This window comes from Hyphobacterium lacteum, assembly GCF_036330345.1.
Classification (GTDB): domain Bacteria; phylum Pseudomonadota; class Alphaproteobacteria; order Caulobacterales; family Maricaulaceae; genus Hyphobacterium; species Hyphobacterium lacteum.
The window spans coordinates 222839-278708 of record NZ_JAZDRP010000005.1; the positions used below are offsets into that span (position 1 = coordinate 222839).

A 55870-nucleotide genomic window follows, 5' to 3' on the forward strand; every position below is an offset into this window, starting at 1 on the left:
GGGCCGGGGCTCGGTGGCAACCGTTCTGGTCAAACGCGGCACGCTGAAGCGTGGTGACATTGTTGTCGCCGGCTCGCAGTGGGGCCGTGTCCGGGCGCTTATCGACGAGCGCAACCAGCAGCTCAAATCCATCGGCCCGTCGCAACCGGCCGAGATTCTCGGCCTGGACGGTGCGCCGGAACCGGGTGAATTGTTCGCCGTTGTCGATAGCGAGGCCCGTGCCCGCGAGATTGTCGATTACCGCCAGCGCCAGAAGCGTCAGTCGGCATCGGCTGCCGGTACCGGCGGGGCATCGCTTGAACAGATGCTGGCCCGCCTGAAAACGAGCGAGAGCCAGGAAGTCCCGCTGGTCGTCAAAGCCGACGTGCAGGGCTCCGCCGAGGCGATCGCCCAGTCAGTCGAGAAGATTGGCAATGACGAGGTGAAGGCGCGGGTCATTCATGGCGCAGCAGGCGGCGTGAATGAATCCGACATCCTGTTGGCCAAGGCCTCGGGCGCGCCCGTCTTCGCCTTCAATGTCCGCGCCAACAAGCAGGCCCGCGAGCTGGCCGAGAAGGAAGGCGTTGAGATCCGCTATTACTCGGTGATCTATGATCTGATCGACGATGTGAAAGCGACGCTGGAAGGTATGCTGGCGCCCGAGAAACGCGAGACGTTTATCGGCTACGCCGAGATCCTTGAGGTGTTCAACATTTCCAAGACCGGCAAGGTGGCCGGCTGTAGAGTCACCGAGGGCGTTGTGAAGCGCGGCTCGGGCGTGCGCCTCCTGCGTGACGACACGGTGATCCATGAAGGCAAGCTGAAAACGCTCAAACGCTTCAAGGACGAGGTTCCGGAAGTCCGCTCCGGCATGGAGTGCGGCATGGCCTTCGAGAATTACGAGGACATCCAGAAGGGCGACCTCATCGAATGCTTCGAGGTCGAGGAAATCGAGCGCAAGCTCTAATATGAAAAGCCCCGCTCCGGCGGGGCTTTTTTTATCCGGAGAACAAAAGGTGCGGAAATACCAGATTGTGCTCCTGATTCTCGGGTCGCTCGTGCTGGGACTGGCTGTGCTGGCCGCCGTGATCGCCGGTTTCTCCGAGTTCGTGTTCCGCGATGACGCGTCCGACGATTTCCTGGTTTCCGCTTCCGTGTCGGGATTTCTCGGCGGCGTGTTCCTCATATTCGGCCAGGGCGCCCGGCCCGAGATCAATCATCATGGCGCGGTCGGCCTGACTGCCGGTGCCTGGCTCGGAATACCGCTCCTGGCCGCCATTCCCTTCCTGGGCGACGCCGGTGGACTGGACTGGACGAATGCCGTTTTCGAATCCGTTTCCGGCATCACCACGACCGGGTCCACCGTCATTACCAATCTCGACGAGACGGCGCCGTCCATTCTTCTCTGGAGGGCTATTCTCCAGTGGATTGGCGGGATCGGCATTATCGGGCTGTCGATTGCCGTCCTGCCTTTCCTGCGGGTCGGCGGCATGCAGCTTTTCCATATGGAATCCTCCGACACATCGCGCGATCGCGTTGTCGCTCAGCCGGGTCATCTGGCGGCCTATATCGCGCTCCTCTACGCCGGGCTGACCCTGCTCTGCATGATCGGCTATGCGATGACCGGCATGAACGGGTTCGATGCGCTGACGCACGCCATGACGACGGTCTCGACTGGCGGGTATTCCACTTATGATGCCTCGATGGGCGCCTTCTCTCCCGATGCGCAGTGGGTGGCGATTGTCTTCATGCTTTCCGGCGCCATTCCGTTTCTTGCCTATGTGAGGCTCGTCAGCCGGTTCAACCGGCGAAACGGCATGTTCGAAGAAGTCTCCGGCTTCCTGCTGATTGTGGCCGGCTTCACCCTTCTGCTCATCATCGCCGAGTTCCCTGATGGGCTCGGCTTCATGCAGGAATTGCGGCAGGCCCTGTTCTCGACCGTTTCGGTGATTACCACGACCGGATATTCCGCTGGTGATTATCAGGACTGGGGGCCGTTGGCCGTGGTCTCGATTTTCATCCTGACCTTTCTGGGCGGCTGTGCTGGATCAACGGCCGGCGGGTTCAAGACCTTTCGCTTGCAGATCGCGATGAAGGCCGTCGCGCGCGCCCTCAACCGGGCCTCGCTGCCCAGCTCGGTGACAACAGAACGCCATGCCGGCAAGAATCTCTCCGATGAGGACATCGCTTCGGTCACCCTGTTCGGCGGGCTTTATGTCAGCACCTTTGCTCTCGCCGCCATTCTGCTCGCAGGCATGGGGCTGGATTTCGAGACCGCGATCACCGCCTCGGCAACGGCGCTGGCCAATGTCGGCCCCGGTCTGGGCGATATCATCGGTCCGTCGGGGAATTTCGCAGCGCTCTCGGATGCCGCGAAATGGTTGCTGTGTGCGGTGATGTTGCTTGGGCGGCTGGAGATCGTGGTGATCCTGTTGCTCTTTACGCCGCGCTTCTGGCTCCGCTAGTTGGCGCTTTCCGGCACCAATCCCTGCTCGGCCCCTTCATAGTCAGCAAAGTCATATTGTTCGACAACCAGCCCATCGCGCAGATGGATGACTGTTGTCTGGGCGGCTGACCATTGAAAGACCATGCCTTCCTGCTGGGTCGGATAGGTCGCATTCACCCGCCCCATGTAGACATAGCGGTCATTGCTCTCGAAAACAGTGTCCCATTCGAAATTCAGACCGATCGGATTGTTATTGGAATCAAACTCGCGAAGGGCAGCCATGATGTCTTCGCGGCCGTGATGCAAGAGGCCGGCCTCGCCGAGCCCTGTTGCTGTCGGGTCTGAAAAGACGACATCCTCGGCAAGGAATGGCTCCATCGCATCGAAGTCTGCCGCCGAATAGGCGGCCATATAGGCATTGATGATGGAGTTGTCGGTCAGCGGCGCAGGCTCGCCTCCCAGCGATTGCGCGCCCTCGAAATCGGTATAGTCGCGATGCTCGACAACCATCCCGTTCGCGACGGTGACAATGGTGATGATGGGGAAGTTGTAGCTGACCTGATTGTCCGGTGCGCCATAGGTCACGTCGATAGAGCCGTCGTAAATTACCCGGCCCGGCGATTCATAGGTCCGGTCAAAATGGTATTGCGCGTCCGTCACGCCCCAGGAGCGGACGCCGGCCAGAATCGCGTCTGCACCCTGCCAGTTGATCGGATTGCCGAAACTCTCGCGTCCCAAGGAAGTCGGGTCGATAAATACCGAATTCTGGTCCAGCAGGGACCGCATGGCCTCAAAATTCTGCGCCTGATAGGCCGTCAGCCAGGCTTCGGCCGTTTGCCGGGTCGGCGTTACGTCCTGGGCCAACCCACCGGCCTGCACCGCGAAGGCGAGCGCCAGGCCAGATAGGGCCAATCTGATATCTGTCATGGTCAGTTTTCCTGTTCTGATGCCGTATCGCCGGCGGGTTCAATAAACTCCTCGGCGCCGCGGTAATCCGCAAAATCAGTGTGATCGATGATATGGCCGTCCGCGACGGTGACGGTGATCACGACTGGAGACCGCCAGTGATAGACCCGGCCATCCTGAAGCCGGAACCGCGCATCCATTGCACCGGAGAAAACGGCCACATTGTTGGATTCAAAAGACACGGCGGGCACGAAGCCGAGGTCAAACGCGCCGCGTCCGGCCAGTTGCCGGAACCCCTCGATGACCTCGGCGCGCCCGACGCGCTGCGGCTGTCCCGCCGGTGCGGTTCGGTCGATAAAGGTGATGTCGTCCGCTGCAAGCAGGTCCATCGTATCGACATCGAGCCGGTTGTAGGCGTCCACATAGGCCCGCGCGACCCGCAACGCCTCCGTTTCACTTTCCTGTGCAAATGAATTGCCGGATATGATTGCAAATAGAATGAAAATTCCAACAGTACGCATGATCTTCCAAAAGCCCTTTGTTTTTTTAAAAGAAACCACGCGCTTTAACCGGGGGAAAATCACAAAAATGCGAGATCGCTGAATTTTTGCTGCCGGTCTTGTCATGCCAGACAGAAGAGGTTAGACCGCGCGCCCTTCGCAAGACGGTTGGCCCGGTTCGAGCCCGGGCAATCGGGAGAGAGGTTTCATGACCCGCCATGGTTCGCCGCAAGACGGCGCCAAAATGCCATCACAAAGACAATTACGCGCCGGGGAGCTGGTGCGGCATGCTCTGGTGGACATTCTGCGCCGAGAGGAATTACGGGATGAGGCGCTGAAAGGCGTCGACATAACGATCACCGAAGTGCGGGCCTCGCCGGATCTGAAAACGGCAAGGGTTTACGTCGCGCCGCTGGGCCATGGCGACCGCGAGGCTGTGGCAGCGGGAATGAACAGGTGCGCCGGCTTTCTGCGCGGCCGGCTGGGCAAGGCCATCGACATGAAATTCACGCCGGAATTGCGCTTTATCGCGGACGATCGTTTCGATCAGGCCAGCCGCATTGATGCACTGCTGGCCCAGCCAAATGTCCGGCGCGACCTCGACCCGGGTCTGGCAGACGGGGACGAGGAGTAATGGGGCGCCGCAAAAAGGGTCAGGACATTCATGGCTGGGTGCTGCTGGACAAGCCCTATGACATGAGTTCGACCGAGGCAGTCTCGAAAGTCCGGCGCCTGTTCGATGCAAAAAAGGCCGGGCATGCGGGAACGCTGGATCCGCTGGCCACGGGGCTTTTGCCGATTGCGCTGGGTGAGGCCACCAAGACCGTGCCGGTGGCCCAGGAAGGCGACAAGACCTATCGCTTCACGGTCCGTTGGGGCGTCACGACGGACACGCTGGATGCCGAGGGCGAAATCATTGCCCGCTCGGACGTCAGGCCCGACAGGCCAGCGATTGAGGCGCTTCTCCCTGAATTTACAGGTGAAATCGAACAGGTACCGCCGAAATTCTCGGCCATCAAGGTGGATGGCGAGCGGGCCTATGATCTGGCGCGTGACGGGGTGGATGTCGAGCTGAAAGCCCGGCCGGTCCGGATCGAACGCCTTGAGGTCATCGAGACTCCTTCGGCCGATGAAACAGTATTCGAAATGGATTGCGGCAAGGGGACTTACGTCCGCAGCCTGGCGCGTGATCTTGCTGCCGCGCTGGGCACGGAGGGCCACATATCCAATCTTCGCCGGACCCGCGTTGGCGGTTTCGGGGAAAGTGCTGCCATATCACTGGACGTATTGACTGATTTGGCCCATAAGGGCCGCGCTTTTGAGGGGCTTGCCCCGGTTGAGACCGCGCTGGACGACATCCCGGCGCTGGCCGTGACCGAGGATGAAGCCCATCAAATTCGTCAGGGACGGGCCATCGTCCTGCTTCCGCGCATTGCGCAGGAGCTCCGCGCTCTCAGACGCCCCCGAGACATTTCCGGCAAAGACGGGTCTCGCATGGCGGTTGCGATGAACGGTGAGATGGCTGTCGCTCTTGGCGAGGCCCAGGCCGGTAAATTCCAGCCGTCCCGGGTCTTCAACCATAACGCCTAGAGCCCGAATAGAGGGCAAAGAAAGGATACCCGATGTCGATTACGCAAGAGCGCAAAGGCGCGCTTATCAACGAGTTCGCGCAAGGCAAGGCCGATACCGGCTCGCCCGAGGTTCAAATCGCCATCCTGTCTGAACGGATCGCCAACCTCACCGAACACTTCAAAACCCACAAGAAGGACAATCACTCCCGTCGTGGCCTTCTTAAGATGGTGTCTCAGCGCCGCCGCCTTCTCGACTACCTGAAAGGCAAGGATGAATCCCGCTATCAGGCGGTGATCGAGAAGCTGGGCCTGCGCCGCTAGACCATCAATCCCGAGACGGGACGAAAGTACGTACGAGATGTTTGAGATACACAAAGAAACAATTGAATGGGGTGGCCGCGAGCTGACCCTCGAAACCGGCAAGGTTGCCCGTCAGGCTGACGGTGCGGTTCTGGCCACCTATGGCGAGACGACTGTCCTGGCGACGGCTGTCGGCGTCAAGAACGTCAAGCCGGGAGCCGATTTCTTCCCGCTGACGGTCAACTATCAGGAAAAATACTTCGCCGCCGGCAAGATCCCCGGCGGGTTCTTCAAGCGTGAAGGCCGGCCGACCGAAAAGGAAACGCTGACTTCCCGCCTGATCGACCGTCCGATCCGCCCGCTGTTCCCGAAAGGCTTCAAGAACGAAGTCCAGGTGATGATCACGGTGCTGTCGCACGACATGGAAAACGATCCGGACATTGTCGGCATGGTCGGCGCGTCCGCGGCGCTTTGCATTTCCGGTCTGCCCTTCATGGGCCCGATCGGCGCGGCCCGCGTCGGTTACAAGGATGGCGACTACATCCTGAACCCGCTGTGCGACGAGATGGAAGAGAGCGATCTCGACCTGGTCGTAGCCGGTACGGGCGATGCCGTCATGATGGTGGAATCGGAAGCCAAGGAGCTTTCCGAGGACATCATGCTCGGCGCGGTGATGTTCGGTCACGAACACTTCCAGCCGGTGATCGACGCGATTATCCGCCTGGCTGAAAAATCCGCCAAGGAGCCCTGGGATTTCGCACCGGAAGATCATTCCGACATCGAGGCCCAGGTCCGCAAGCTGGTCGAGAAAGACCTGCGTGCCGCCTACAAGATCATGGACAAGTCCGAGCGTTCGGCAGCCGTTTCGGCCGCCAAGGACAAGGCCAAGGAAGCGCTGGGCGAAAGCGAAGACAACCCCGAAGGCGTGCCGGGCGTTGTGCTGGGCGATGTGCTGAAGTCGGTGGAATCCTCCATCGTCCGCGGCGACATCATCAAGACCGGCAAGCGCATTGACGGCCGCAAGCTGGACGAGGTTCGCACCATTGTTGCCGAGGCCGGCATTCTGCCGCGTACTCACGGTTCGGCCCTGTTCACCCGTGGTGAAACCCAGGGCCTGGTCGTCGCGACGCTGGGCACGGGTGAAGACGAGCAATTCATCGATGCTCTGACGGGAACCTACAAGGAGCGTTTCATGCTCCACTACAACTTCCCGCCTTATTCCGTCGGTGAAACCAGCTTCCGTCTGGCTCCGGGCCGCCGCGAAATCGGTCACGGCAAGCTGGCCTGGCGCGCGGTGAAAGCCGTTCTGCCGGAAGCCGAAGACTTCCCGTACACGATCCGCCTGGTCTCCGAGATCACCGAGTCAAACGGCTCGTCGTCCATGGCGACGGTCTGCGGCTCCTCGCTGGCCCTGATGGATGCTGGTGTGCCGATCTCGCGTCCGGTGTCCGGTATCGCCATGGGCCTGATCAAGGACCCTGATGGTGTGGCGGTTCTGTCCGACATTCTCGGCGACGAGGACCATCTCGGCGACATGGACTTCAAGGTGGCCGGTACCACTGAGGGTGTCACCTCGCTGCAGATGGACATCAAGATTGCCGGCATCACCGAGGACATCATGAAGACCGCGCTTGAACAAGCGAAGGGCGGCCGGATGCATATCCTCGACAAGATGAATGAAGCGCTGGGTACAGCCCGCGAGGAAGTCGGCGAATACGCTCCGCGGATCGAGACGATCACCATTCCGACCGACAAGATCCGTGATGTGATCGGCACCGGTGGCAAGGTGATCCGCGAGATTGTCGAGACCACAGGCGCCAAGGTTGACGTCAATGATGACGGCGTGATCAAGGTGGCCTCGTCCGATGCCAAGTCGATCAAGGCGGCTCTGGACTGGATCAAGGGTCTGACGGCCGAGCCGGAAGTCGGCGAGATCTACAAGGGCAAGGTCGTCAAGGTGATGGACTTCGGTGCCTTCGTGAATTTCTTCGGTCCGAAAGACGGCCTCGTGCACGTCTCGCAGATGAAGAATGAGCGCGTCGCACATCCGAAGGACGTCGTTGGCGAAGGCGATGAGGTCTTCGTCAAGCTGATGGGCTTTGATGATCGCGGCAAGGTTCGCCTGTCGATGAAAGTTGTCGATCAGGAAACCGGCGAGGAAATCAAGAAAGAGGCGGTCGACGAGGAAGAGGAATAGTCTTCCCTGCCATCTGCAAAATCAGCCCCGCAGGCCTGTCCTGCGGGGCTTTTTTCTTGCCATTGCGCTGGACCCGGCGACGTCGCCCCCTATTGTTCAATTCAGTACAATCGGGGAGAGATTCCGTGTTCCGACAATCGCTTGCTGCTGCCGCCCTGGCGGGCGTCTTTACCATTGCCGCTTTCGCACAGGATGAGGCCTATCGCCTTCCGCCGCAGGACATTGTCGACATTGTCGATGCGCCGGCCGCGCCCTGGACCAGCCTGTCTCCGGACCGGCGTCATCTTCTGTTGATCCATCGCGAAAACCTGCCGCCGGTATCGGAGCTGGCGCGGCCGATGGAAAGGCTGGCCGGGCTGCGCCTTGATGCCTCGACCAATGGCCGCCACGGGCCACGCACGGCCATCGGTCTGTCGGTTATCGATATTTCCAGTGGCGAAGAACGGGCGATCAATTTGCCGGATGATGTCGGCCTGTCGAATTTCGACTGGTCGCCTGACGGCCGCTATGCCGCTTTTGTCGTTGCGGACGGAGATGAGCTCTCGCTCTGGGTTGCCGATGTTCATCGGGCCCGCGCCCGGGAAGTCATTTCCGGCGGCCTTAATGCGGTCTTCGACCCGGTCAGCTGGATGCCGGACAGCCAGACGCTTCTGGTTCACACCATCCCGGCGGATCGTGGTCCGATGCCGGAGCGGCCGGTTGTGCCTGCCGGTCCGGTTATCCAGGTCGCCGATGGCTATGAGGCGCCTGTGCGGACCTATCAGGACCTTCTGGAGGATGCTCATGATGCGGCCCTGTTTGCGTGGATGGCCGAGACACAGCTGGTTCTGGTCAATGCCAATCGTGGCCGCCCCCGCCCGGTGGGAGAGCCTGGTCTGATCTATTCTGCTGACCCGGCACCGGGGGGCGAGATGATCCTGATCGGCGCGATGGAGCAGCCCTTTTCCTATGACGTACCCTGGTCCAGTTTTGCCGACCGCACCTATGTGATCGGGCTTGACGGTAACGAGATCGCCGAGATCGCCCGCCAGCCGATTGCGGACAATGTGCCGATTGGCGGCGTCATCACGGGCCGGCGCAATGTCGGCTGGCAGGCCTCGCATCCGTCTCGCATCATCTGGTCTGAGGCGCTCGATGGTGGTGACCCGCGCGTGGAGGCTGTTGAGCGTGACAGTGTCTGGATGCTGGACGCCCCCTTCGATGGCGAACCGGTCGAGGTGGCGCGTTTCGAGGACCGTTATTATGGCACCCAGTTCACGTCCGAGGGCCAAACCGGTCTGGCGGTCGAATATGACCGCGATACGCGCATCATCCGCCGCTGGGTGATCGACTTTGCCAATCCGGGCGGCGAAATGCGGCTCGCCGAGGAACGCAATCTGCAAGACAGCTATGCCAATCCAGGTTCGCCGGAGACGACGCGGAACGAATTCGGTCAGTCCGTCGCCGCGGTTGAGGACGGTTATCTGTACTATACCGGCGATGGATCCACGCCGGAAGGCGATCGGCCTTTCCTGCGTCGTGTCAGCTTCGAGACGTTCGAAGCCGAGGAAATCTGGCGCAATAGCGGGGAGAATTATGAAGAGGTCATCGGGCTGGTTTCGCCTGATGCAGCCACCTTCCTGACGTCTTACCAGGACCCGGTAACCCCGCCGAATGTGCGTCTGCACGGCGAGGGCGAAGCGCGGTTCATCACCGATTTTGCCAATCCACATCCCCAGCTCAACGAGATTTCGCGCGAGCTGATCACTTATGAGCGTGAAGATGGCGTCTCCCTTTCCGCGACGCTCTATCTGCCGGCGGACTATGAGGAAGGCGAAACGCTGCCCCTGCTGATCTGGGCCTATCCGTTGGAATATAATGATGCCGCTACGGCGGGCCAGGTGCGGGGCTCGCCGTATCAGTTCACGCGTGTGGCGGGCACCAGCCCGCGCTTCCTGGTGACACAGGGTTATGCCCTGCTGGAAAACGCGACCATGCCGGTGATCGGCGATGATCCGGAGACGGTCAACGACACCTTTATCGAACAGCTGGTCATGTCGGCCCAGGCCGCGGTCGATGAATCCGTCCGCCGCGGGTTCGGCGATGGAGAGCGGGTCGCAATCGCCGGTCATTCCTATGGTGCTTTCATGACGGCGCACCTGCTGGCGGCCAGCGATATTTTCCGGACCGGAATTGCACGATCCGGCGCCTATAATCGCACGCTGACACCTTTCGGCTTTCAGTCAGAGCGCCGGACATTCTGGCAGGCTCCGGACGTCTATTTCGAGCTGTCACCCTTCATGCACGCAGACGAGATCAACGAGCCGATCCTCCTGATCCACGGCCAGCTGGACAATAATTCGGGTACCTATCCGATGCAGTCAGAGCGGATGTTCGCCGCCGTGAAAGGCAATGCCGGAACAGCGCGCCTGGTCATGCTGCCCTATGAGAGCCATGGCTATCGCGGGCGCGAAAATGTCCTGCATGTGCTGGCGGAATCGATCGACTGGCTGAACAGATGGGTATTACCGGAAGAGGATCCGACCGGGCGGACGCCGGTTGAGCCGGAGGCAGACGGGGCCGGAGAGTAAGACCTAGGCGGCTTCCAGTTGGCTTCGATAGCGGCGGCTGCCGGGAATCGTCTCACCATTGGTGAGCCTCAGCGTTACGTCGCCCTCTCCGGTCGGGATAATTTCCTCGATCAGCCGGCGGTTCACCAGCCAGGACCGGTGAACCCGGACGACATCCTGTCCGGCTTCGGACAATAGCGTCTGCAATTCGGCCAAGGTTATGCGGGCCAGCTGTTCGCCCGTGGCGAGCCGGATCTCGGCGTAATTGCCCGCAGCTCTTGCCGTCTCGAAGCCTTCGGCCTCGACATAAAGGGTGCGGCCGCCGCATTTCAGCGTCAGGCGATGTCCGGTTCGCGCCTCGCTGCGGGCGCTCTCGGTTTCCAGCCTTTGCCATTCAATAGTTCGGAAGGCCGTGAAAATCAGTATCATGGCGATGTAAGCGATGATGTCCTTCCGGCCCTCATAGAGGAAGACCAGGCCCTGGTCCCGGAAGAAATCGTGGGTCGCATTGAACAGAAGCGGGTAGAGTGCGTCGCGCACCAGGCCGAGCGCCACGATATGAACGACTGAAAATACCAGAACGCCCATCAGGTGGCGCGAGAGTGTGGACGTCCAGCGACCGGTCGTCAGCGGGTAGCGCCGCTCCCAGCGCATCACGGCGAAAGCCAGTAGGAAGACAATGATGGAGCTGGAGCCTTCCCTAAAGAAAGCCTCCAGTGCGTGCGGGTCAGCCCCGCCGCGGGTCCGGTCCAGGATCAGAGATGTCGAATTGACCAGCCAGACGCCGACTATCAGAACGCCAATGGTGAGAATGCCATTGCGGGCCGTGCGGGCCTCAGCCGCCGCTTCGCGAAGCTGATCTTTCGATTCCATATGGATGATCATGCATCCGGGCTTTAGCACCGCAAGCCTTTCCGCCGCCACTTGTCCCACGCCGCCGCCGCTTGTCACGGACTGAACGCCGCTTGTCCTGCCGGCCCGGCCAATATCCCGCGCCCGGTGACGTGACGGGCGGGGCCGGACAGTCTGGGATCGAAACAAGGAGACCGGTCATGTCCGAACCTGCCAATCCTAACGCTGTCTTTGCCCGCCGCTATGATCTCGACTGGTTGCGGATCATCGCTTTCGGGCTGCTGATTTTCTATCATGTAGGCCGCTTCTTCGACACCGAGCCCTGGCACGCCAAGAGTCTGAATGCAGGCGCCGCCATCGAGCCGGTCATGTGGCTATCGACCCCCTGGCGCTTGCCGCTGCTGTTCTTCATTTCCGGTGTGGCGATCCGCTTTCTGTCCGACAAGCTGGGCTCGGCCCGTTTTGTCCTCGACCGGACCTGGCGCCTGTTCCCGGTGCTGGTCTTCGCGGTGTTCGTGATCGTCCCGCCCCAGACCTATTCGGAAGTCGTCAGTTCGGGTGCTTTCTCCGGTAACTTTTTCGACTTCTACGCGCTCTATGCCGGCGTGCTCGGTGGGCCCTGGGAGGTCATCACACCGACCTATAATCATCTCTGGTATGTCGCCTATTTGTTGATCTACTGCCTCATACTGGCGCCCGTATTGCCGGTCCTGCGCTGGTTGGCGGACAGCTCAGCCCTGACCGGAATTGGAAACTGGTTCAGCCGTGGGTGGGGGCTTCTGGCCCTGTTGGCTCTGCCGGTTATTCCTTTCCTCATCTATCGCTTTGCCCTGGCACCCGACTTTCCTGTCACCCATGCGCTGGTCGATGACTGGTATAATCATGCTGTCAGCCTGACCTGCCTTCTGATGGGCTATCTTGCGGCGAAGAATGGCGGATTCTGGCAAGGCGTATCGCGCCTTTTTCCGGCTAGCGCCACGCTGGCCATTATCCTTCTGGGCGGTCTGTTCTGGGCGTATTCGCATCTCGATTCCCTGGCCGGAAATGCGGTCCTGCTCTGGGCTGCGCGACTGGCTCGGGTTGCCCTCCTTTGGGTGATGATCATGGCCCTGTCGGGCATGGCCATGCGCTTTCTCAATCATGACGGGCCGCTGCGGCGCTATTTCACCGCGGCTATTTTCCCCTATTACATTTTGCACCAGACGATCATCGTCGTCGTCGGGTTCTGGATCCGTGATGCCGGGCTGGGTCCATGGCAGGAATTCGGCGTTCTCGCCGGTGCGACCATCATTGGCTGCGGGATGGGCTATGAGCTGGTACGGCGTATCCCGCTGCTGAGGCCTTTCATGGGGCTGAAGCTGAAATCGGGCCGAAAGCCCGAGCCACAGGGAATGCCCGCCCGCGCATGAAAAAAGCCCCGGCCAGTGGCCGGGGCTTTGCCTTTCCGGAAACGAGATCCGGATTATTCGTCGTCATCATCCGTCGACGGCACGGCCACAGCGTGGAAGCCGGCATCGACGTGCAGGGTTTCACCCGTGCAGGAATGACCCAGATCGGACAGCAGGTAGAGCGCGGCCCCGGCCACACCTTCCATGCGCGTGTCTTCCTTCATCATCGACCATTCGCGGCCGGTTCTCATCAGCGCCTTGCCGCCGGAAATGCCGGCCATGGCGAGGGTGCGCATCGGGCCGGCAGATAGTGCATTCACCCGGATGCCTGACGGGCCGAGATCGCGGGCCATATAGCGGGTCGAGGCTTCCAGCGCGGCCTTGGCCACGCCCATCACATTGTAGGACGGCACAACGCGCTCGGAGCCCAGATAGGTCAGGGTCACCATGGATCCGCCATCGGGCATCAGGTGGGAGGCGCGCTTGCCGGCATCCACAAAGGAGAAGGCCGAGATTTCCATCGCCCGGCGCCAGCCCTCTCGGGTGGTGTTCTCGGTGAAGGAGCCGACCAGCTCGTCCTTACCGGCAAAGGCAATGGCGTGAACCAGAAAGTCCATCTTGCCCCATTTTTTCTCGATGGCCGCAAAACAGGCATCCATGGAGGCATCGTCAGTGACGTCAGCCGACAGCATGAAGGGCTCACCGCCCAGGCTTTCCACCAGCGGGCGGACGCGCTTTTCGAGCGCTTCACCCTGATAGGAAAAGGCCAGCTCGGCGCCCTGGGCGGCCAACTGCTGGGCGATGCCCCAAGCAATCGAATTCTTGTTGGCGACGCCCATGATGAGGCCGCGCTTGCCTTTCATCAGATCGCCGGTCGGGAAAACGGTATCAGACATTAGAGAGCCTCTTTTTAAGGGTCAGACTTTGGAGACGACGACCGTGCCGTTCGTGCCGCCAAAGCCGAAGGAATTGGACATGGCGGTGCGGATATCGGCATCCCGGGTCTCGGTGACGATGGGCAGGTTCAGGGCGGCGATATCCGGGTCCATGTCGAAAACATTGATGGATGGCGCCACGAAGCCGCCCTGCATCATCAGCAGGGTGTAGACGAGCTCATGCGCTCCGGCAGCGCCCAGCGAGTGACCGGTCATCGACTTGGTTGCGGAGATCATCGGCGCGCTTTCGCCGAAGACCTCTTTCACAGCCTTCATCTCGGCGATATCGCCCACCGGCGTCGCCGTGGCGTGCGGGTTGAGATAGTCGATTTGGCCGGAGACGGTTTCCATGGCCAGTCTCATCGAGCGGACAGCCCCTTCACCGGACGGCGCGACCATGTCATAACCGTCGGACGTGGCGCCATAGCCGGTGATTTCGGCGATGATCGGTGCGCCGCGCTTCTTTGCGCGCTCATACTCCTCGAGCACGACCACACCGGCGCCGGCGCCGCCGACGAATCCATCGCGATCCTTGTCGAAGGCGCGAGAGGCCTGCTCGGGTGTGTCATTGTACTTCGTCGACATGGCGCCCATGGCGTCGAACAGATTCGACAGCGCCCAGTGAATTTCCTCACAGCCACCGGCAAACATCACATCCTGCTTGCCCCACTGGATCTGCTCGGCGGCGGCGCCGACGCAGTGCAGTGACGTCGTGCAGGCTGAAGTAATGGAATAGTTCACGCCGAGAATTTTGAACGGCGTGGCCAGCGTTGCGGAAGCTGTCGAGCTCATGGCCTTGGGAACGGCAAACGGGCCGATACGGCGCGGCCCCTTGTCACGCGTGATATCGGCGGCATCGACAATGGTGCCGGCCGATGGACCTCCAGACCCCATGATGATGCCCGTGCGCGGATTGGAAATGTCTTCCTGTGCGATGCCGGAAGCCGCAATCGCCTGTTCCATTGCCATATAGCACCAGCCCGCGCCTTCGCTCATGAAGCGGTAGACGCGCTTGTCGACGTGCTCGGCGGGATTGATGGACGGTTTGGCGCCGACCTGGCACTTGAAGTTATGGTCGGCAAAATCCTGCATGAAGCGGATGCCGGACTTGCCGGCTTTCAGCGATGCACTGACCTCTTCGGCATTGTTTCCGATCGGGGAAATCACACCCAGTCCGGTAATAACAACACGGCGCATTGACGAACTCCTTGAAATGTACGGGGCTCAGCCCTGCTGACGCGCGAGATCTTCCGGCTTGAACAGGCCGACCTTCAGATCCTTGGCTTTGTAGATTTCCCGACCATCGGCAAACATGCGGGCATCGGCGACGCCGAGCACGAGGCCGCGGCGGACGATCTTTTTCATGCTGATCTCATAGCGGACGAGCTTCACGTCCGGGGTCACCTGTCCGGTGAATTTCACTTCACCACAGCCCAGCGCGCGTCCCTTGCCGGGATTGCCTTCCCAGACCAGCCAGAAACCGACCAGCTGCCACATGGCATCCAGGCCCAGGCAGCCCGGCATCACCGGGTCGCCCGGGAAGTGGCACTCGAAGAACCATTTGTCGGATTTGATATCCAGTTCCGCGACGACCTGGCCCTTTCCGTATTCACCCCCCTCCTCGGAGATGTGGGTGATACGATCCAGCATCAGCATCGGCGGGGCAGGCAATTGGCCGTTCTCCGGCCCGAAGAGCTCTCCTCGAGAGGAGCGCAGCAAATCTTCGTACGAAAGCGCGTTCGGACGTTCTGTCATTTTCGATCCCGGGCGGTGACGGTCCGCTGTGTTTCTTGGAGCGGAGGAACAGGCCGTCAGGCTTCCCCCGCTTTCGACCGTCAGCGGTATCATGCGGGGATGGCAGGCTCAAGGCATGGCGGCTGTTATCGCGCGCCTCAATCTTGACCCAGATCGGTGGGCATCAGGCCCCATACGGCCTCTGCCCGGGCCCAGCCATGCATCCCCTGCGCCTCGAACCGGCACCAGCCATCGGCGCATCGCTCAAGATCAAGGATCGATCCGGCTTCTGCTACCGCCTCGACATTGGCCTCGTCGTCCGGCCGGATACGCAGCTCGGTCTCGGCTGGCACATAGACGGTACGGCGGCCCGACAGCAGGGAATGGTGCATCCAGGTCACCTCGCCATCCGGGTCCTCGACCCGCCGCCAGTCGGGCGCCTCGGCGGTCACCCTGAGCGGCAGCCCTTCGCGGACATAGCGCCAGACAATGGGGTGCTCGCGGCTGGGTCCCGCCCGTCCATTGGCCACCCCGACCTTCAGCGAGACAAAGCGCGGCACAGGATAACCGGATGGTGTCTCGGCGTCCTGTGCCAGAGCCGGGGCCATGCCGGACAGCAACAGGATCGAGAGAAGAAAAGGCCAGGCGCGCATGCTGCGATCCATGCCCTGTTTGCAGTGAACAGGCCGTAAATTGGTTGTGATCGGGAGGACCTTTCGGAAATCCCGCCCTATATTGCCGGACAAGACAGGGAGACCGACAATGAAAACCATGCTTGCGATCACACTTTCCGCCGGCTTTGCCGCTGCGGCCTTTGGCCAGGACGCGCCCGAGCTGAGCTTCGAAAACACCGAATTGCGCGGCGGCGTTATCATGATGTCGACCGGAAGGGCCGGAAATGTCGGCCTGCTGGTTGGCGAGGACGGACTGTTACTGATCGACGACCAGTTGCCGGGAACGGGCCCGCAGGTGGAGGCTGCCATCGCCGAGCTGGCAGGTGAAGGCGTGCCGCGTTTCATCCTGAATACGCACTATCATGGCGATCATGTCGGATCGAATGATCACTTCCATGCCGAAGGTTCCATCGTGGCCGCGCATCACAATATCCGGACGCGCTTGGCCGGTTCTGATGAATTCAACGCTGAAGGGTTTCTGCCGATCCTCACATTTGGCGATGACCTGCACTTTCACATGAATGGTGAGACGGTTCGGGCCGTCCATGTTCCGAACGCGCATACCGATGGCGACGCGATTGTCTATTTCGAGAACGCCGATGTTTTGCATATGGGCGATACGCTGTTTTCCGGCCTTTTCCCCTTTATCGACCTTGCCGGTGGAGGCTCGGTTGAAGGCTATGTCGCCGCCATGGAGCGGGCCTATGAGATGGCCGGCGAGAATTCGCAGGTGATCCCGGGACATGGCCCGCTATCCACGCGCGAGGATATCCGCGCCTCGATCGAGATGGTGGAAGCAACGCGCGCCATCGTTACGCCCATGGTCGAAGCGGGGATGTCTCTCGAAGAGGTTCTGGCCGCCAATCCGCTGGCCGATTACCACGAGGACTGGAACTGGGGCTTCATCTGCACGCCGCGCATGATCGCAACGCTCTATCACGATGCGGCCGGCGATGGGACCAGCCCGCTCGGACAGTCGTGCAATTAGTGATCGGCAAACGCAACTGTCTGCATCAAGCATCTGAAGTTGCATGAATCGGGCATTCCCCTTTTAATCCGTGAAGAGGGGAGTGCCATGCGTTCTTGGATAATTGCGTTGCTTGTGGGGTTGGCATCGGGTGCCGCCAGTGCCCAGCCGATAATGCCCGAAATCGGTCAGGCCGATATCGAGGATTTCATCGATACACCGGAGACGACCCGGCCGCGGCTTTCGCCCGATGGCCGGTTTCTCGCCTATATGGTCCACACGGACCATGAAATCGATGGCGATGTCCTGATCATCCAGGATCTCGATGCGGAAGAAGGGACCGAAGCCCTGCGGGGCGGCTTCGGGCGTTTTCCGATCATCAACATTGCGTGGGCCAGCAATAATCGTGTTCTCGTCACCCTGCTGATTGACGGCCAGGTCCAGTTTGGCCGGTATTTTTCCATGTCTGCGCCGATTGTACGGACATTGAGTATTGACCGCAGGGATATTACCCAGCCAGTGGTCCTGTTCGAGAGCGAAGGCCGCCGGGTTTTCCAGAATATATACAATGCCGCGGGCAATACGCTGGTCCATTCGCTACCGGATGACCCGGAACATGTTCTGATGTCAGCCTATCGGGGCGATGCCCTGCACCTGTGGCGGGTGAATGTTTTCACCGGCGAAGCGGATGTCGTGGAGCGTGGTAATTCCCGGACACTGCACTGGCATACCGATGCTACCGGCTTTGCAGTGATGCGCATCGATTCCATTTCGAACGGCCGTCAGATACGCGTTTTCACGCGTGAACCCGGTGCGAGGCGCTGGCGGAGAACCCGCACCTATCGGGTCAATGAACTGACAGACCGCAACGCCGATTTCGACTGGGTGGGCATATCGGACCAGCCCGGCATGATCTATGTCTTCAGCCGCCAGGAGGGCGCCGACCGCCGCGGTCTTTATTTGTATGATATCGCTAATGAAACCTACGCTGAAGTCATGGCGGAGCATGACCGGTACGATATTCAGCGGGGCATTGTCAGCCCGCATGGCGGAGCCTTCCTCGGCTATGCCTATCAGGCAGACCGGATGGAGGTTGAAATCGTTGATCCGGACCTGCGCCGGCACTACCGGGGAATTGTCGGCTTCTTCGGTGAGAATGTATCCGTCATGCCGGAGGAGTTTTCCGGCGACCGGATGGTCCTCGTTGTTTCCGGTCCGAGAGAGCCCGGAGTCTACTATCTGTATGACCGGGCAGAACGGTCGATTTCCCCGATTTTCTCGTCACGGCCGAGATTGCCGCCGGATGTCCTGCACGACGTCGAGATCCTCAGATACCAGGCCTCGGACGGGCTGCAGCTGACCGCCTATCTGACACGCCCCCGGCGCGGGATGGGGCCGGCGACACCGCTGGTTCTGCTGCCTCATGGCGGCCCGGAAATGCGTGATATCTACGATTTTGACCTGTTCGCGCAATATTATGCTTCGCAGGGTTATGCGGTGTTGCAGCCGAATTTCCGGGGCTCGTCGGGCTATGGCCGCGCCTTTGCGGAATCTGGTTACGGTGCCTGGGGCGACCGCATGCAGAGAGATCTTGATGATGCTGTCCAGTCATTGATCGATCAGGGAAGAGTGGCGCCCGACAGGATATGCATTGCCGGCTTCAGCTATGGCGGATATGCCGCGCTGGTTGGCGGAGCCCAGCGCCCGGACCTCTATCAATGCGTGTTTGCCGGAGCCGCCGTCACCGATCTCATCGGGTTTGTCGATCATTGGGAGGATGTCGACGAGGACGCACACGAGTACTGGCAGGAGGCCATCGGCAACACACAGACCGATCGTGACCGGCTGTTCTGGGTCTCGCCCGTCAATCTGGCGGACCGGATGACGATGCCGGTCCTGCTGGTTCATAGCACGGACGACCCCATCGTGCCTTTCGAGCATTCTCGCATGATGGCCGATGCGCTTGAGGAAGCCGGAGCCGAATATCATTTCCAGATTTTCAGTGATGGTGGCCACTCCTTCAACCGGACCGGCTTGCTGCGATCGATTCTGACCCAGTCCACCGAATTATTTGACCGGACTATTGGCCCCGACCGGTTCAGCAATGAGCCGATTTTCCCGGAGGAGCTCTTCCCGGACGTCGAGATTGTCGAATCCGTCAAAGGCGCGGTCAGTGTGCTGGAAGAGGCATCGACCGACTAACCACAAACCGGGCAGGCTGGGTCTTTGGTAATTTTCAGGGTCCGGCTGGTGCCGGCCAGCCCGTCATAAAGCCAGAGCCGCCCGGTCAGCGGGGTGCCGGCGCCGGTGATCCATTTGATCGCCTCCAGCGCCATCATCGAGCCGGCAATGCCGGTCAGCGCCCCGACGACTCCAACACGCTCGCATGTCTCGGCGTCTGGCGGCATGGCGGGCACAAAGCACTGATAACAGGGCTGGTTCCTGTCGGTGCCTGACGCAAACAGGCCAACTTGACCGCTCCAGCGGCCGACGGCACCGGAAACCAGAGGCTTGCCCAGGACATGGCAGGCCGCATTTACCGCAAAACGGGTTTCGAAATTATCGCAACCATCGAGGACGATGTCGGCATCGGCCAGCCAATGACCAGCATTTTCCGCATCGATGGCCTCGCGCACTGAGATGATCTTTCCATGCGGATTCAGATTGGACAGATGATCGCCCGCCGCTGCTGCCTTGGGCTGGCCGATATCGGCGGTGGTGAACTGGATCTGGCGCTGGAGATTGTCGAGGCTGACGACATCGGGATCAATCAGGGTGATCCGGCCAATGCCGGCTGCGGCCAGATAGAGCGCTGCCGGACCGCCCAGTCCGCCGGCCCCGATAATGACAATGTGAGAGGCTTTCAGACGCTGCTGACCCGGTCCTCCGATTTCCTTCAGGACCAGATGGCGTGCATAGCGCTCGATCTCTTCATCTTCCATGGCTTCCGGTTAGCATTGCGGCCGCATCCTGCCTATGGCGGTTTTTCAGCAAACAGGTCAGTGTGCGCTCATGTCCCTTCCCGCCGCCCAGTCCGATACCACGCAAGCTGCCCTTGATCTGCTGACCACCGGGCGCGCCCACATTTTTCTCACCGGGCGGGCGGGCACCGGCAAAACCACCCTCCTGCGCCGCTTTCTCGAACAGGGGGGCGGGCGTGCCGCCGTCGTGGCGCCGACCGGCGTGGCAGCGATGAACGCCGGCGGTCAGACCATCCACTCGTTTTTCCGCTTTCCGCCGCGTCTGATCGAACCCCATGACGTCAAGCGCCTGCGCCATGCCCGCGTGCTCAATGAAATCGAGACGCTGGTAATTGACGAGATCTCCATGGTGCGCGCCGACATGATGGCCGCGATTGACCATTCGCTGCGCCTTCACCGCGATTCCTCGGAGCCCTTTGGCGGGGTGAGGATGATCGTCGTCGGAGACCTCGCCCAATTGCCGCCCGTGGTGGACGGGCAGATTGCCCAGTATCTGGACGAGATGTTCGGCGGGCCGTTCTTTTTCAATGCGCCGGGCTTTCGCGAGGCCGGATTTCTGCGGCTGGAGCTGGATACGGTCTTCCGCCAGTCGGACCCGGATTTCATCGACATCCTGGCGGCGGTCCGTGAGGGCCGGGTCGGCGAGCGTGAGGCGGGTTTGCTGAATGCCTGTGTGACCCAGGCGACCGGGTTCGACGCCAGCGGCAGCCATGTCGTGCTGACCCCGACCAATCAGGCCGCGCACGACATCAATGCCGCGCGGCTGGCCGCACTGCCGGGCGATATCTCGGCCTACTCATCCAGGACGGAAGGCCAGTTCGATCCCCGTCTTTTCCCGACGGAGGACCCGCTCATCCTCAAGCCCGGTGCGAGGGTGATGATGATCCGCAATGATCCGAACGGGCGCTGGGTAAACGGGACAATGGGTGTCGTGGCGGAGCTGGAGAAGGATGCGGTCCGGGTGCGCGTCGCCGAGGACACACACCGCGTCGAACCGGCGGCCTGGGAGCGCTATTCCTACAATTACGATGCGGCGAAGAAATCGATCGACAAATCCGTGGTCGGCGCGTTCAAGCAGCTGCCCCTGCGGCTGGCCTGGGCGATGACGGTCCACAAGGCGCAGGGACTGACGCTGGACCGGGTCTATATAGATTTCTCACGCGGCATGTTTGCGCACGGGCAGGCCTATGTGGCGTTGTCACGGGCAAGGTCGATGGAAGGGCTGAAGCTGTCCCGGCCGCTGCGTCCGCGCGATCTGGTCATTGACCCGCGGATCAATGATGTCTCGGCCTATTGCCATGACGCGTTGATCTAGACGCCGGTTGAGCCGAAACCGCCCGTGCCCCGTTCCGTCTCGCTGAGTCTGGCGACAGGGGCCCATTCGATCTGGGTGACCGGAGCGACGACCATCTGGGCGATGCGTTCGCCGCGGCGGATCTCGAAAGGCTCGCTGCCGTGATTGATCAGATTGACCTTCACCTCGCCGCGATAATCCGCATCCACCGTGCCCGGTGAATTGACGATGGAGATGCCCTTCTTGGCGGCCAGGCCGGAGCGCGGCCGGATCTGTGCCTCATAACCGTCGGGCAGGGCGATAGCGAGCCCTGTCGGGATCAGTTGCCATTCGCCCGGCTGAAGAATGACGGGCGCGTTGTCTTCAACTGCCGCGGGCAGGTCCAGACCGGCGCTGGCAGCGGTCTGGTATTTCGGCATTTCAAGCCCGGAAAAATGCGGCAGCGGCGAGACCTGGACGATCACACTCATGGATTTTCTCCCCGTTTGACCCTGCCTAGCGGCTGGAGAAATGCGCGTCCATGGCTGCGGCAAGGTTTTCCGCAATTGTCTTCTTCGGGGCGCGTTTCCATTCGGTTTCGTGCGTTTGGCCGATGAGCCATGCGGCATTCTCGTCACCGCCCATCACATCGCCGGAGACATCATTGGCGATGATCCAGTCACAGCCTTTCCGAAGCCGCTTCGCACGCGCGCGGTCCAGCATATCATGGGTTTCGGCGGCAAAGCCGATCACGAGCGCGGGCCGGTCATTTTCCCGCTGTGCGATGGTGGCGAGGATGTCCGGATTTTCGACGAGGTCGAGCGAGGCGCCCTGTGCGGCTTTCTCGGCCTTTCGGGCCTGCTTGCTGGCAGGACGCCAGTCAGCCACCGCGGCGACGGCGATAAAGGCATCGGCAGGCAGAGCGGTTTCAACAGCGGCCAGCATGTCCAGAGCGGTTTCGACATCAATCCGTTCAACGCCGTTCGGGCAGGGAAGGCAGGTCGGACCGGAGATCAGTCTGACGTTGGCGCCCCCCGCAGCGAGCGCTTCGGCGATCAGATAGCCCTGCTTTCCGCTGGAGCGATTGGAGAGAAAGCGTACCGGATCGATCGGCTCGATCGTGGGACCGGCGGTCACGACGATGCTCTTGCCCTGCAAGGCGCTCATGCCGATGTCCGCGAAAGCCGCCCTTCAATGGCGTCGGCAATCGCCGCGGGTTCGGCCATGCGGCCGGGGCCGAACTCCCCGCAGGCCATCTCGCCTTCATCCGGGCCGATCAGCTCCACGCCGTCAGCTTTCAGCGTTGCCGCGTTTCGCCGGACGGCTGCGTGTTCCCACATGCGCACATTCATGGCCGGGGCCATCAGGACCGGCTTGTCGGTCGCCAGAAGCGCCGTCGAGGCCAGATCATCGGCCAGGCCGTTGGCGCATTTGCCCATGAGATTGGCCGTAGCCGGAGCAACAACCACCAGATCGGCCGAGCGGGACAATTCGATATGCCCCATCTCGACCTCATCGGTCAGCGAGAACAGATCCGTATAGGCTTTCTCGCCGGACAGGGCGGCGACGCTTAGCGGCGTGACGAACTGCTCGCCAGCACGCGTCAGGATGCAGCGCACCCCGATCCCGCGGCGTTTCAGCTCGCGGATCAGCTCCAGCGATTTGTAGGCCGCAATGCCGCCACCAATGATCAAAAGGACGCTTGTGTCCGCCATCTTGTTCTCCATTGCCCGCGTCCTAGCGCGAATTTGCTCGCGAGGGGAGGGCAAAGCGCGCTAGCCTTTGACGATCATTGTTCCGGGAGGGGAAAATGCCATCCATACTTCTTGCCGCTGCAGCGCTCGCAGGGCTGACCCTGTTTGTCTATTTTCTGCTGACCGTGGTTGGCATCATTGCCAACGCCAAGGGCGATCTCTCCGCCGAATATTCTCTGACCAAGACCGGTACGCCTCCGCCTGCCTATATTGGCAATATCGGCCGGAATTTCGTCAATCTGACCGAGATGCCGGTCCTTTTCTACGCGCTTGTCGCCTTGCATCTCGCCGGAAATGTCGAGGTGTCAGGCCTGCAGCTGATGCTGGCCTGGGCCTATGTGGCGCTGCGCTATCTGCACACGCTGATCCATATCACCGTCAACACGATGGGGTTGCGCTTCCTGGTCCACAGGATTTCCGCCATCATTCTGGTCGTGATGTGGGTGAACTTCGCGCTGGCGCTCTAGAACAGGCCGTATAGCGCGGCGCCGGCACCACCGGCGGCCACCGCCAGAACGCCATAGCCCAGCCAGCGCCAGATGCGGCCCTCGCGCTGGCGGCCGGCCAGCCGGTCAAGGCTTTCAGTGTCCAGCCGGACCTCGCCCGAGCGCAGCCGGGCACCGGCTTCGGCCCAGTCATCAATCGCGCCGGGCAGTTTGCGGGCGCTGTCGCGCAGGCGCTTCACATCCGCCACAAAGTCGGCCGCGACGCCTTCCGGGCCGAGCTCGCGCCGCATCCATTTTTCGACCACAGGCGCGGACGCCGTCCACATGTCGTGTTGCGGGTTGAGCTGGCGGGCGACACCTTCGGACTGGACCATTGTTTTCTGCAGGAGGACCAGTTCAGGCCGCAAATGCATGTCGAAAAGATCGGTGATCTCGAACAGCTGCAGCAGCACACGGCTCATCGGAACCTCGTCTGCCCGCTTGCCGAATATCGGTTCGCCGACAGCGCGAAGGGCCGAGGCGAAATCCTCTATCGAATGGCGCTGCGGCACATAACCGGCATCGAAATGAGCTTGGGCCGCCCCGGCATAATCGCGGGTCAGAAAGCCGTGCAGGATCATCGCCAGGAAGCGGCGTTCCGACTTGCCGATCCGGCCCATAATGCCGAAATCGACGGCCCAGAGATTACCGTCCCGGTCCGCAAACAGGTTCCCGGCATGCATGTCGGCATGGAAGACGCCGGTTTCCAGTGCACAGGTCAGGAAAGCGCGGGTCAGCGTCACCGCCAGCGCGTCCCGGTCAATGCCGGCCTTGTCGATGCCGTCGATATCGGTGAGCGGAATGCCGTCGATCCATTCCGTTGTCAGAACCCGCTTGGCCGAGCGTTCCCAGTTGACGGCCGGAACCCGGAAATTCTCGGCATAGGCCGCCGCTTCGGCCAACTCGCTGGCCGCCGCCGCTTCGAGCCGGAGATCGGTCTCCAGCTCGGTCGCGCGGGCCACGGTTTCAACAAATTTGACAGGCTCGAGCCGTTTGGCGGCCGGGACCAGCTTCTGGACGAGGGCGGCACCCAGTCGCATCGCGCGGATGTCTTTGGCCAGCCGCCTTTCGATCCCGGGCCGCAATATCTTTACGGCGACGGTCTGGCCATCCGTGGTGACCGCCTTGTGGACCTGCGCAACCGAGGCCGCGTTGACCGGTTCTCCAAAGCTTTTGAAGCTGGCCGACAGCGCGCCGCCCAGCTCGCGCTCCAGCGTGGTGACGGCCACGGCCTGATCGAACGGCGGCATCTGGTCCTGCAGGCGTGACAGACCCCGGGCAAACCGCTCGCCAACCACATCGGCGCGGGTAGCCAGCACCTGGCCGAATTTCACATAGGTCGGTCCCAGCTTTTCCAACGCCCGGGCCAGACGTTCACCCGGATTGTCGGCCTCACCGCGCTTCGAGAACAGGCGCGTGAGCGCCGCAAAGGCTTTCAGCGAAGGCGGGAATTTGTCCTGATACTCGCGCGGGAAAATGGCGTCATAGCGCGCCAGCATGAAGCCGGCGCGGCCCAGACGACCTAGAGAGGCGAGTGTTCTCAACATGATTGGGAGGGTTTAGTGCGCGGTTGCGGCCTTGGCGAGCGTGGTATGCGGTCGCACGGGATCAGATTTTCCAGCCGGTGTGCAGGGCTGCGATGCCGCCGGAATAATTGGTCACCGAAACCTGCCCGAAGCCGGCCTCTCTCAGCTCATCAGCAAAAGCGTCCTGGTTGGGGAAGCGGCGGATGGATTCGACCAGATACTGATAGCTGTCGCGATCCTTCGCGATGGCCTCGCCAAGAACCGGAATCGCGTTGAACGACCAGGCATCATAGATGCGTTCCAGTGCGCGCGTCGTGGGCCGGGAAAATTCCAGGCACAGGAAACGGCCGGCGGGCTTGAGCACGCGGCGCATCTCTTTCAACGCGGTGACGCGGTTGGTCACGTTCCGGATGCCGAAGGCGATGGTGACACAATCGGCCGTATTGTCCTCGAACGGCAGAAATTCGGCATTGCCGACCGCCCAATCGAGATGGGCCGCATCGCCGCGTTTCAGCCCCGCCAGCAGCATTTGCTCATTGATGTCACAGACGATGGCGCGGGCGGGACCGCCACTGCGTGTCTTACGGCGTTTTTCCGCCTTGGCCACGAAAGCGCGAGCCAGATCGCCGGTGCCGCCGGCCACATCGATCAGAACCTCACCCGGTTGCGGGTTGGCGCGCTCGATTGTCATGTCCTTCCAGGCCCGGTGGATACCCAGAGACATCAGATCGTTCATCAGGTCGTAGCGGCGGGCCGAACGGTCGAAAACGCCGCGCACCAGCGAGGCCTTCTCGGTTTTCGGCACGTCGCGAAAGCCGAAGGATGTGGTTTCTGATTGCGTGTCGGTCATCGTGGCGGACAATAGGGCAATGATCATGGCTTCACCAGCGCGACATCATGCCCGAGCTTCCTGAAGTTGAAACTGTCCGGCGCGGGCTTGAGCCCGTCATGACGGGGCGGCGCATCCTGCATGCCGAAAACCGGCGTCCGGATCTGCGCTTTCCGTTTCCCGAGCGATTTTCCGAGCGGTTGACCGGGCAGATTGTCGAGCGCCTTGAACGGCGCGCCAAATATCTGCTGTTCCGCCTGTCCGGTGGCGAGACGCTGCTCTCGCACCTTGGCATGTCCGGCCGGTATACGATCCATGCAGGTCAGAAGGCCCTGAAGCCGGGCGAGTTTGTTCATGCGCCACCGACGCATGAAAAGCATGACCACGCTGTCTTCGACATGGACGGGGGTGCCCGTATCGTCTTCAACGATCCGCGGCGCTTCGGTTTCATGGTGATGTTTCCGACCGGGAAGGAGGACGCCGTGCCTTTCCTTCGGGATCTCGGCCCGGAACCCAATTCCAATGCGTTCTCGGCCCCCTTTCTTCGGGAAAGGCTGGCAGGAAAGGCGGCGCCCCTGAAGGCCGCATTGCTCGACCAGCATGTGGTTGCCGGGCTGGGCAATATCTATGTGTGTGAAGCCTTGCACCGGTCCGGCCTGTCGCCGCGCCGCAAGGCACGGAGCGTGGGCCCCGAGCGTGCCGAGCGGCTGGCGCTGGCGGTCCGCAATGTCATTGATGAGGCGATTATGGCCGGCGGCTCCAGCCTCAAGGATTTTGCCTCGGCCAATAGTGAGCTGGGCTATTTCCAGCACAGCTTCCTTGTTTATGGCCGCGAGGGTGAGGATTGCCGCAAGGCAGGCTGTGGCGGGCAGATCCGGCGGATCGTGCAGTCCGGCCGCTCGACCTTTTTCTGCCCTGTTTGTCAGCGATAGGAGAGACCGGCGCCTGCGCAGTCCCGGTTTTCAAGTCAGCCCGGGTTCAGAATAAAAAGTGCCATCTGGTCGAGGCACCGAAGGACAGGAAACGGAATGAGCATGAATTTCATCAGGACACTTGGCAGCGGGCTGATCGCGACCGCGCTTCTGGCGGGCACGGCCTTTGCCGACCCCTCGCTCTGGCACATCGAGGACGAGGACAGCGACATCTATATCTTCGGCACGGTTCATATCCTGCGGCCTGGCCTGGACTGGCAGAGCGAGGAGATCATGGAGGCGTTCGAAAGCGCGGATACGGTCTATTTCGAAGCGCCTGTGAACGATCCGGAGCAGGCCGCGTCGATGCGCAGCGCGCTTCTTATGAATGCCGCCAACCCGGCAGGAGTGACACTGTCCTCGCTGGTCAGTGAAGACACGTGGGCCCGGATTGAACGCTTTGCGCCGCGTGCTGGTCTGTCTGCAGCGCAGCTCGAAACCGTCAGGCCGTGGCTTGCATCGGTGACGCTCGGGGTCGGATTCATCCAAGCAGCCGGTTATGATCCCAATTCTGGCGTTGAATCCACTTTGTGGCCGCTGGCCAGTGAAGCGGGGAAAACGCTGGCCTATTTCGAAACGGTTGAGGAGCAGGTCGGTTTTTTTGCCAACCTTCCGCCTGAGATCGAACTTGAGCTGCTGGAGCAAACAGTATCGGATCTCGAAGCTGGTCCGGATCAACTGGACTCGCTGGTGACGGCATGGGCCAACGGCGACCAGTCGACGATCGATAATGTCATGAATGCCCAGATGCGCGCAGACGCGCCTCACGTGCATGATGTCATCATCGTCCAGCGCAATGAGCGATGGGCAGAGGAGATCGAGGACATGCTTGCCGGATCGGGCACGATTTTCATCGCAGTGGGTTCGGGGCACTTGCCGGGTGAGCAGGGCGTGATCTCGCTCCTGCGGGACCGCGGCATTACTGTCGCCGGTCCGTAACTCTTTTCGCGTCAAACTTTCAGCAACCGGGCAAGGGGTGGTGACCCCGCTGTCCGTTTGCGTTATAGCGGCGCGCTTATGACCCGGCAGCCCTTGGCTGCGTTCTGAAGGAGGCCTTTCGTGGGCTACAAGACCATCCAGGTGAAAACCGAAGGCCGCGTTGGTGTGATCACGCTTGACCGGCCGGAGGCGCTCAACGCTTTGTGTGATGCTCTGACAACCGAACTGGCTGACGCGCTGGCAAAATTCGAATCCGACGGCGAAATCGGCTGTGTCGTCCTGACGGGTTCCAAAAAAGCTTTTGCGGCTGGTGCCGACATCAAGGAATTGCAGAGCCAGGACTTTGTCAGCCTCTACATGGACGACCCGTTCGAAAAGACATGGGAATCCGTGGCGCGCTTCCGCAAGCCGATCATTGCCGCGGTTTCCGGCTATGCTCTGGGCGGTGGCTGCGAAATTGCCATGATGTGTGATTTCATCATTGCTTCGGAAACCGCCAAATTCGGTCAGCCTGAAATCAATCTCGGTGTAATGCCGGGGGCGGGTGGCACCCAGCGCCTGCCGCGTGCGATCAGCAAGGCCAAGGCGATGGATCTGTGCCTGACCGGCCGGATGATGGATGCCAAGGAAGCCGAGCGGGCGGGGCTGGTCAGCCGTATTGTTCCGGCTGATGACCTGTTGAGTGCGGCCATGGATGCGGCGGAAACCATCGCCTCGAAGTCCCTGCCGATCGCGATGATGACCAAGGAGGCCATCAACCGCTCCTTTGAGCTGGGTCTGAGTGAGGGCGTGCGTTGGGAACGCCGTGTTTTCCAATCGCAATTCGCAACGGAAGACCAGAGCGAGGGCATGGCGGCGTTTGCCGAAAAGCGGGCGGCGCACTTCAAGCACAAATAAGCGCGCAGCAAGTGTTGACGCGCGCGGCGGGGGCGAGTATACGCCCCGCCTCACGCGCGATCCCGGCAACGGGCGCAGCGATTAAGAATTTGAACGAAATAACGGAACTGGCTTCATGGCGAACACAGCCTCGGCAAAGAAAATGGTGCGCAAGATTGCCCGCCGCACCGCGATCAACAAATCGCGCCGCTCGCGCGTGCGCACCTTCATCAAGAAGGTCGATGCAGCGATCGCTGCCGGCGACAATGGCAAGGCGCGGGACGCCCTGGTCAAAGCAGAGTCGGAAATGATGCGCGCGGTCAACAAGGGTGTGTTCCACAAGAACACGGCATCGCGGAAAATCTCCCGCATGTCGGCTCGCGTGAAAGCGATGTCTGCCTAAGTTCCGGCATCAAAAAGTGAAATTCCGAAACGCCCGTTGTCATCGACAGCGGGCGTTTTTCGTGACCGCTCCGGGAATGGATTTTTGAGCCAATTTGGTCTGCTGCAGCGCATCAAAAAAACATGCAGATGCCAAATTCCTATCCTTTCACGGATTTTCTCGTGTCAAGGGAAGAATCACCTGATTCGGGTCTAAAGTTATGTTGACCGGACGGGGCCGCTGAGTAGTCTACGGGCTTCAGGCGTTCATCCCCATGCGGATAAATGACCAGCGCTGGTGGCGACCGTGTATGCGGCCGGCGGATGGTATCTATTTGCCTGAAATAACAATGGCTTGGCTGAATAAGGCTGGCCCAATAAGAGGGTGTCGGGGGACATGTCGGTAACGTCCGGTAATGCAATTAACTCACGGGAAAATGCAATTGAAATGACGGCTCCGGGGGGTGTCTGGCGTGAGGTGAGAGCTCACCTGCGCCGAGAGTATGGAGAGACGGTTTTTTCGTCGAATATGGCGCGTTTGCGGGTCCGCGAGGAAGCCGATGGCGGCCTTACGGTCATCGCTCCCAACCGGTTCTACCGGGACTGGGTCGATGACCATGCAGGCGCCCGGCTGAGAGCGCTCTGGGCCCAGCATGATCCGACGGGCAGAGCGATCCGTCTGGTGGCCGAGGAAGACCTGGCGCCGGCCGGGCCGGTTGCTGCAAAGCCGGCTCTGGTGGGCCCGGCTGCTGACCCCTCCGCCAATGATGCCGAGGTGCGCGCGGTCAATGAGCGCTTCACCTTCGATACCTTCATGGTGGGTCCGTCGAATGAAATGGCGTCGGCGGCTGCGCGGTCTATCCTCAACGCCTCGCCGTCGCCCTTCAATCCGGTTTTCTTCTATGGCGATTACGGTGTCGGCAAGACGCATCTTCTCAATGCCATTGCCCATTCGGTCGAGCTCGGCCAGTCGCGCCGCAAATCGCTCTATCTTACTGCTGAGGAATTCCTGTCCGGTTTTGTCAGCGCCATGCGCAAGAAGGACACGATCAGCTTCAAGGAATCCGTGCGGCGCGTGGATGTGCTGTTGATCGACGATGTCCATTTCATTGCCGGCAAGCCGAAGACAGAGGATGAATTCCTGCATACGGTGGCCTCGCTGATCGCTGACGAAAAGCAGGTGATCCTGGCCTCGCACAAGGCGCCGGCTGATCTGAACGTCTCCGACCCGCGTCTGGCATCACTGCTGAAAGGCGGCTTTGCCTGCGAGCTGCGCAAGCCGGACCTGGATTTGCGCCGCAAGATTCTCGACTGCAAGATCGCCCAGGCCAGCACGCACTATCCCGAACTCCATGTTCCGGAAACTGTGCGTGATTTCCTTGCTGCCCGGATGACGGCGAGTGCTCGCGAACTGGAGGGAGTGCTCAATAATGTCATTGGCCGCACGGCGCTGCTGGGCCGTCCGGTGACCATGGAGGCTGTCGAGGCCGCGCTGCGCGAATTGTCCATCGTCTCGGAGCGCCGGGTGACGGTCGATCTGATCCAGAAGACGGTGGCGGATCGTTTCGGTGTGAAAGTCTCGGACATTCTCTCCAAGCGCCGCACCAAGACTGTGGTCAAGCCACGCCATGTGGCGATGTATCTGGCCAAGACCATGACGACGCGCTCGCTCCCGGATATCGGACGCCGCTTCGGGGACCGTGATCACTCGACGGTGATCCATGCCGTCAACAAGATCACGGACATGATCGCTGCCGGCGACCCGGTGAAAGACGAGATCGAAAGCCTTTCGCGGGAAATCCGCGGCTGATTTCAGAGACGTTCCGGCCCGCTGCAATCGGGCGGGCCGGGGCGTATTGCGTTTGAGAAAATTTCGCTATGCTCCTAGCCCCGGGGAGAGGCGATTCCTACCTTTATCGCAAATGACCCTGACCCCGGCGCAAGCGACGGGACACGGATAAGACATGAAACTCACGATCGAACGCGCAGCTCTGCTCAAGGCTCTTGGCCACGTCCAGGCGGTTGTTGAACGGCGGAACACGATCCCGATCCTGTCGAATGTTCTGATCACGGCCGGTTCCAATGGTGCCAGCTTTGCCGCGACCGATCTCGACATCGAGATCCAGGAGAGCGCAGCCGCGCATGTCGATCGCGAGGGCATGGCCACGGCGCCAGCTCACACACTCTATGAAATCGCCCGCAAGCTTCCCGAGGGCGCAGACGTGACCCTGGAACTGGATGGCGATGATCCGCGGCTCAGCCTGAAGGCCGGCCGGTCCAGCTTCTCATTGCCATCCCTGCCGCCGGGTGATTTCCCGATGATGCCGGCCGAGGATCTGCAGCATTCCTTCGCCCTCGAAACCGACGCGCTGGCGCGCCTGATCGACAAGACGCGTTTTGCGATTTCGACCGAAGAGACGCGCTATTACCTCAACGGTATTCATCTGCACGCCGCCGATGAAAAAGGCCGCAAGACATTGCGCGCTGTGGCCACGGACGGTCACCGGCTGGCGCTGTCGGAATGCGACCTTCCGGACGGTGCCGCTGGCATGCCGGCGGTCATCGTGCCGCGCAAGACGGTACAGGAAGCGCGGCGCCTGCTCGAAGACGCCGATGATGATGTCCAGATTTCGGTCTCGGACGGCAAGATCCGCTTTGGCTTTGGCCGGGCGGTCCTGACCTCCAAGCTGATCGATGGCTCCTTCCCGGATTATGAGCGCGTGATCCCGCGCGGTAATGAGAAGCTGATGTCGGTGGACAATAAGCGTTTTGCCGAAGCGGTTGATCGTGTGGCGACGATCTCGATCGAGAAGTCACGCTCTGTGAAGCTGTCGCTGGACGATGGCACGCTGACTCTTGCGGTCAACAATCCGGAATCCGGTCAGGCCACCGAGGAAGTGCCGGTCGACAGCAAGGAAACCGGCTTCGCCATTGGCTTCAATGCCCGCTACATCCTTGATGTCGCCGGTCAGATTGAAGGCGATGAGGCGCGCCTGCACTTTGCGGATCCGGCCTCGCCGACTCTTGTCACAGATTCCGGCGATGCGGATTCGCTTTACGTGCTGATGCCGCTGCGCGTATAGGCGCCGGCCCGGGCTGGCGATGACACCTGCCGCGCTCTCCCGATTGCGGCTGACCGATTTCCGCAATTTCGATACGCTCGATCTCGACGTCGATGCCCGGCCGGTCTGCCTGGCCGGGCCGAACGGATCGGGCAAAACCAATATTCTTGAAGCCATCTCGCTGTTGGCGCCCGGAAGAGGACTTCGCGGGGCCGAGAGTGATGAACCCTTGCGCCGGGCCGGTGACGAGATCGCTCCAGCATGGGCCGTCTACGCCGAAGTGCCGGATGAAACAGAGGATGTTTCCAGTCTCGCCTCCGGCCTTCTCGAAGGGGACCGACGCCAGACACGGATGAATGGCAAACCGGCCTCGCGCGCAGAGCTCGCCGCCCTGCTACCGATGATCGTGCTGTTGCCGGAGCATGACCGGCTGTTTGCCGGGCCGCGCGCTGACCGGCTGAAATTCTTCGACCGGCTGGTCGCCGCCGCCGAGCCGTCGCATGGTGACGCTCTGAACGCCTATGAAAAGCTGCGGTCACGCCGCCAGCGCCTGCTCGACAAGGGCCGGGCGGATCCAGCCTGGCTGGACGCACTGGAAACCGATCTGGCGGGGCATGGCGTGGCGCTGGCCGCGGGGCGGCTGACCGCGCTGTCCCGCCTGCAGGCAGCGATTGATGCGGCTGATGACGGTATTTTCCCGAAGGCCGACCTGGCGCTGAACGGCACGATCGAAGCGGCACTGGCCGGCGGGGCCGAATTGCGCGCAGCGGAAGATCAACTTGCTCTGGCGTTTGCGTCAGGCCGGGACCACGATGCGGCCGCGGGGCGGACACTGACCGCAGGGCCGCACAGGAGTGATCTGACGGCGCGCCACCGCGAGAAGGACCAGGACGCCGGCCGATGCTCGACCGGTGAGCAGAAAGCGCTGATCATCCGTCTCGTTCTCGCGCAGGCGCGATCGCTGGCGGACCGGGGGCAGCGCATGCCCTTGCTGTTGCTGGACGAGGCCTGTGCCCATCTGGATGAACGCCGCCGCGAAGGTCTGGCGGAAGCGATTCTGGCGCTCGGCGCCCAAGCCTGGCTGACCGGGGTAGAGGCGGGCCTGTTTACGGCCTTTGGTGATCGCGCACAGCAATTTGCGGTCGATCAGGGCCGGGTTTCGGACTAGATCGCCCGGCATGCCGATTGAAAGCTATTTCCTGTTTGCAGGGGCGTTGCTGATCCTGTTCTTTTCGCCGGGCCCTGGCAATATAACCATGGTTGCCCGCACTCTGGATGACGGGCCGGTCCACGGCTTTGTCTATGGTGGCGGGATCATCACCGGGGATATTTTCTGGTTCACCATCGCAGTGACCGGTCTGACAGCTGTGGCTGACCGCGTCGGGCCGGCAGGCTGGGTCTTCAAGGTGATCGGCGTCGGCATTCTGCTCTGGTTTGCCTGGAAGTCCTTTGATTCCTTCCGGAATCCGGCGGCACTGAAAATGAAAAAGCCGACGCATCTGGGTTTGGCTGCGACCTATGCGGCGGGGGTGGCCATGCCGCTGACCAATCCCAAGCCGATCGTCTTCTATCTGACCCTGCTGCCGAGTTTCTTTGACCTCTCACAGATCAATCTGGCGTCCTATCTGGTCATGGTGGGTATCATGCTGGCCATGTATGTCGTCGGCGCCAGCGTTCATGTCGGGCTGGCTCACAGAGCCCGGAACTGGCTACAGGCGAAGGGGATCAAGCGCTGGGCGGACGGCCTGATTGCGCTGGTCATGCTGGGCATTGCCGTGATGTTGATTCTCCGCTGAACCGGCGTTTTTTCCGGCCCGATTTGCCGGCGATCTGCACGGCGCGGGCATGTACCTGCAAGTACCTGAATTCAATTGTAAATCTGGAGCGCAAAAACACCGCGCAGCCATGGCGCTCGTGAGCCGATTCGGCTAAACTAAATGCATGGAAGAAAATACGAATCAGGAATATGGCGCCGACTCCATCAAGGTCCTGAAAGGGCTGGATGCGGTCCGCAAACGTCCCGGCATGTATATCGGTGATACCGATGACGGATCGGGCCTCCATCACATGGTCTACGAGGTGGTCGATAACGCCATTGACGAGGCGCTGGCGGGTCATGCCGACAAGGTGACCGTGACACTGCATGCGGACGGTTCGGCGAGCGTTTCCGACAATGGCCGCGGCATCCCCGTCGACATGCACGAGGAAGAAGGCGTTTCCGCTGCCCAGGTGATCATGACCCAGCTGCATGCCGGGGGTAAGTTCGACCAGAATTCCTACAAGGTGTCCGGCGGTCTGCATGGCGTCGGCGTTTCCGTGGTGAACGCGCTGTCGGAATGGCTGGATCTGCGGATCTGGCGGAAGGCTAAAGTCCACGAGATGCGTTTCCGGATGGGTGATCCGGAAAACGGACAGGATCTGAAAGTGGTCGGCGATGCGCCGTTGCGGGAAAATGGCAAGCCGCTTTCCGGCACCGAGGTCCGCTTCATGCCCTCGGACCAGATTTTCTCAGATATCGAGTTCAAGCGTGACACGCTGATCCACCGCCTGCGTGAGCTGGCCTTCCTGAACTCCGGTGTTCTGATTGTTTTCCGGGACGATCGAGACAGCGAGCCCTTCGAGGAGCGGATGATCTATGAGGGCGGCGTGGCCGCATTCGTCGAGCATCTCGACCGCGCCAAGCAGCCCATATTCAAGCCGCCGGTGCTGATTTCCGGCGACAGGGACGGCGTCAATGTCGAGGCCGCGCTGGAATGGAATGATGGTTATCACGAGAATGTTCTCTGCTTCACCAACAACATTCCCCAGCGCGATGGTGGTACGCACCTTGCCGGGTTCCGCGGGGCGCTGACGCGCGTGATCAACACCTATGCCACAGCAACCGGGCTGGCGGCGAAGTCGAAGGTCGCCATTACCGGCGATGATGCCCGCGAAGGCCTGACCTGCGTTCTCTCGGTGAAGGTGCCGGACCCGAAATTCTCCTCCCAGACCAAGGACAAGCTGGTGTCGTCCGAAGTGCGGCCGGCGGTCGAGGGTATCTGTTACGAGATGCTCTCGGACTGGTTCGAGGAGCACCCGAACGAAGCCAAGCTGATCGTGTCCAAGATCATCGAAGCGGCTGCTGCCCGCGAGGCGGCCCGCAAGGCGCGCGAGCTGACGCGCCGGAAATCGGCGCTGGATATCGCGTCCCTGCCCGGAAAGCTGGCGGATTGTCAGGAAAAGGACCCGGCAAAATCCGAGCTTTTCATCGTCGAGGGTGATTCCGCCGGAGGGTCGGCCAAGCAGGGCCGGGCGCGCGAATTCCAGGCCGTCTTGCCCCTGCGCGGCAAGATTTTGAATGTGGAACGTGCGCGTTTCGACAAGATGCTGTCCTCGGAACAGGTCGGCACGCTGATTACGGCGCTGGGCGCCGGTATCGGACGCGATCAGCTGGATATGGACAAGCTGCGCTATCACAAGGTCATCATCATGACCGACGCCGATGTCGACGGCGCCCATATCCGTACCCTGCTCTTGACCTTCTTCTACCGGCAGATGCCGGAATTGATCACGCGCGGCCACCTCTATATTGCGCAGCCGCCGCTCTACAAGGTCTCGCGCGGACGGTCCGAGCGTTACATCAAGGATCAGGCCGAGATGGACAGCTATCTGATCGAGGAAGGCTGTTCGGATGCACTTTTGCGGCTGGCCGATGGTTCGACGATTGCCGGAGCCGACCTGGCCGAGCGTGTGGAGCAGGCCCGGCTGGTGAAGCTGGCGCTGGACCGGATGGCGGCGCGCGCCCCGGTCTTTGCTGCTGAAGCGGCCGCGCTTGCAGGCGCGCTGGTGCCGGATGTCACTGCGGAAGCCGCCGCGGCAGCCGCGAGCGTCCTCAACCGGTTTGCCGAGGAAGGCGAGGACAATTGGTCCGGCGCTGTATCCGAAGACGGCCACCTGGTGTTGAAGCGTGAAGTGCGCGGCGTCACCGAAACCGCCATTCTGGAGGATTCACTCCGGCAGTCGCCGGAAGCCCGCCGCCTTTCGGAGCGCGCCAAGGCGATCGCCAAGGATTTTGCCGGCCCGGCTGCTTTTGTCACCAAGTCCGGCGAGACGATTATTCACACCCCCCGGCAGTTGATGGATGCGGTGACGGCGTCTGGTGCCAAGGGTATGAAAATCCAGCGCTATAAGGGTCTGGGTGAAATGAACCAGGATCAGTTGTGGGAAACCACAATGGACCCGGAAGCCCGCTCTCTGCTGCAGGTGAGGATCGAGGAGCTGGCCGAGGCCGACGACCTCTTCACCAAGCTGATGGGGGATCTGGTTGAGCCGAGGCGCGAATTTATCACGACGCATGCGCTGGAAGCTGAAGTCGACGTGTAATTCGACATAGCGTTTTAAATTCCTGCTTACCGTTTACGGCTAGCCTGATCCGTCTCTAGCGGATTTTGGACGTTATTCGATGGCCGGCTTTGGAAAACGGGGACTTTCGACAACGAAACCGTCGCAAGGACAGCGGGCGGCAGGTTTTGCTGCCAGCGCTCCCGAACCGTCGCTCGACAAGCGTCCGCCGCCCCGCGTGCAGTCAAACGGCGGGCTGCAATGGTCGGAACCGTTTGCCATTACGCGCGAGAACAAGGCGCTGGTGAAGGATCAGCCGGGCGTCTATGCGCTGATGGCCGGGCACCGGGAAACCGACATCATCTATATCGGCGGGACCAAGGATCTGCTCAGCGAGTATATCGCGGAATTGTCGGCGCGGACGAATATCGAGCGGCCACGGGCGAAGTATTTCTGCTATGCCGAGGCGCTAACGCCCTATGAAGAAGCGCAGAAAGAGATCACCCTCTTCAAACGGCGCCATGGCCACAAGCCCATGCTGAATAGCGGCTTCTGACGCGCCGCCCCATTCTGACCCCATTATCATGAGATCGACTCTCGCCATCAGGAAGCAGGCGGGCTAAAAGCCCCTGCTCATCCCCCGGGAGTTGAATTTGGAACCGGTCAAGAAAACCAGCGGCCGCCTCGATGGCCTGGCTTCGCTTCCTGTGGATCTGTTGCGGACAGCGGCGTTCGCGGTTGTGACGATCCTTGCCGGGGTCATCATGTCGGTCTCCGCACGCGCGGTGGAGGGCTTTGACCGCATGAGCCTTCTGGAGCTGGCTGGCGCTGATGAGCAGGCGGCGATCCGGGCGGCGGACCGCCACATCCTTCTCGTACGCCACGCCCGGAAGGTCTACGAAGAGTGCAACGCGCTCGACTGCCCGCTCGGCGAGGCCGGGATTGCGATGGTCGAGCGGCTGGACGCCCTGTTGGGCGAGCCGGATTTTGACGCGGTCTATTCGTCCGGGGCCTGCCGGTCTGTCGATACGGTCATTATTGCGGGCGATGTTGTTCAGCATGCCGCCGCTGCGCGCGCTCCCGGCATGTGCGGTGGTGGTGAAGCCGAGCGTACACGCGAGGATGCGATTGCCGAGGCCGCTGCTTCGGATGCGCGCTGGACGATTGTGGCCGAGCACTCCAATACGACCTGCACCTGGCTGGCGGCGATAGCCGGTGAAGCCACCCTGGCGGGAACGCCCTGCGAAAGTGGGCGCCTGGCATCCAGTGATTACGGCGATATCTTCTGGCTTTACCACACCGGCGAGAGCTGGGATCTGGCCGTCCTTCGCGGTGTCTTTGACGTTGCAGAATAGGGGTTCTCGATGCGGCCCATCATTCCGCCCCCTGTCATCCTGACCTTCTATATCGGTATCGTCTTCGGCATTGACGTCTTCTCACCGCTGGATTTCCTGCTCGGTGAGGCGCGGCTTCCGATCGCCACCCTTCTGTTCCTGTCAGGCGTGTTGATCGCCTTGCTGGGCGTCCGCGAATTTCACCGGCACAAGACGACGGTCCATCCGCTGAAGCTGGACAAGGTCAGCGCCATCGTGACCAGCGGGATTTACCAATGGACCCGCAATCCGATGTATCTGGGCATGCTGGTTGGACTGTTCGGTATCGTTGCCTGGTCACAGGACTTGCTGGCGCTGGTTGCTCCTGCCGCTTTCATCGTAACGCTCAACCGCTTGCAGATCCGCCCGGAAGAGCACGCCATGCGCGAGATGTTCGGCGAGGCCTATGAGAGCTATTGCCGGCGCACACGGCGCTGGATCTAGGCCAGCGGGTATTCGGCCTCGATCTGATACGGATTATCGCCTCTTCCGCCTTTCCATGACGAGTAGAGATAAAAGCGGTCGGCAATCCAGTCCGGACTGCGGAACAGGGCATTGCGCCGTTCAAATGCCTTCACGCGCTCCAGATCGGTATGGCCCAGATAGGCCATGGTCACATGCGGGATGAAATTGCGCCGCTCCGGCGGCAGGCCGGCCCGGCGGGCGGCTCGCTCACAGGCGCTCGCCAGCAATTTCAGCGAAGGATGAGGCTCTATCCCCAGCCAGATGGCGTGCGGATCGTCGCGGCCAAAACTGCCCGAACCCCTTACCGCGATCTCGAACGGCTTGCAGCGAATCTGCCCCAGCTCGTGATCGAGCTCTTCGGCGCGGGTTTCGTCCAGCTCGCCAAAGAAGCGCAGCGTAATATGCATGGCCGATGCCGGGCGCCATTTCGCGTCGGGAACGCCTTTTTGCAGTGCTGTCAGACGCCGGGCAGTGTCCGGGGGCACGGGAAGGGCGGCAAACAGGCGAAGCGACATGGTGTGCACAATGCCGCATTTCATCGCTGTGGCTACCCTTTCCGCCAGAGAGGGGGATTCGGCGTGCGCCCGTCTCCCCTTGCCAGCCGGGCCGGGCAAGACGATATTGTTGCGCAAAGGGTTTCGCGCATCTGCGCGCAAGCCCCCTTCGCGTTGAAAGGAAGAAATTGAAATGAACGACACCTATCGTGGATATGGAAATGCTGCCGGTACGATGGACATGTCCGTCGATGCGGGCCTGCGCAGCTTCATGCTGGGCGTCTACAACAAGATGGGGCTGGGCCTCATCCTGTCGGCCGCCCTGGCCTATGCCGTGGGTACGGTGGCCCCGCTGACACAGCTCGTCCTCGGAACGCCGCTGCTCTATGTGGTGCAGTTCGGCCCGATCGTCCTGTTGCTGGGCTCGATGTTCTTCATGCGCCGCCCGTCGCCGATGGGCTCGGCCGTGCTCTACTGGTCGATCGTCACGTTGATCGGCATGGGGCTGAGCGTCTGGGTGTTCATCGCCCAGAACAGCATGGAAGTGACATCTGCCAGCGGTACGGCCATCAATGTCAGCTTCACGACCATTGGCCAGGCTTTCTTCATCACCGCCTCGGCTTTCCTCGGTCTGTCGCTGTGGGGCTATACGACGAAGCGGAACCTTTCCGGCATTGGCTCCTTCCTCTTCATGGCCGCATGGGGCGCCATTGCGATCAGCCTGCTGAATGTCTTCTTCTTCCAGTCGCAGGGCATCGAACTGCTGATCCAGATCGTCTTCCTGGGCCTGATGGCCGGCATCGTTGCCTGGCAAACCCAGACCCTGAAAGCATCCTATTACGCCTATCAGGGCGATACGCGTTCGCTGGCCGTGATGACCAATATGGGGGCGCTGAACCTCTATCTGGCCTTCGTCAACATCTTCCAGATCATTCTGTCGCTGCTCGGCCGCGAATAGATCGATCAGAAGCGTTCAGTATAAAACCCCGGTCCATTGGGCCGGGGTTTTTTCTTGCCTAGTCGATGACCTGAAAGCGGCGCTTGTCGAAGAATTTCAACAGATTGGCAAGGTCGTGGCCGCGCTTCAGTATGGCGCCGCCCGGCGCGATAATCTTCCAGGCCCCCTGCTTGCGGGCATTCGCAGGCACTTTCTCGATCCGGTAGAGCGGAAACTCGCTGGCACGGCGGAAGATCGAAAAGACCGCGCGGTCCGACAGACCATCAATCGCATAGTCCTTGCAATCGCCGCTCATCACGAGGCGGCCATAGACTCTGAGGATGGCGTCCAGCTCCGGGCGGTCGAACATGACGGGTATGGCGCGGGCCGAACCGGTATTTCCCCTCATACGCGAAACATGGCTCCTCTGATCGCGCCGGGGCGGCGAATCCCCGGTGTTTCTTACGAAGTATTCACGCATCGCCACAAAGCCGTCAAATTTCGGTCTTGGGAAGGCCCCAACCTCACACGAGCCTTCAATCGTCGGCCGGGCGGCAGAACGAGGCTGCATGGTCCAGGTTTCAGACAGCCCCCCCAGCCCCCCGGATCAGCAGCAATGCAGCCTCCGGCCGACACCCCTCCTTCACTCTGACCGGCACACGCTTCTGGCCAAGCGCCGCGACGCAAGTTATCGCTATTCCCGTATTTTACGTGAGAATGGAGGTCGCCGCCGCGTGCCATGCTGAGTGTCGATGCCGTGGTGAAGACATTTGGACGCCGCCGGGCGGTGGATCGGGTTTCTTTCGATCTCGCAACCGGTGAGGTGCTCGGCTTTCTGGGCCCCAACGGGGCTGGCAAAACCACGGTCATGCGCATGATTGCCGGCCGTCTGGAACCGGATGCGGGCCGGGTCCGGGTCGGCGAGTTCGACATGCTGACCCAGCGCCGCAATGGACAAAGACTGATCGGCTATCTTCCCGAGGGAGCCCCGGCCTACCGGACCATGACACCGCGGGAGTTTGTCAGCTTCTGCCTGCAGGCCCGGGGCTGGTCGGGCAGCAAGCTGCGCAAGGCCCGCGAGCTGGCGCTGGAGCGTGCACGTCTGGGCGATGCCGGCAATCAGCAGATCGGAACCCTGTCGAAAGGCTATAAACGGCGGGCGGCACTGGCCGCTGCGATTGCCCATGATCCGCCCTTGCTGGTGCTGGATGAGCCGACCGACGGTCTCGACCCCAATCAGAAGCATGAGGTGCGGGCCCTGATCCGCGAGATGGCCGCCGACAAGGCCATCATAGTCTCTACCCATATTCTCGAGGAAGTGCCGGCGGTTTGCAGCCGGGTCATTGTCATCGCCAAGGGGGAAATCCTGGTCGATGAGGATCCCGACGAGTTTTCCAGCCACGCCCGGACCGGGCGGCTGGACGATGCCTTCCGCATGCTGACGCGGCCACAGGCCGAGGAGGCGGTATCATGAGTGTCGGCGCGCCGGGATTCATGGCGGTCTACAGGCGCGAGATGCGCGCCTGGTTCACGACGCCGCTGGCCTATATATTCGTGGCGGCCTTCGCGTTTGCTGCACCAGCCTTCGCCTTCAATATCGGCCGCTTCTTCGACACCAACCGGGCCGACCTTGCGCCGCTCTTTGCCTATCTGCCCTGGCTGCTGATGATATTGATGCCGGCGCTGGCCATGCGCGCCTGGGCCGAGGAACGCGATCGCGGCACGCTTGAAGTCCTGCTCAGCCTGCCGGTCTCCCTGTCGTCTGTCGCGCTGGCCAAGTTTGCGGCGGCGTGGACGGTGGCGGGCGGAGCGCTGATTGCGACCTTCCCGATGTGGGTGGCAGTGAACTTTCTCGGTCAACCGGACAATCTGGCCATCGCCATTGCCTATTTCGGCGCCTTTCTTCTGGCGGGCAGCTATCTGGCCGTCGGTCAGGCGCTGTCAGCCGCTTCGGGCAGCCAGGTGACGGCCTTTGTCCTGTCAGCGCTGGCTGCGTTGCTCCTGACCATGGCCGGTTTGCCCCTGGTCACCGATACGCTTTCGGGGTCCGCCCCGGCTTTCCTCGTCGAGGCGATCGCCTATGCCAGCGCGCTGGAGCGGTTCTCTGCTTTTGAGCGCGGCGTGGTCGGATTGCCGGACGTCGTCTATTTCCTGTCTGTCATCGCGCTCGGCGTGTCTGCTGGCGGGCTGTTGATCGGGACCAGCCGGGAGGCCGGGCGATGAGCCGCCGCTGGCATATGCTCAGCCTGTTGCTGGCGGTGCTGGCGGGGATTTGCGGTCTCAACCTTTTGGCCGCCCAGCTGCTGTCGGATGTCCGGCTGGACAGTACGCAAGGGGGGCTTTACCGCCTGTCGGAGGGCAGCCGTTCCATCGTCAATGAGATCGAGGAACCAGTACGCTGGACCTTCTATTATTCGCGGCGCACGGCGGCCGATTATCCGGCAGTCCGGAGCTATGGTGCACGCGTACGCGGCCTGCTGGAAAGTTATGCTGTGGCTTCCGAGGGCCGGATCATTCTCACCGAGATTGATCCCGAACCCTATTCGGACGCTGAGGATGCCGCGCTGGCGGCCGGGCTGGCTCCGGCTCCGGCCGGTGAGGGCGACCGAATTTTTTTCGGCCTGGTGGCGGAGAATGCGGTCGATGACCGCCAGGTGCTGGCCTATTTCGCGCCCGAGCGGGAAGCGCTTCTTGAATATGATCTGAGCCGCTCTCTGGCCGAGCTGTCCCGTCAAGAGAGAAGCCATGTCGGTGTCCTGACCAGCCTGCCCATACAGCCCGGCATGATAGGAGCCCGCGCCAGTCACATTGTTGACGAGATCGGCGCGGCCTATGAGATCGAATGGATATCGAGCGGGTTTTCGGAGCTGCCCGATGTCGATGCCCTGTTGATCATCCATCCGCCCCGTCTGGCAGATGATCAATTGCGGGCGCTTGACCGCTATGTTGCCGGTGGTGGCCGGATGATCCTGGCCCTCGACCCGCTCGCGCTGGCTGCATTCCGGCCAGGCCCTGATGGCCTGCCGCCGCCCGGTGCGCGCCGCGCGTCCACACTGGAACCGCTGCTTTCGGCCTGGGGGGTGGAGATGCCCTCTGGCGAGGTGGCGATGGACCGCGCGCTCGGCCTCCCGGTTCAGATTACCGAGAATGGCCGCAATGATATCCGAAACTATCCGCTCTGGTTCTCTGCGGGCCCGGCCGAGCTGGCCGACGATGATCTGGCCACGGCGGACCTGCAGCGCGGTATCAATTTCGGCTCACCGGGTCATCTGGTGGTCAGCCCGGTGAATGGAGTTGGTGTCCGTTATCTGATCCGGACGAGTGAGGATGGCGCGATCATCGATACGGATACAGCAGCCGGAAATCCGTCTCCGGCCAGCCTCCTGTCCGACTATGAGGCTGCCGGGCGCGCGCCCGTCCTGGCCGTGCGGCTGAGCGGCCTTTTTCCTGCAGCCTTCCCAGGTGATGAAGTGTCGGCAGGGATGGCGCGGCAGTCCGCTGATGTCGTGATTCTGGCGGATGTGGACTGGCTGGACGATCCCTATTTCCTGCGCAATGACCCCTCCTTCGGCCTGTCGATCGTGGCCGACAATCCCGCCTTTCTTCTGAACCTTGTGGATCTGGCAGTTGGCGATCCGGCCCTGCTGGAGCTTCGGTCTCTGCCCTCGTCCGCCCGCCCGATGACTCGGGTGGACTCGCTGCGGGAGGCGGCGGAGGCTGAATATGCCGAGGAGCAAGCGGCTCTGGAGGTGCGCGCAGCGGAAATCGATTCGGAATTACAATCCCTGCTGTCCGGCCGCCCTCCTGCTACGGATGATGGCCGCGAAATCGGTCTGGAAGAGCGGATTACAGAGCTCCGGGCGGAGATGGCCGAAGCCCGCAGCCGGCTTCGCGACATCGAGCGGGAATTCCGGGAGGATATTGATGCGCTGGAAGCCGCGCTCCGGTTCTGGACAATGTGGGCTCCCGCCATCTTCGTTCTGCTCGCCGGCCTCGGCATAGGTTACTGGCGGCGGCGGAGGACTTTGACATGAGTGCCGCCCTTGCCCGCCGAAAGCAGGCCCTGGGCGCACTGGGTATCGGGTTCGCCGTGCTGTTGGCAGCGATTGCCGTATCGCTATGGCAAACACGGTCGGCTGGCCTGGCATCCGTTCCTGACAGCCTGACACCCCGACTGACAGGCTCGCCGGAGCTGACAGCGGAAATTGAGGTCACTACCGGAGATGAGCATTTCCGTCTGCGCCGCACCCTCGAAGGCTGGGCGCTGGTGTCCCACGATGGATATCGGGCGGATGCCGAGCTGGCGGAACGGGTGATCGACTCACTCGCACGCTTGAGGCCGGTGGGCGAACGTACCCGGCTGGTTTCGCGTTATGCCGAGCTGGGTATCGGCGCGCCGGAAGAGGGCGGAGAGGCCACGCATGTGGTTCTTCGGGACAATAATGACCGCGTGCTTGCCGATCTTCTGATTGGCCGCCAGCGCCCTGATGGCCATGTCTATGTCCGGCGGGCAGATGAGGCACAGGGCTGGCTGGTACAGGGCTTCCTGCCGGACTTTGCCGAAGCTTCGCGCTGGATGCAGCTGGATTTCCTGGCGCTGGGCCGCGAAGGCATTCGTGAAACCTGCGTGCTGCCGGCAGATGAATTGGGTTATTGCCTGCAAAGACCAAGCCTCGCCTCGGAACAGTTCCGGATTGCCTCGCCGCGAGGCTACCGGCTTGTCTCACCGGGGGCGGGAGACGGTGTTGCCACGACCCTGGCGCGGGTGAGATTTCGCGGTGTCCGCCCGGCATCGGAGATTACCGGACCGCGGGATGCCGAACACAGGGTCACAACAGTCAACGGGCTGGAGGTGACCGTGTCGGTCTTCGAGCGGGATAATGAATTCTGGGCCGAACTGGTCGCTGTCGCGCATAGCGATGCGGCGCGGCCAGCTGCCATTGCCCTGAATGAGCGCGCGGACGGTTGGGCCTTCCTGCTGAGTGATCTGACCGTCGACCGGCTGATCCGGCCTCTTTCCGGGCTCGCCGTACAGGTCAGCGATGAAGCGGGCCAGCCATGAGATTGAACCAGATCACGCTTGATGTCCGGAGTATCGGCGTATCGCGCGACTTCTACCTGTCGCTCGGCTTCCGGCTGCTGGTTGATAGTGCGCACTATTGCCGCTTCCTTGCGCCACAGGGCGATACGACGTTTTCGATCCACGTCGCCGAAACCGTCCGGCCGGGTAGCACAACGCTTTATCTGGAATCCGATGATGTTGATGCGGATTTCCAGCGCCTGTCAGCGCTCGGAATCAGCTTCGATTCCGAACCGGAAGACCAGGGCTGGCTGTGGCGGGAGGCTGTCTTCCGTGACCCGGACGGCCATGTCTGGAAGCTCTATCACGCCGGCAAGAACCGGATTGATCCGCCCTGGCGTGTCAAAAACACAGGCGATTAATCGTCCTGCATGGAGTGACGGAAATCCGCCACTGCATAGACCGGACCGCCCGGACCACCCTGAATAATGAAAACACCGGCCAGCCCATCGGGCAGAGCGGCGCCATAACTATCCGGGCCATCCTGCCATTGACCCAGTTCGAACAGGGCCGTCACCGGATTGTAGACCCGCACTTCCCGGCCTTCATTGCGGCCCCCTTCAACATTGACCGTGCGCCAGCCGGGCACGTAGGCGGCGAGATAGACTGTCGCCGGTTCCTGCGCCGGGACACTACCATCAATGTCGATGGTGAAATTCCCTTCGCCACGGTGTTCGACCTCAATGTCGATGGAGTCGGTCAGGGTCAGGCGGCGGTTGGCGATCTGTGAGAGAATGCCGTCGGGTTCCGAGCCCGCCGCCTCGAATGTGCCGTCGATCACGAATTGCGGTGTATAGATGCGTGGCAGAGCCATTCGCGACTTGTAAGAACGCTGGCGATCGACGAATTCCGGCCGGGCATAGGTGTCCTGCCAACCATAGATGTCCCAGTAATCGACGCTGAAGCTGAGAGCGATGACATCATCGCGCATGTCCAGCCGGCCAAGATATTCATTGGCCGCCGGGCAGAGCGGGCAGCCCTGGCTGGTATAGAGCTCGATGAGCACCGGGCGCGCAGGCGCAGACGCCGGCTCTTGAGCCGGTCCGGTGAGCGCCACCGCGAAAATCAGGCTAATCAGGCCGCTGATCATTGCCCCTAGATAGTCTTGCCCCAGTCGGCCTGCGAATCACAACGCTGTGACGCAACTGCACAAAAATTCCAGCGCGCGTGAAGTGATCGCCAACCAACACTCTCTTTATAGGGCAGAAAAGGCTCAGGAAAAGCCAATTGGCGCACGCCGCTGTGATGGCGCGGCCGGGAGTTGCCGCGAGATCAGGCGATTATCGCCCGGTCTCACGGTAATCCATCCAGCCGGAATATTCGGTTACAGGCCGGTATCAGCCTGCCGCGAGGCGCCGGAGCACATAGTGCAGAATGCCGCCATTGCGGTAGTATTCCAGTTCGTTCTCGGTATCGATCCGGGCCCGCGCCTTGACGGTTTCGGTGCGGCCATCCGGGAAGGTAATGGTGACGTCGAGCAGCTCGCGCGGCTTCAGCGTCTCGATACCGGAGACAGATACTGTCTCGTCGCCGGTCATGTTCAGCTCTTCCCAGCCTGTGCCCTCGAATTGCAGGGGCAGCACACCCATGCCGATCAGGTTGGACCGGTGGATCCGCTCGAAGCTTTGCGCGATGACCGCCTGAACGCCCAGAAGGCGGGTTCCCTTGGCGGCCCAGTCACGCGAGGATCCGGTGCCGTATTCCTTACCGCCGATAATCACCAGTGGCGTGTCCTCGGCCTTGTAGTCCATGGCCGCATGATAGATGTCGGCTTTCTCGCCTGCCGGCCATTTCTTTGTGAAACCGCCTTCAAGACCGTCGAACATGCGGTTCTTGATCCGGATATTCGCGAAGGTGCCACGCATCATCACTTCGTGATTGCCGCGGCGCGAACCGTAGGAGTTGAAGTCACGCGGTGCGACCTGGTGTCCCTGCAGATAGCTGCCAGCCGGGCTGTCGGCCTTGATCGAGCCTGCCGGTGAGATGTGATCGGTGGTGATGGAATCTCCGAACAGGCCGAGAATGCGTGCATTGCTGACGCTTTCCGGCGCAGCCGCCTGCATCGACATACCCTCGAAATAGGGCGGATTCTGGATGTAGGTAGAGGTCATGTCCCAGTCATAGGTCTGACCGCCCTTAACCTCGATGCCGGCCCAGATATCATCGCCCTTGAACACGTCGGCATAGCGCGAGGCAAACATTTCCGGCGTGACGGCGGTGCGGACCGCGTCCTGGATTTCCTGATTGGACGGCCAGATTTCTTTCAGGAAGACAGGCTCGTTTTCCTCATCATAGCCGATCGGGTCATTATAGAGGTCGACATTCATCGAGCCGGCAATGGCATAGGCGACGACCAGCGGCGGCGAGGCCAGATAATTGGCACGTACATCCGGGCTGATCCGGCCTTCGAAATTGCGGTTGCCGGAAAGCACAGAGGTGGCGACGAGATCGCCTTCCTTGATGGCCTTGGAAATCTTCTCCGGCAGCGGACCGGAATTGCCGATACAGGTGGTGCAGCCATAACCGACCAGCTGGAAGCCCAGCGCGTCGAGATCATCCTGCAAGCCGGCCTTGGCCAGATAATCGGTCACGACCTGAGAACCCGGCGCCAGCGAGGTTTTCACCCACGGCTTCACTTTCAGGCCGCGCTTGAGCGCGTTGCGGGCCAGAAGGCCGGCCCCCAGCATGACGGACGGGTTGGATGTATTGGTGCAGGATGTGATGGCAGCAATGACGACATCGCCATGGCCGATCGAATATTCCTCGCCTTCGACCTTGGCCCGCTTGTGGGCGCTGGCCATTTTGTCGAACTCCTCGTGCAAGGTCATGGCGAAGGCATCAGCGGCGTTGTCCAGCGCCACCCGGTCCTGCGGGCGCTTCGGTCCGGCCAGAGACGGAACAACCTGGGACAGGTCCAGTTCCAGCGTATCGGTGAAGACCGGATCGACCTCGTACTCCGGACGATAGAGGCCCTGCGCCTTCGCATAGGCCTCAACCAGTTTTACGCGGGCCGGGTCGCGGCCGGTATCAGCGAGATAGTTCAGCGTCTCATTATCGATCGGGAAGAAGCCGCAAGTGGCGCCGTATTCCGGAGCCATGTTGGCTATGGTGGCCTCATCGGCCAGCGAGAGATGATCCAGGCCTTCGCCAAAGAATTCGACAAATTTACCGACAACCCCTTTCTCGCGCAGCATCTGGACAACCATCAGAACGAGGTCGGTGGCGGTTGCACCTTCCGGCAGCTTGCCGGTCAGCCTGAAGCCGATGACTTCCGGAATCAGCATGGATACGGGCTGGCCCAGCATGGCGGCCTCGGCCTCGATGCCGCCAACGCCCCAGCCGAGAACGGACAGGCCGTTGACCATGGTGGTGTGGCTATCCGTGCCAACCAGCGTGTCCGGGTAGGCGATGGTCTGACCGTTTTCTTCCTTCGTCCAGACCGTCTGGGCGAGATATTCCAGATTGACCTGGTGGCAGATGCCGGTGCCCGGCGGTACGACGCGGAAATTATCAAAGGCGCTGGCGCCCCATTTCAGGAATTTGTAGCGCTCGCCATTGCGCTCGTATTCGCGTTCGACATTGCGCTTGAACGCGTCGTCGGAACCAAAGACGTCCACCATCAGCGAGTGGTCGATGACCAGATCGACCGGAACCTGCGGGTTGATGCTTTCCGGATCACCGCCCAGCTGCTTGACGGCATCCCGCATGGCGGCAAGGTCCACGACCGCCGGTACGCCGGTGAAGTCCTGCATCAGGACGCGTGCCGGACGATAGGCGATCTCTGTGGTGGATTTGCGTTCCTGTACCCATTTGGCCATGGCTTCGATGTCCGAGCGGGTCACTGTCGTGCCATCCTCGTTTCGCAACAGGTTCTCGAGCAGCACTTTCAGCGATGCTGGCAGGCGGGAAACGCCTTCCAGTCCGTTCTTTTCGGCCTCTTTCAGGTCGAAATAGACATAGGAATTGCCATCAACATCGAGTTCGCGGCGGCATTTGAAGCTGTCGAGTGAAGCCATGGGGAGCGTCCTTGATCGGGTTGGAGCGCAGTCTGGTCAGCTGCGCCATCTTGTCTGTTCGCGCGCGTTTTAGACCTAGCGGGCAAAGCCTGCAATGCATGCATGACGGCTTCTTGCCTTGACCCGGTGGGTAGGGCGGGTGAAATCGCAGTCAATGACGAGCCAAGCCTTTCCAACCTGCCCGCTTTCGGTCGAGGCGATCACGCTGGAGCGAGGCGGTATACCGCTGATCCGGGATCTGTCGATCTCTGCGGCGCCCGGCGAAGCCATTGTGCTGCTGGGCCGGAACGGTGTCGGTAAAACCACCTTCCTGCGTGCGCTCGCCGGCGTGCTGCTGCCATCGTCAGGCGAGATCCGCTATGCGGAAGAGCGGGCTGACCGGGCCGCTGCACAGGCTTGTGCGTTCCTGGCGCACGACAATGCCCTGAAACCGGACGAGACACCGCGCCAGTCGCTGCAATTCTGGTCGGCCCTGGCGGGCGGCACGCAGTCTGTGGGGGACGCGCTTGATGCGCTGGGGCTAAGGCCGCTGGCTGACCGCCCGTCCCGCAATCTGTCACAGGGCCAGAAACGCCGCGCCGCGATCGCCCGACTTCTGGTTCAGGACAAGCCGGTCTGGCTACTCGACGAGCCGGCGGCGCCGCTGGATGCTGACGGGCGGCAACGCTTGAGCCGGCTGGTTGAGGCGCATCGCGGGCGTGGCGGGATCGTGATCGCCGCCACGCACCAGGATCTGGAGTGGCCCGGCGCCCGGGTCGAGGAGTTGGTGCGATGAGGGCCGGCCGCATTTTCCTGCGCGAGGCACGGCTGGGGTTTGCGGGTGGTGGCGGGCCGGCCGCTCCCGCGGCATTCTTTCTGGCATGTCTGACGCTGGCGCCCCTCGCGATCGGTCAATCGCCCGAGACTCTCCAGGCAGCCGGTCCGGGCATTATCTGCTTTGTGACTCTGCTGGCTGTGTTGCAGGGAGCCGAGCGCCTGTTCGGGGAAGATGTGACCGACGGTACGCTGGAAGCCTATGCGCTTTCGGGCATGCCGCTTTCGATTGTCGCTCTGGCCAAGGTTCTGGGTGTGGCGGCTGCCACGATGTGGCCCCTTCCACTGGTCGCCTGGGGAGCCGGAATTGCCTACGGTCTGCCCGCCGAAGCGGCCGGGATACTGGCGCTTTCCCTGACAGCGGCCATACCGGGACTTTGCTTGATTACGGCGATGGCGGCCGCACTGGCCGCCGGAGCGCGACGCGGGGGGCTGGTGATCGCCCTGATCGCAGCGCCGCTGGCGATCCCGCTAATGGTGTTCACGGCCAGTGCCGGCCGCGCATCACTGGCAGGCGACCCGGCTGCCAGCGCCAATCTGATGCTGAGCTGTGCTTCGAGCCTGTTCCTGGTGGCGCTGGCACCCTTCGCTATTGCGGCAGCTCTCAGGGCACGCCTGGAATAGACTGCGGCAATGAGGGACTTGTCCGCCGGACAGGACCGGGCTAACGCGTTGAGCCAAGATGATCAGCTATCTTGCCAATCCCAAGCGTTTCGAGGCGTTCGCCAGAATTGCCATTCCGGTTTGCGGTGGTCTGGCGTTGCTTCTGATTGCCGCCGGGCTCTGGTTCGGGCTCCTCGATTCGCCGCCCGACCGGTACCAGGGCGACACGATCCGCATCATGTATGTGCATGTCCCGGCCGCCTGGCTGGGCCTGGGTCTTTATCTGGCGATGGCGGTTGCGAGCTTCGTCTATTTTATCTGGCGTCATAACCTGGCGGATGTTGCGGCCACGGCGTTGGCGCCAGTGGGGGCTGTCTTTGCCGCTATCTGCCTTGTTACCGGTGCGATCTGGGGCAAGCCGACATGGACGGTATGGTGGGTCTGGGACGCCCGGCTGACATCCATGCTGATCCAGTTCCTGCTCTTCCTCGGCTATATTGCGCTACGCGCGGCCATTGAAGATGAGAGACTGGCCGCGCGGTCTGCGGCCATTCTGGCGATGGTTGGCCTCGTCAATCTGCCGATTGTCCGGTTTTCGGTGGAATGGTGGGACGGGCTTTTACACCAGGGCGCCACTGTCTTCCGCGCAGACGGCCCGGCGATCCATGGCAGCCAGTTACTGCCGCTGATGATCATGGTGTTCGGTTTCACCTTCCTGGCCGGCTGGATGGTGCTTTACCGGATGCGCAGTGCGATCATGTCGCGCAAGGCCGGAAATCTCCAGCGGATCCGGGAGGCAAAGGCATGACGGGCGTGATTGAGCCGGGCGAGTATCTGGAATTTGTCTGGGCGGCCTACGGGCTGACCGTGTTGGGTGTGGGCGGTCTTATCGCTTTTATCCTTGCCGAGCGCGCGCTGGCCTCGCGTCATCTGAAGCGCGAGGAAGACGAGGCGGATAAATGAGCTGGCTGAGGCTGGTTCCGGTCCTGGTGCTGGGATTGCTGGCAGGTCTTCTGGCCTTTGCCTTGCTGACCCGTACCAACAGCAACCAGACCGACCATCTGATCGGCGAGCCGGTGCCGCAATTTTCTCTGGCGGTCCCGGACGGGCGGCCGGGCTTTTCGCCATCGAGCCTCGAAGGCGGGGCCTACCTTCTGAATGTCTGGGGGTCCTGGTGCCCGCCGTGTGAAGCCGAACACCCTTTCCTGATGGAGCTTCGCGCAGAAGGGGTCCCGATATACGGGCTGGCCTGGCGCGACAGCAGCGAAACCGCGAATGCATTCCTCAACAGGCTGGGCAATCCCTTTGCCGGTGTGGCGCTCGACCCGATGGGTGAAATCGTGATTGCGCTGGGCGTCACCGGGGCGCCGGAAACCTTTGTCGTCGATTCACGGGGAATTATCAGGGCGCGGTGGGCCGGGCCTTTGACGCGGCAGATATTCGATCGGGAATTGCGCCCTGCCCTTGAAGCCGGCTAGGCGTTTTTCGCCTTTTCGCGCGCTTTCTTTGCGGCCGCTTTAAGCGCTTTTTTCCTGGCCTCCTTCTTGGCCTTCTTCTTGGCCTTCTTCTTGGCCTTCTTCTCAGCCTCTTTCCGTTTCTTCTTTTCAGCCTTGGCGCGGGTCTCGGCTTCCTCGATCGTCATGGCGATACGGCTGAGCGTTACCAGGAAGCTGGCGCGCTTGTTCTTGGGCAGGGACGACAGGATGGCTTCGTCCGCCGAGATGGCGCCGGGGAGCGCGCGATCATACAGCGCCTGACCCTCGTCTGTCAGATGGATGGCATTAGCGCGGGCATCGCCGGCAACAGCCTCGCGGCGGAGCAGTCCGCGTGTGGCCATGCGCGATACCAGCTCGGCCAGCGTCGAGCGGTCAATTCCGGTTTCCTTGACCAGCTCGGTCTGCGTCAGCCCCGGTTTCGCAGCGGCTGCCGCCAGAACGGCGAATTGCCGCTGGGTGAGCTTGTCACCGGTAGACAAATTCTTTGAAAAGCGCTCTGCGGCAAATTGCTGGGCGCGGTGCAGGAGATGCCCCGGTGAATCGGAAAGCGTAAACTCGGGATCGCTGCCCATATCTAGTCCCACCCTGGCTAGAGACGTACAAACCCTAGCCGAGAAGTGTCACGGATCAATGACAATGATCTGGCTACGGAGAACCCGGCCGATCGGCGCTCTTTTCTTCATCCTCGATCTGATGGCGCAGTAATATCGGTATGTTGGCCATGGCAAAGGCAAAGGTGATGGCCATAACGCCCAGCTTCATGTTCGCCCACAGGCTTTCATTCCATGACAGTGCCGCAAACCAGCGGGCACTTTCCGGGACAATGGAATCATTGATGTGGCGCCAGAGCAGCTCATTCAGCAGGGCGAGGAACTGGAAGAAGAGTGACCAGCGGATGGCCAGGATCCACCAGATACGCTCAGGCAGGTGGAAAACCGATCCGAATATCGCCTTCCAGACATTGAAGCCGAAGGCAAAGCTGATGAGAATCGCAAAGGAAAAGATCAGATTGATGATGGTCGGCTTGATGTACACGAAGATCGGATCCTGCAGCCAGATGGTCAGTCCACCAAAGGACAGAACGATCACTGCAGTCACGACCAGCATGGGCGGGAAACGCTTCTGGACAATGGCCGCAAAAGCCAGTGCGGCTGTGGTCGCCAGCATGAAGGCGCCAGTCGCCCAGTAGATGGCGGCATCACCCACGAAATTGCGGCCAACATTGTAGAACAGGATGAAGACGATGACGGGACCGACATCGGTGAGGAGCTGGGCGCCCTGGCCCGCAGTCTTCCTTGCCTGACTCATGTGTTTCCTCCGTTTGCCTATCCGACTTGGAGTAATACGAGCCCCGCGGCAAGAAGGATTGCCAGAATGATGCGGCGCAGGCCGAAAGGCTCCTTCAGGACGAAGGCGGCGAGTATAGCGCCAAAGATCACCGAGGTTTCCCGCATCGCCGCCATCGGGGCCACGGCCGCAATCGACAAGGCGTAAAGGGCGAAAGCATAGGAGGCGGCGCCCACCAAGCCGGCCTTGATCCCGCGCGACAATTCTGACCGGGCGATGGCCGGCCATGCCCGGCCCCGGCGGACCAGCGATGCCAGCGTGATTGGCCAGGCGGTCAAGAGAAAGAACCAGGCCAGATAGCTGATGGCATTGCCCGTGGCCCGCACGCCCGAAGCATCATTGACCGAGTAGAGCGCCGTCATGCCAGCCGCCAGAAAGGCGAAAGCCAGCGCCTTGGCCTTTGGTATGCGATGCGAGTCCGGCCAGGAAACCCCCAGAATGGCGAGCGTGGCGATGGTGAGGCCCGCAATCTCGACCCAGCCAAGCGATTCCCGCAGAAAAACAAGAGCGGCGATGCCGGCCATGGCCGGAGCAGCCCCGCGCATCACAGGGTAGACGAGATTCATGTCGCCCCGCTGGAAGGCGGAGATCATCGCCATCTGGAAAACAAAGTGGATGCCCATGCCAGCAATGAGGAAGCGCCAGGCCTCGGGCGGCGGAGGTGGAAACAGGAAGAGTGCCGGCGCTGAAATGATGGCCGCCGTCAGCATCAGGACCGAGCGGAAGACGAGCTTGTCTTCTGCTTGTTTGGTGAGGAGGCCGACAAAGCTGTGAAAGAAGGCCGAGGCCAGCATGGCCGCAGCGCCGATCAGCTCAGCGCTCACGCTTCCTCCAGCCCGGCAATGGCGCGGGCAAAGGCGTTGGCGTTGAAAGGCTGGAGATCGTCGATGCCCTCGCCAATACCGATGGCATGAATGGGCAGGGCGAATTTCTCGGCGACCTGAACCAGCGCGCCGCCCTTTGCTGTGCCATCCAGCTTGGTCATGATCAGCCCTGTCACCCTGGCCGCTTCGAGGAAAGCTTCGGCCTGGGAGAGCGCGTTCGAGCCGACCGTGCCGTCGAGAACCAGGATCACCCTGTGTGGCGCTGTCTCGTCCAGCTTGGCCAGGACCCGGACGATCTTGCGCAGCTCGTCCATCAGCTCGGTCCGGTTCTGAAGCCGTCCTGCCGTATCGATCAGGACGGCATCCAGGCTTTCGCGCCGGGCGCGCTGAACCGCGTCATAGGCCAGGCCGGCCGAATCCGCTCCCAGATCGCGTTTCTCGACCGGCAGTCCGGAACGTTCGCCCCAGACAGCGATCTGTTCAACGGCGGCGGCCCGGAAGGTGTCTCCGGCGACCAGAAGGCAGGAGCGGCCTTCTGCTTTCAGGCGGGCTGCAATCTTGCCCAGCGTCGTGGTCTTTCCCGATCCGTTGACGCCGACAAAGAGCACGACTTCCGGCTTGACCGATGCACCGATATCAAGCGGGGCTTCGAGCGGTGTCAGCGTTTCGGCGATGGTCTCGGCGAGCGCTTCCTTGACTTCCTCGTCCGTGACTTCCTTGTCGAAACGGTCTTTCGCCAGGCGCTCGGTGACGCGCATTGCCGTATTGGCGCCGAGATCGGCAGCAATCAGGGCGTCTTCCAGCTCCTCGAGCGTTGCCGCATCCAGCTTTTTCTTGGTGAAGACGGCTGTTACGCTCTCGGCAATGCCCGAGGATGACCGCCGCAATCCGGCAGCCAACCGGGAGAAAAAGCCTACTTTCTTGGGCGCATTGTCGCTCATGCCGGTTCTCCAAGGAGTTCCCGGCCATCATGGCCGGTGATCCGGACCGGCAGCAAGGCGCCAGCGCGGGCCGGCGTCTGGGTCAGACGGATACCGGCAAAATTCGGAGCGCGCGCAAAACCGGGCTTCTCGACCAGACCGGTCTGAATGCTGCCAACCAGGCCCGACAGATGACGATCAAGTGCGGCTGCCGCGACGTCTCGCAGGCGGGCGGCCCTTTGCTTGACGATGGCGCGGTCCAGCTGGGGCATGCGGGCAGCCGGCGTGCCCGGTCTGGGCGAAAACGGGAAGGCATGGATGTAGGCCAGATCGCATGCCTCCACTAGGTCAAGCGTCTGGGCAAACATGTCCTCGGTTTCGGTTGGAAAACCGGCGATCAGATCGGCGCCGAAAGCAATGTCGGGCCGGGCCTGTTTCAGCCGGGTGCAGAGACGGATCGCATCATCGCGCAAATGGCGGCGCTTCATCCGCTTCAGGATCATGTCGGATCCGGCCTGCAAGGAGAGATGCAGGTGCGGGGCAATGCGCTGTTCACTGGTAATCGTCTCGAACAGGGCGTCATCGATCTCGATGGCATCGATCGAGGACAAGCGCAGCTGCGGAAGATCGGGGCTCTGCTTCAGAATGGACTGCACCAGCCGCCCGAGCTTGGGCTGACCCGGCAGGTCCGCCCCCCAGCTGGTCAGATCGACACCCGTCAGCACGATTTCCTGGAAGCCGTTACCGACCAGTGTGCGGACCTGCTCGACGACTTCTCCGGCCGGAACAGACCGGCTGTCGCCGCGGCCATAGGGAATGATGCAGAAGGTGCAGCGGTGATCACAGCCGGTCTGGACCTGGACATAGGCACGGGCGCGGCCGTCGAGCCCGTCGACCAGATGGCCGGCGACTTCCCTGACCTTCATGATATCCGAGACGCGCTGCTTGCCGGAGCCACCCAGCAGTATCTGTGGCTTGAACGTTTCGGCCTTCATCTTCTCGGCATTGCCGATGACGCGGGTGACTTCCGGCATGTCTGCAAACTCGCCGGGATTTACCTGTGCCGCACAGCCGGTGACGATGATGGGCGCATCGGGGTTGGCGCGT

At 61.6% G+C, this 55870-nt stretch carries 55 protein-coding genes and 1 pseudogene (2 of these 56 cut by a window edge); 35 read left to right on the forward strand and 21 right to left on the reverse strand.

Going from position 1 to position 55870, the window contains the following annotated elements; genetic code table 11:
• On the forward strand, positions 1-946 hold the final stretch of the coding sequence (gene infB / locus V0U79_RS10000; protein WP_330199362.1) for a translation initiation factor IF-2. Its footprint begins 1625 nt before the window's first position; 946 of the gene's 2571 nt are visible here — the last part of the coding sequence; its start codon lies off the left edge, out of view; its stop codon occupies positions 944-946.
• Between the two features lie 49 nt (positions 947-995).
• Positions 996-2444: a TrkH family potassium uptake protein gene (locus V0U79_RS10005; RefSeq protein ID WP_330199363.1), complete on the forward strand. Its 1449-nt coding sequence runs from the start codon at positions 996-998 to the stop codon at positions 2442-2444.
• Here the strand turns inward: V0U79_RS10005 and V0U79_RS10010 are convergent.
• Together V0U79_RS10010 and V0U79_RS10015 are read right to left on the reverse strand one after the other, a co-directional pair.
• Positions 2441-3352: a nuclear transport factor 2 family protein gene (locus V0U79_RS10010; RefSeq protein ID WP_330199364.1), complete on the reverse strand. Its 912-nt coding sequence runs from the start codon at positions 3350-3352 to the stop codon at positions 2441-2443. The two genes, V0U79_RS10005 and V0U79_RS10010, sit on opposite strands and share 4 nt — an antisense overlap.
• 2 nt (positions 3353-3354) lie before the next feature.
• On the reverse strand, positions 3355-3957 hold the full coding sequence (locus V0U79_RS10015) for a nuclear transport factor 2 family protein (RefSeq protein WP_330199365.1): 603 nt from the start codon (positions 3955-3957) through the stop codon (positions 3355-3357).
• Between the two features lie 82 nt (positions 3958-4039).
• On the opposite strand from V0U79_RS10015, the gene rbfA reads away from it, so the two are divergent.
• The 5 genes from rbfA to V0U79_RS10040 all read left to right on the forward strand — a co-directional run bounded on the left by rbfA (position 4040) and on the right by V0U79_RS10040 (position 10469).
• A complete protein-coding gene (gene rbfA, locus V0U79_RS10020) occupies positions 4040-4465 on the forward strand; it encodes a 30S ribosome-binding factor RbfA (protein WP_330199366.1) in 426 nt (141 codons plus the stop codon).
• A complete protein-coding gene (gene truB / locus V0U79_RS10025; RefSeq protein WP_330199367.1) occupies positions 4465-5421 on the forward strand; it encodes a tRNA pseudouridine(55) synthase TruB in 957 nt (318 codons plus the stop codon). Before rbfA ends, truB begins: the two co-directional genes overlap by 1 nt.
• A gap of 32 nt (positions 5422-5453) precedes the next feature.
• Positions 5454-5723, forward strand: coding sequence for a 30S ribosomal protein S15 (rpsO, locus tag V0U79_RS10030; RefSeq protein ID WP_330199368.1), 270 nt, complete (start codon positions 5454-5456; stop codon positions 5721-5723).
• A 37-nt stretch (positions 5724-5760) separates the two neighbouring features.
• Positions 5761-7899 carry a polyribonucleotide nucleotidyltransferase gene (gene pnp / locus V0U79_RS10035; protein ID WP_330199369.1) on the forward strand — a complete coding sequence of 713 codons (2139 nt, stop codon included), beginning with the start codon at positions 5761-5763 and terminating at the stop codon, positions 7897-7899.
• Between the two features lie 125 nt (positions 7900-8024).
• A complete protein-coding gene (locus V0U79_RS10040; protein WP_330199370.1) occupies positions 8025-10469 on the forward strand; it encodes a S9 family peptidase in 2445 nt (814 codons plus the stop codon).
• A 3-nt stretch (positions 10470-10472) separates the two neighbouring features.
• Here the strand turns inward: V0U79_RS10040 and V0U79_RS10045 are convergent, their stop codons facing one another.
• The gene (locus V0U79_RS10045; RefSeq protein WP_330199371.1) at positions 10473-11333 is read right to left on the reverse strand and encodes a LytTR family DNA-binding domain-containing protein; all 861 of its coding nucleotides are present in this window, start codon (positions 11331-11333) and stop codon (positions 10473-10475) included.
• Between the two features lie 167 nt (positions 11334-11500).
• On the opposite strand from V0U79_RS10045, the gene V0U79_RS10050 reads away from it, so the two are divergent.
• On the forward strand, positions 11501-12709 hold the full coding sequence (locus V0U79_RS10050; RefSeq protein ID WP_330199372.1) for an acyltransferase family protein: 1209 nt from the start codon (positions 11501-11503) through the stop codon (positions 12707-12709).
• Between the two features lie 53 nt (positions 12710-12762).
• Here V0U79_RS10050 and V0U79_RS10055 read toward each other — a convergent pair whose 3' ends face one another.
• From V0U79_RS10055 to V0U79_RS10070, 4 genes are all read right to left on the reverse strand, one after another.
• Complete coding sequence (locus tag V0U79_RS10055; RefSeq protein WP_330199373.1) at positions 12763-13584, reverse strand: enoyl-ACP reductase FabI; 822 nt, start codon at positions 13582-13584, stop codon at positions 12763-12765.
• Between the two features lie 21 nt (positions 13585-13605).
• The gene (gene fabB / locus V0U79_RS10060) at positions 13606-14820 is read right to left on the reverse strand and encodes a beta-ketoacyl-ACP synthase I (protein ID WP_330199374.1); all 1215 of its coding nucleotides are present in this window, start codon (positions 14818-14820) and stop codon (positions 13606-13608) included.
• A 27-nt stretch (positions 14821-14847) separates the two neighbouring features.
• A complete protein-coding gene (gene fabA / locus V0U79_RS10065; RefSeq protein ID WP_330199375.1) occupies positions 14848-15378 on the reverse strand; it encodes a 3-hydroxyacyl-[acyl-carrier-protein] dehydratase FabA in 531 nt (176 codons plus the stop codon).
• A gap of 137 nt (positions 15379-15515) precedes the next feature.
• Positions 15516-16010 (reverse strand): SH3 domain-containing protein, encoded by a 495-nt coding sequence (locus V0U79_RS10070; protein ID WP_330199376.1) that lies wholly within the window; start codon positions 16008-16010, stop codon positions 15516-15518.
• 109 nt (positions 16011-16119) lie between these two features.
• Between V0U79_RS10070 and V0U79_RS10075 the strand changes: the two genes are divergently transcribed.
• Entirely contained in the window at positions 16120-17019 is a 900-nt protein-coding gene (locus tag V0U79_RS10075; protein WP_330199377.1) for an MBL fold metallo-hydrolase, read from the forward strand.
• An 87-nt stretch (positions 17020-17106) separates the two neighbouring features.
• Positions 17107-19200 (forward strand): alpha/beta hydrolase family protein, encoded by a 2094-nt coding sequence (locus V0U79_RS10080; protein ID WP_330199378.1) that lies wholly within the window; start codon positions 17107-17109, stop codon positions 19198-19200.
• On the opposite strand, the gene V0U79_RS10085 is transcribed toward V0U79_RS10080, so the two are convergent.
• Positions 19197-19940 carry a HesA/MoeB/ThiF family protein gene (locus V0U79_RS10085; RefSeq protein WP_330199379.1) on the reverse strand — a complete coding sequence of 248 codons (744 nt, stop codon included), beginning with the start codon at positions 19938-19940 and terminating at the stop codon, positions 19197-19199. The genes V0U79_RS10080 and V0U79_RS10085 overlap by 4 nt on opposite strands.
• Positions 19941-20010: 70 nt before the next feature.
• On the opposite strand from V0U79_RS10085, the gene V0U79_RS10090 reads away from it, so the two are divergent.
• Entirely contained in the window at positions 20011-21294 is a 1284-nt protein-coding gene (locus V0U79_RS10090; protein WP_330199380.1) for an ATP-dependent DNA helicase, read from the forward strand.
• Here V0U79_RS10090 and dut read toward each other — a convergent pair.
• Positions 21291-21743, reverse strand: coding sequence for a dUTP diphosphatase (dut, locus tag V0U79_RS10095; protein WP_330199381.1), 453 nt, complete (start codon positions 21741-21743; stop codon positions 21291-21293). The two genes, V0U79_RS10090 and dut, sit on opposite strands and share 4 nt — an antisense overlap.
• Positions 21744-21768: 25 nt before the next feature.
• A pseudogene (gene coaBC / locus V0U79_RS13695) lies at positions 21769-22967 on the reverse strand (bifunctional phosphopantothenoylcysteine decarboxylase/phosphopantothenate--cysteine ligase CoaBC).
• Positions 22968-23062: 95 nt separating this feature from the next.
• On the opposite strand from coaBC, the gene V0U79_RS10110 reads away from it, so the two are divergent.
• Positions 23063-23473: an MAPEG family protein gene (locus V0U79_RS10110; RefSeq protein ID WP_330199384.1), complete on the forward strand. Its 411-nt coding sequence runs from the start codon at positions 23063-23065 to the stop codon at positions 23471-23473.
• On the opposite strand, the gene ubiB is transcribed toward V0U79_RS10110, so the two are convergent.
• Both ubiB and V0U79_RS10120 read right to left on the reverse strand, forming a co-directional pair.
• On the reverse strand, positions 23470-25038 hold the full coding sequence (gene ubiB / locus V0U79_RS10115) for a 2-polyprenylphenol 6-hydroxylase (protein ID WP_330199385.1): 1569 nt from the start codon (positions 25036-25038) through the stop codon (positions 23470-23472). The genes V0U79_RS10110 and ubiB overlap by 4 nt on opposite strands.
• A gap of 61 nt (positions 25039-25099) precedes the next feature.
• Positions 25100-25894 carry a class I SAM-dependent methyltransferase gene (locus tag V0U79_RS10120; protein ID WP_330199386.1) on the reverse strand — a complete coding sequence of 265 codons (795 nt, stop codon included), beginning with the start codon at positions 25892-25894 and terminating at the stop codon, positions 25100-25102.
• A gap of 20 nt (positions 25895-25914) precedes the next feature.
• Between V0U79_RS10120 and mutM the strand changes: the two genes are divergently transcribed.
• The 12 genes from mutM to V0U79_RS10180 all read left to right on the forward strand — a co-directional run bounded on the left by mutM (position 25915) and on the right by V0U79_RS10180 (position 38212).
• The gene (gene mutM, locus V0U79_RS10125; protein WP_330199387.1) at positions 25915-26778 is read left to right on the forward strand and encodes a bifunctional DNA-formamidopyrimidine glycosylase/DNA-(apurinic or apyrimidinic site) lyase; all 864 of its coding nucleotides are present in this window, start codon (positions 25915-25917) and stop codon (positions 26776-26778) included.
• Positions 26779-26874: 96 nt separating this feature from the next.
• Complete coding sequence (locus tag V0U79_RS10130) at positions 26875-27756, forward strand: TraB/GumN family protein (protein ID WP_330199388.1); 882 nt, start codon at positions 26875-26877, stop codon at positions 27754-27756.
• A gap of 120 nt (positions 27757-27876) precedes the next feature.
• A complete protein-coding gene (locus V0U79_RS10135) occupies positions 27877-28653 on the forward strand; it encodes an enoyl-CoA hydratase (RefSeq protein ID WP_330199389.1) in 777 nt (258 codons plus the stop codon).
• Between the two features lie 115 nt (positions 28654-28768).
• Complete coding sequence (gene rpsT, locus V0U79_RS10140; RefSeq protein WP_330199390.1) at positions 28769-29035, forward strand: 30S ribosomal protein S20; 267 nt, start codon at positions 28769-28771, stop codon at positions 29033-29035.
• A 426-nt stretch (positions 29036-29461) separates the two neighbouring features.
• Positions 29462-30823: a chromosomal replication initiator protein DnaA gene (gene dnaA / locus V0U79_RS10145; protein ID WP_330199391.1), complete on the forward strand. Its 1362-nt coding sequence runs from the start codon at positions 29462-29464 to the stop codon at positions 30821-30823.
• Positions 30824-30977: 154 nt separating this feature from the next.
• The gene (gene dnaN / locus V0U79_RS10150; RefSeq protein ID WP_330199392.1) at positions 30978-32096 is read left to right on the forward strand and encodes a DNA polymerase III subunit beta; all 1119 of its coding nucleotides are present in this window, start codon (positions 30978-30980) and stop codon (positions 32094-32096) included.
• Between the two features lie 19 nt (positions 32097-32115).
• Complete coding sequence (gene recF, locus V0U79_RS10155; RefSeq protein ID WP_330199393.1) at positions 32116-33243, forward strand: DNA replication/repair protein RecF; 1128 nt, start codon at positions 32116-32118, stop codon at positions 33241-33243.
• Between the two features lie 10 nt (positions 33244-33253).
• Entirely contained in the window at positions 33254-33871 is a 618-nt protein-coding gene (locus V0U79_RS10160; RefSeq protein WP_330199394.1) for a LysE family translocator, read from the forward strand.
• Positions 33872-34016: 145 nt separating this feature from the next.
• Entirely contained in the window at positions 34017-36437 is a 2421-nt protein-coding gene (gene gyrB / locus V0U79_RS10165; RefSeq protein WP_330199395.1) for a DNA topoisomerase (ATP-hydrolyzing) subunit B, read from the forward strand.
• 79 nt (positions 36438-36516) lie between these two features.
• The gene (locus V0U79_RS10170) at positions 36517-36951 is read left to right on the forward strand and encodes a GIY-YIG nuclease family protein (RefSeq protein ID WP_330199396.1); all 435 of its coding nucleotides are present in this window, start codon (positions 36517-36519) and stop codon (positions 36949-36951) included.
• Positions 36952-37048: 97 nt separating this feature from the next.
• Positions 37049-37750, forward strand: coding sequence for a histidine phosphatase family protein (locus V0U79_RS10175; RefSeq protein ID WP_330199397.1), 702 nt, complete (start codon positions 37049-37051; stop codon positions 37748-37750).
• A gap of 9 nt (positions 37751-37759) precedes the next feature.
• The gene (locus V0U79_RS10180; RefSeq protein ID WP_330199398.1) at positions 37760-38212 is read left to right on the forward strand and encodes a methyltransferase family protein; all 453 of its coding nucleotides are present in this window, start codon (positions 37760-37762) and stop codon (positions 38210-38212) included.
• On the opposite strand, the gene thpR is transcribed toward V0U79_RS10180, so the two are convergent.
• On the reverse strand, positions 38209-38772 hold the full coding sequence (gene thpR / locus V0U79_RS10185) for an RNA 2',3'-cyclic phosphodiesterase (RefSeq protein ID WP_330199399.1): 564 nt from the start codon (positions 38770-38772) through the stop codon (positions 38209-38211). The genes V0U79_RS10180 and thpR overlap by 4 nt on opposite strands.
• A 148-nt stretch (positions 38773-38920) precedes the next feature.
• On the opposite strand from thpR, the gene V0U79_RS10190 reads away from it, so the two are divergent.
• Positions 38921-39685, forward strand: a complete 765-nt coding sequence (locus tag V0U79_RS10190; protein WP_330199400.1) for a Bax inhibitor-1/YccA family protein — start codon at positions 38921-38923, stop codon at positions 39683-39685.
• A 58-nt stretch (positions 39686-39743) separates the two neighbouring features.
• On the opposite strand, the gene V0U79_RS10195 is transcribed toward V0U79_RS10190, so the two are convergent.
• Positions 39744-40073 carry a DUF2794 domain-containing protein gene (locus tag V0U79_RS10195; protein ID WP_330199401.1) on the reverse strand — a complete coding sequence of 110 codons (330 nt, stop codon included), beginning with the start codon at positions 40071-40073 and terminating at the stop codon, positions 39744-39746.
• A 330-nt stretch (positions 40074-40403) separates the two neighbouring features.
• Between V0U79_RS10195 and V0U79_RS10200 the strand changes: the two genes are divergently transcribed.
• From V0U79_RS10200 to V0U79_RS10220, 5 genes are read left to right on the forward strand one after another with little or no spacing between them, the layout of a single operon-like run.
• Positions 40404-41138 (forward strand): ABC transporter ATP-binding protein, encoded by a 735-nt coding sequence (locus tag V0U79_RS10200; RefSeq protein WP_330199402.1) that lies wholly within the window; start codon positions 40404-40406, stop codon positions 41136-41138.
• Complete coding sequence (locus tag V0U79_RS10205; protein WP_330199403.1) at positions 41135-41887, forward strand: ABC transporter permease; 753 nt, start codon at positions 41135-41137, stop codon at positions 41885-41887. Before V0U79_RS10200 ends, V0U79_RS10205 begins: the two co-directional genes overlap by 4 nt.
• Positions 41884-43698, forward strand: a complete 1815-nt coding sequence (locus V0U79_RS10210; RefSeq protein ID WP_330199404.1) for a Gldg family protein — start codon at positions 41884-41886, stop codon at positions 43696-43698. The genes V0U79_RS10205 and V0U79_RS10210 overlap by 4 nt, the downstream gene beginning before the upstream one ends.
• Entirely contained in the window at positions 43695-44726 is a 1032-nt protein-coding gene (locus tag V0U79_RS10215) for a DUF4340 domain-containing protein (RefSeq protein WP_330199405.1), read from the forward strand. Before V0U79_RS10210 ends, V0U79_RS10215 begins: the two co-directional genes overlap by 4 nt.
• Positions 44723-45106 (forward strand): VOC family protein, encoded by a 384-nt coding sequence (locus tag V0U79_RS10220; protein WP_330199406.1) that lies wholly within the window; start codon positions 44723-44725, stop codon positions 45104-45106. Before V0U79_RS10215 ends, V0U79_RS10220 begins: the two co-directional genes overlap by 4 nt.
• On the opposite strand, the gene V0U79_RS10225 is transcribed toward V0U79_RS10220, so the two are convergent.
• Together V0U79_RS10225 and acnA are read right to left on the reverse strand one after the other, a co-directional pair.
• Positions 45103-45834, reverse strand: a complete 732-nt coding sequence (locus V0U79_RS10225; RefSeq protein ID WP_330199407.1) for a DUF1223 domain-containing protein — start codon at positions 45832-45834, stop codon at positions 45103-45105. The genes V0U79_RS10220 and V0U79_RS10225 overlap by 4 nt on opposite strands.
• 247 nt (positions 45835-46081) lie before the next feature.
• Positions 46082-48760 (reverse strand): aconitate hydratase AcnA, encoded by a 2679-nt coding sequence (acnA, locus tag V0U79_RS10230; protein ID WP_330199408.1) that lies wholly within the window; start codon positions 48758-48760, stop codon positions 46082-46084.
• Positions 48761-48914: 154 nt separating this feature from the next.
• On the opposite strand from acnA, the gene ccmA reads away from it, so the two are divergent.
• The 5 genes from ccmA to V0U79_RS10255 are packed head-to-tail and all read left to right on the forward strand — an operon-like array spanning position 48915 to position 51654.
• Complete coding sequence (ccmA, locus tag V0U79_RS10235) at positions 48915-49535, forward strand: heme ABC exporter ATP-binding protein CcmA (RefSeq protein WP_330199409.1); 621 nt, start codon at positions 48915-48917, stop codon at positions 49533-49535.
• Positions 49532-50197, forward strand: a complete 666-nt coding sequence (locus V0U79_RS10240) for a heme exporter protein CcmB (RefSeq protein WP_330199410.1) — start codon at positions 49532-49534, stop codon at positions 50195-50197. The genes ccmA and V0U79_RS10240 overlap by 4 nt, the downstream gene beginning before the upstream one ends.
• A gap of 58 nt (positions 50198-50255) precedes the next feature.
• Complete coding sequence (locus V0U79_RS10245) at positions 50256-50984, forward strand: heme ABC transporter permease (RefSeq protein ID WP_330199411.1); 729 nt, start codon at positions 50256-50258, stop codon at positions 50982-50984.
• Positions 50981-51139 carry a heme exporter protein CcmD gene (gene ccmD / locus V0U79_RS10250; RefSeq protein ID WP_330199412.1) on the forward strand — a complete coding sequence of 53 codons (159 nt, stop codon included), beginning with the start codon at positions 50981-50983 and terminating at the stop codon, positions 51137-51139. The genes V0U79_RS10245 and ccmD overlap by 4 nt, the downstream gene beginning before the upstream one ends.
• A complete protein-coding gene (locus V0U79_RS10255; RefSeq protein ID WP_330199413.1) occupies positions 51136-51654 on the forward strand; it encodes a DsbE family thiol:disulfide interchange protein in 519 nt (172 codons plus the stop codon). The genes ccmD and V0U79_RS10255 overlap by 4 nt, the downstream gene beginning before the upstream one ends.
• On the opposite strand, the gene V0U79_RS10260 is transcribed toward V0U79_RS10255, so the two are convergent.
• The 5 genes from V0U79_RS10260 to mtaB all read right to left on the reverse strand — a co-directional run.
• The gene (locus V0U79_RS10260) at positions 51651-52244 is read right to left on the reverse strand and encodes a MarR family winged helix-turn-helix transcriptional regulator (RefSeq protein WP_330199414.1); all 594 of its coding nucleotides are present in this window, start codon (positions 52242-52244) and stop codon (positions 51651-51653) included. The two genes, V0U79_RS10255 and V0U79_RS10260, sit on opposite strands and share 4 nt — an antisense overlap.
• 73 nt (positions 52245-52317) lie before the next feature.
• Positions 52318-52980, reverse strand: a complete 663-nt coding sequence (locus tag V0U79_RS10265) for an inner membrane-spanning protein YciB (RefSeq protein ID WP_330199415.1) — start codon at positions 52978-52980, stop codon at positions 52318-52320.
• A 17-nt stretch (positions 52981-52997) separates the two neighbouring features.
• Complete coding sequence (locus V0U79_RS10270) at positions 52998-53843, reverse strand: EamA family transporter (protein ID WP_330199416.1); 846 nt, start codon at positions 53841-53843, stop codon at positions 52998-53000.
• On the reverse strand, positions 53840-54784 hold the full coding sequence (gene ftsY, locus V0U79_RS10275) for a signal recognition particle-docking protein FtsY (protein ID WP_330199417.1): 945 nt from the start codon (positions 54782-54784) through the stop codon (positions 53840-53842). Before ftsY ends, V0U79_RS10270 begins: the two co-directional genes overlap by 4 nt.
• On the reverse strand, positions 54781-55870 hold the 3' portion of the coding sequence (gene mtaB / locus V0U79_RS10280; RefSeq protein ID WP_330199418.1) for a tRNA (N(6)-L-threonylcarbamoyladenosine(37)-C(2))-methylthiotransferase MtaB. The gene runs 215 nt beyond the window's last position; only the last 1090 of its 1305 coding nucleotides appear in the window; its start codon lies beyond the right edge, outside the window — the gene reads right to left on this strand; it ends in the stop codon at positions 54781-54783. Before mtaB ends, ftsY begins: the two co-directional genes overlap by 4 nt.

Coding starts and splice junctions, on each gene's coding strand:
- fabA (WP_330199375.1), bottom strand. CDS start 15,378: ATGACAGAACGTCCGAACGCGCTTTCGTACGAAGATTTGCTGCGCTCC.
- rbfA (WP_330199366.1), top strand. CDS start 4,040: ATGACCCGCCATGGTTCGCCGCAAGACGGCGCCAAAATGCCATCACAA.
- V0U79_RS10080 (WP_330199378.1), top strand. CDS start 17,107: ATGCGTTCTTGGATAATTGCGTTGCTTGTGGGGTTGGCATCGGGTGCC.
- rpsO (WP_330199368.1), top strand. CDS start 5,454: ATGTCGATTACGCAAGAGCGCAAAGGCGCGCTTATCAACGAGTTCGCG.
- V0U79_RS10055 (WP_330199373.1), bottom strand. CDS start 13,584: ATGTCTGATACCGTTTTCCCGACCGGCGATCTGATGAAAGGCAAGCGC.
- V0U79_RS10195 (WP_330199401.1), bottom strand. CDS start 40,073: ATGAGGGGAAATACCGGTTCGGCCCGCGCCATACCCGTCATGTTCGAC.
- acnA (WP_330199408.1), bottom strand. CDS start 48,760: ATGGCTTCACTCGACAGCTTCAAATGCCGCCGCGAACTCGATGTTGAT.
- dnaA (WP_330199391.1), top strand. CDS start 29,462: ATGACGGCTCCGGGGGGTGTCTGGCGTGAGGTGAGAGCTCACCTGCGC.
- V0U79_RS10210 (WP_330199404.1), top strand. CDS start 41,884: ATGAGCCGCCGCTGGCATATGCTCAGCCTGTTGCTGGCGGTGCTGGCG.
- V0U79_RS10205 (WP_330199403.1), top strand. CDS start 41,135: ATGAGTGTCGGCGCGCCGGGATTCATGGCGGTCTACAGGCGCGAGATG.
- V0U79_RS10220 (WP_330199406.1), top strand. CDS start 44,723: ATGAGATTGAACCAGATCACGCTTGATGTCCGGAGTATCGGCGTATCG.
- V0U79_RS10015 (WP_330199365.1), bottom strand. CDS start 3,957: ATGACAAGACCGGCAGCAAAAATTCAGCGATCTCGCATTTTTGTGATT.
- ccmD (WP_330199412.1), top strand. CDS start 50,981: ATGACGGGCGTGATTGAGCCGGGCGAGTATCTGGAATTTGTCTGGGCG.
- V0U79_RS10215 (WP_330199405.1), top strand. CDS start 43,695: ATGAGTGCCGCCCTTGCCCGCCGAAAGCAGGCCCTGGGCGCACTGGGT.
- V0U79_RS10130 (WP_330199388.1), top strand. CDS start 26,875: ATGAGCATGAATTTCATCAGGACACTTGGCAGCGGGCTGATCGCGACC.
- V0U79_RS10225 (WP_330199407.1), bottom strand. CDS start 45,834: ATGATCAGCGGCCTGATTAGCCTGATTTTCGCGGTGGCGCTCACCGGA.
- V0U79_RS10265 (WP_330199415.1), bottom strand. CDS start 52,980: ATGAGTCAGGCAAGGAAGACTGCGGGCCAGGGCGCCCAGCTCCTCACC.
- V0U79_RS10090 (WP_330199380.1), top strand. CDS start 20,011: ATGTCCCTTCCCGCCGCCCAGTCCGATACCACGCAAGCTGCCCTTGAT.
- V0U79_RS10110 (WP_330199384.1), top strand. CDS start 23,063: ATGCCATCCATACTTCTTGCCGCTGCAGCGCTCGCAGGGCTGACCCTG.
- V0U79_RS10170 (WP_330199396.1), top strand. CDS start 36,517: ATGGCCGGCTTTGGAAAACGGGGACTTTCGACAACGAAACCGTCGCAA.
- V0U79_RS10190 (WP_330199400.1), top strand. CDS start 38,921: ATGAACGACACCTATCGTGGATATGGAAATGCTGCCGGTACGATGGAC.
- V0U79_RS10180 (WP_330199398.1), top strand. CDS start 37,760: ATGCGGCCCATCATTCCGCCCCCTGTCATCCTGACCTTCTATATCGGT.
- ftsY (WP_330199417.1), bottom strand. CDS start 54,784: ATGAGCGACAATGCGCCCAAGAAAGTAGGCTTTTTCTCCCGGTTGGCT.
- ccmA (WP_330199409.1), top strand. CDS start 48,915: ATGACGAGCCAAGCCTTTCCAACCTGCCCGCTTTCGGTCGAGGCGATC.
- V0U79_RS10160 (WP_330199394.1), top strand. CDS start 33,254: ATGCCGATTGAAAGCTATTTCCTGTTTGCAGGGGCGTTGCTGATCCTG.
- recF (WP_330199393.1), top strand. CDS start 32,116: ATGACACCTGCCGCGCTCTCCCGATTGCGGCTGACCGATTTCCGCAAT.
- V0U79_RS10120 (WP_330199386.1), bottom strand. CDS start 25,894: ATGATCATTGCCCTATTGTCCGCCACGATGACCGACACGCAATCAGAA.
- V0U79_RS10245 (WP_330199411.1), top strand. CDS start 50,256: ATGATCAGCTATCTTGCCAATCCCAAGCGTTTCGAGGCGTTCGCCAGA.
- pnp (WP_330199369.1), top strand. CDS start 5,761: ATGTTTGAGATACACAAAGAAACAATTGAATGGGGTGGCCGCGAGCTG.
- V0U79_RS10260 (WP_330199414.1), bottom strand. CDS start 52,244: ATGGGCAGCGATCCCGAGTTTACGCTTTCCGATTCACCGGGGCATCTC.
- V0U79_RS10050 (WP_330199372.1), top strand. CDS start 11,501: ATGTCCGAACCTGCCAATCCTAACGCTGTCTTTGCCCGCCGCTATGAT.
- thpR (WP_330199399.1), bottom strand. CDS start 38,772: ATGAAATGCGGCATTGTGCACACCATGTCGCTTCGCCTGTTTGCCGCC.
- mutM (WP_330199387.1), top strand. CDS start 25,915: ATGCCCGAGCTTCCTGAAGTTGAAACTGTCCGGCGCGGGCTTGAGCCC.
- V0U79_RS10045 (WP_330199371.1), bottom strand. CDS start 11,333: ATGATCATCCATATGGAATCGAAAGATCAGCTTCGCGAAGCGGCGGCT.
- V0U79_RS10070 (WP_330199376.1), bottom strand. CDS start 16,010: ATGCGCGCCTGGCCTTTTCTTCTCTCGATCCTGTTGCTGTCCGGCATG.
- fabB (WP_330199374.1), bottom strand. CDS start 14,820: ATGCGCCGTGTTGTTATTACCGGACTGGGTGTGATTTCCCCGATCGGA.
- V0U79_RS10200 (WP_330199402.1), top strand. CDS start 40,404: ATGCTGAGTGTCGATGCCGTGGTGAAGACATTTGGACGCCGCCGGGCG.
- rpsT (WP_330199390.1), top strand. CDS start 28,769: ATGGCGAACACAGCCTCGGCAAAGAAAATGGTGCGCAAGATTGCCCGC.
- truB (WP_330199367.1), top strand. CDS start 4,465: ATGGGGCGCCGCAAAAAGGGTCAGGACATTCATGGCTGGGTGCTGCTG.
- V0U79_RS10085 (WP_330199379.1), bottom strand. CDS start 19,940: ATGGAAGATGAAGAGATCGAGCGCTATGCACGCCATCTGGTCCTGAAG.
- V0U79_RS10240 (WP_330199410.1), top strand. CDS start 49,532: ATGAGGGCCGGCCGCATTTTCCTGCGCGAGGCACGGCTGGGGTTTGCG.
- ubiB (WP_330199385.1), bottom strand. CDS start 25,038: ATGTTGAGAACACTCGCCTCTCTAGGTCGTCTGGGCCGCGCCGGCTTC.
- dnaN (WP_330199392.1), top strand. CDS start 30,978: ATGAAACTCACGATCGAACGCGCAGCTCTGCTCAAGGCTCTTGGCCAC.
- gyrB (WP_330199395.1), top strand. CDS start 34,017: ATGGAAGAAAATACGAATCAGGAATATGGCGCCGACTCCATCAAGGTC.
- V0U79_RS10075 (WP_330199377.1), top strand. CDS start 16,120: ATGAAAACCATGCTTGCGATCACACTTTCCGCCGGCTTTGCCGCTGCG.
- V0U79_RS10010 (WP_330199364.1), bottom strand. CDS start 3,352: ATGACAGATATCAGATTGGCCCTATCTGGCCTGGCGCTCGCCTTCGCG.
- dut (WP_330199381.1), bottom strand. CDS start 21,743: ATGAGTGTGATCGTCCAGGTCTCGCCGCTGCCGCATTTTTCCGGGCTT.
- V0U79_RS10255 (WP_330199413.1), top strand. CDS start 51,136: ATGAGCTGGCTGAGGCTGGTTCCGGTCCTGGTGCTGGGATTGCTGGCA.